This window comes from Sulfuriflexus sp. (assembly GCF_032250955.1).
Taxonomy (GTDB): domain Bacteria; phylum Pseudomonadota; class Gammaproteobacteria; order AKS1; family AKS1; genus Sulfuriflexus.
Genome location: NZ_JAVVES010000001.1, coordinates 1 through 57,671, shown reverse-complemented (window position 1 = coordinate 57,671; position 57,671 = coordinate 1). Strand labels below are relative to the sequence as shown.

The 57,671-nt window shown below is 56.6% G+C and carries 52 protein-coding genes (1 of these 52 running past the window's edge); 44 read left to right on the top strand and 8 right to left on the bottom strand.

The genetic code is table 11. From position 1 onward, the window contains the following. Together RQ738_RS00260 and RQ738_RS00255 are read right to left on the bottom strand one after the other, a co-directional pair. A protein-coding gene (locus RQ738_RS00260; protein WP_314161346.1) for an FAD/FMN-binding oxidoreductase crosses the window boundary here: on the bottom strand, positions 1-2,055 show its 5' portion. It extends 1,797 nt beyond the left edge of the window; the window shows 2,055 of its 3,852 coding nt (coding positions 1-2,055); its start codon is at positions 2,053-2,055; its stop codon lies beyond the left edge, outside the window. A 177-nt stretch (positions 2,056-2,232) separates the two neighbouring features. Further along, a complete protein-coding gene (locus tag RQ738_RS00255) occupies positions 2,233-3,738 on the bottom strand; it encodes a hypothetical protein (protein WP_314161344.1) in 1,506 nt (501 codons plus the stop codon). 583 nt (positions 3,739-4,321) lie between these two features. Here RQ738_RS00255 and RQ738_RS00250 point away from each other — a divergent pair. Continuing rightward, complete coding sequence (locus RQ738_RS00250) at positions 4,322-4,672, top strand: hypothetical protein (RefSeq protein ID WP_314161342.1); 351 nt, start codon at positions 4,322-4,324, stop codon at positions 4,670-4,672. Between the two features lie 25 nt (positions 4,673-4,697). On the opposite strand, the gene glnD is transcribed toward RQ738_RS00250, so the two are convergent. Continuing rightward, positions 4,698-7,343 (bottom strand): [protein-PII] uridylyltransferase, encoded by a 2,646-nt coding sequence (glnD, locus tag RQ738_RS00245; RefSeq protein ID WP_314161340.1) that lies wholly within the window; start codon positions 7,341-7,343, stop codon positions 4,698-4,700. Between the two features lie 9 nt (positions 7,344-7,352). Continuing rightward, positions 7,353-8,141, bottom strand: coding sequence for a type I methionyl aminopeptidase (gene map / locus RQ738_RS00240; protein WP_314161384.1), 789 nt, complete (start codon positions 8,139-8,141; stop codon positions 7,353-7,355). Positions 8,142-8,427: 286 nt separating this feature from the next. Here map and rpsB point away from each other — a divergent pair, with 286 nt between their 5' ends. The 25 genes from rpsB to truD all read left to right on the top strand — a co-directional run bounded on the left by rpsB (position 8,428) and on the right by truD (position 35,487). Then, complete coding sequence (gene rpsB, locus RQ738_RS00235; RefSeq protein ID WP_314161338.1) at positions 8,428-9,312, top strand: 30S ribosomal protein S2; 885 nt, start codon at positions 8,428-8,430, stop codon at positions 9,310-9,312. Positions 9,313-9,326: 14 nt separating this feature from the next. Further along, positions 9,327-10,208: a translation elongation factor Ts gene (tsf, locus tag RQ738_RS00230; RefSeq protein ID WP_314161335.1), complete on the top strand. Its 882-nt coding sequence runs from the start codon at positions 9,327-9,329 to the stop codon at positions 10,206-10,208. Between the two features lie 3 nt (positions 10,209-10,211). Then, positions 10,212-10,928: a UMP kinase gene (gene pyrH / locus RQ738_RS00225; RefSeq protein WP_314161333.1), complete on the top strand. Its 717-nt coding sequence runs from the start codon at positions 10,212-10,214 to the stop codon at positions 10,926-10,928. An 11-nt stretch (positions 10,929-10,939) separates the two neighbouring features. After that, the gene (gene frr / locus RQ738_RS00220) at positions 10,940-11,497 is read left to right on the top strand and encodes a ribosome recycling factor (protein WP_314161332.1); all 558 of its coding nucleotides are present in this window, start codon (positions 10,940-10,942) and stop codon (positions 11,495-11,497) included. A gap of 33 nt (positions 11,498-11,530) precedes the next feature. After that, positions 11,531-12,283: a polyprenyl diphosphate synthase gene (uppS, locus tag RQ738_RS00215; protein ID WP_314161331.1), complete on the top strand. Its 753-nt coding sequence runs from the start codon at positions 11,531-11,533 to the stop codon at positions 12,281-12,283. 1 nt (position 12,284) lies between these two features. After that, the gene (locus RQ738_RS00210) at positions 12,285-13,112 is read left to right on the top strand and encodes a phosphatidate cytidylyltransferase (RefSeq protein ID WP_314161329.1); all 828 of its coding nucleotides are present in this window, start codon (positions 12,285-12,287) and stop codon (positions 13,110-13,112) included. Continuing rightward, positions 13,109-14,302, top strand: coding sequence for a 1-deoxy-D-xylulose-5-phosphate reductoisomerase (gene ispC, locus RQ738_RS00205; protein ID WP_314161328.1), 1,194 nt, complete (start codon positions 13,109-13,111; stop codon positions 14,300-14,302). Before RQ738_RS00210 ends, ispC begins: the two co-directional genes overlap by 4 nt. Positions 14,303-14,306: 4 nt before the next feature. Next, positions 14,307-15,671 carry an RIP metalloprotease RseP gene (gene rseP / locus RQ738_RS00200; RefSeq protein ID WP_314161327.1) on the top strand — a complete coding sequence of 455 codons (1,365 nt, stop codon included), beginning with the start codon at positions 14,307-14,309 and terminating at the stop codon, positions 15,669-15,671. A 47-nt stretch (positions 15,672-15,718) separates the two neighbouring features. Further along, on the top strand, positions 15,719-18,049 hold the full coding sequence (bamA, locus tag RQ738_RS00195; protein ID WP_314161325.1) for an outer membrane protein assembly factor BamA: 2,331 nt from the start codon (positions 15,719-15,721) through the stop codon (positions 18,047-18,049). 46 nt (positions 18,050-18,095) lie between these two features. After that, positions 18,096-18,614 (top strand): OmpH family outer membrane protein, encoded by a 519-nt coding sequence (locus RQ738_RS00190; protein WP_314161324.1) that lies wholly within the window; start codon positions 18,096-18,098, stop codon positions 18,612-18,614. A gap of 22 nt (positions 18,615-18,636) precedes the next feature. Then, the gene (lpxD, locus tag RQ738_RS00185) at positions 18,637-19,656 is read left to right on the top strand and encodes a UDP-3-O-(3-hydroxymyristoyl)glucosamine N-acyltransferase (protein WP_314161322.1); all 1,020 of its coding nucleotides are present in this window, start codon (positions 18,637-18,639) and stop codon (positions 19,654-19,656) included. A gap of 21 nt (positions 19,657-19,677) precedes the next feature. Then, positions 19,678-20,121, top strand: a complete 444-nt coding sequence (fabZ, locus tag RQ738_RS00180) for a 3-hydroxyacyl-ACP dehydratase FabZ (RefSeq protein WP_314161321.1) — start codon at positions 19,678-19,680, stop codon at positions 20,119-20,121. Next, on the top strand, positions 20,118-20,894 hold the full coding sequence (lpxA, locus tag RQ738_RS00175) for an acyl-ACP--UDP-N-acetylglucosamine O-acyltransferase (RefSeq protein ID WP_314161320.1): 777 nt from the start codon (positions 20,118-20,120) through the stop codon (positions 20,892-20,894). Before fabZ ends, lpxA begins: the two co-directional genes overlap by 4 nt. Before the next feature lie 3 nt (positions 20,895-20,897). Beyond that, on the top strand, positions 20,898-22,052 hold the full coding sequence (gene lpxB, locus RQ738_RS00170) for a lipid-A-disaccharide synthase (RefSeq protein ID WP_314161319.1): 1,155 nt from the start codon (positions 20,898-20,900) through the stop codon (positions 22,050-22,052). Between the two features lie 30 nt (positions 22,053-22,082). After that, positions 22,083-22,682 carry a ribonuclease HII gene (rnhB, locus tag RQ738_RS00165; RefSeq protein WP_314161318.1) on the top strand — a complete coding sequence of 200 codons (600 nt, stop codon included), beginning with the start codon at positions 22,083-22,085 and terminating at the stop codon, positions 22,680-22,682. Next, positions 22,682-26,137 (top strand): DNA polymerase III subunit alpha, encoded by a 3,456-nt coding sequence (gene dnaE, locus RQ738_RS00160; protein WP_314161317.1) that lies wholly within the window; start codon positions 22,682-22,684, stop codon positions 26,135-26,137. The genes rnhB and dnaE overlap by 1 nt, the downstream gene beginning before the upstream one ends. 71 nt (positions 26,138-26,208) lie before the next feature. Next, the gene (locus RQ738_RS00155) at positions 26,209-27,168 is read left to right on the top strand and encodes an acetyl-CoA carboxylase carboxyltransferase subunit alpha (protein ID WP_314161316.1); all 960 of its coding nucleotides are present in this window, start codon (positions 26,209-26,211) and stop codon (positions 27,166-27,168) included. Positions 27,169-27,177: 9 nt separating this feature from the next. Further along, positions 27,178-28,521: a tRNA lysidine(34) synthetase TilS gene (tilS, locus tag RQ738_RS00150; RefSeq protein ID WP_314161315.1), complete on the top strand. Its 1,344-nt coding sequence runs from the start codon at positions 27,178-27,180 to the stop codon at positions 28,519-28,521. Between the two features lie 132 nt (positions 28,522-28,653). Next, on the top strand, positions 28,654-30,303 hold the full coding sequence (locus RQ738_RS00145; RefSeq protein ID WP_314161314.1) for a CTP synthase: 1,650 nt from the start codon (positions 28,654-28,656) through the stop codon (positions 30,301-30,303). Continuing rightward, the gene (gene kdsA / locus RQ738_RS00140; RefSeq protein ID WP_314161313.1) at positions 30,300-31,133 is read left to right on the top strand and encodes a 3-deoxy-8-phosphooctulonate synthase; all 834 of its coding nucleotides are present in this window, start codon (positions 30,300-30,302) and stop codon (positions 31,131-31,133) included. Before RQ738_RS00145 ends, kdsA begins: the two co-directional genes overlap by 4 nt. 41 nt (positions 31,134-31,174) lie before the next feature. Beyond that, the gene (eno, locus tag RQ738_RS00135) at positions 31,175-32,461 is read left to right on the top strand and encodes a phosphopyruvate hydratase (protein WP_314161312.1); all 1,287 of its coding nucleotides are present in this window, start codon (positions 31,175-31,177) and stop codon (positions 32,459-32,461) included. 469 nt (positions 32,462-32,930) lie between these two features. Continuing rightward, positions 32,931-33,221 (top strand): cell division protein FtsB, encoded by a 291-nt coding sequence (gene ftsB / locus RQ738_RS00130; protein ID WP_314161311.1) that lies wholly within the window; start codon positions 32,931-32,933, stop codon positions 33,219-33,221. Further along, complete coding sequence (gene ispD / locus RQ738_RS00125) at positions 33,218-33,967, top strand: 2-C-methyl-D-erythritol 4-phosphate cytidylyltransferase (protein WP_314161310.1); 750 nt, start codon at positions 33,218-33,220, stop codon at positions 33,965-33,967. Before ftsB ends, ispD begins: the two co-directional genes overlap by 4 nt. Before the next feature lie 6 nt (positions 33,968-33,973). Next, positions 33,974-34,447 carry a 2-C-methyl-D-erythritol 2,4-cyclodiphosphate synthase gene (gene ispF, locus RQ738_RS00120; RefSeq protein ID WP_409929501.1) on the top strand — a complete coding sequence of 158 codons (474 nt, stop codon included), beginning with the start codon at positions 33,974-33,976 and terminating at the stop codon, positions 34,445-34,447. A gap of 5 nt (positions 34,448-34,452) precedes the next feature. After that, positions 34,453-35,487, top strand: a complete 1,035-nt coding sequence (gene truD, locus RQ738_RS00115) for a tRNA pseudouridine(13) synthase TruD (RefSeq protein ID WP_314161307.1) — start codon at positions 34,453-34,455, stop codon at positions 35,485-35,487. A 238-nt stretch (positions 35,488-35,725) separates the two neighbouring features. Here the strand turns inward: truD and RQ738_RS00110 are convergent, their stop codons facing one another. Continuing rightward, entirely contained in the window at positions 35,726-36,280 is a 555-nt protein-coding gene (locus tag RQ738_RS00110) for a Smr/MutS family protein (protein WP_314161306.1), read from the bottom strand. Between the two features lie 113 nt (positions 36,281-36,393). On the opposite strand from RQ738_RS00110, the gene surE reads away from it, so the two are divergent. The 5 genes from surE (at position 36,394) to RQ738_RS00085 (ending at position 41,578) form a co-directional block, all read left to right on the top strand. Continuing rightward, complete coding sequence (surE, locus tag RQ738_RS00105; protein WP_314161305.1) at positions 36,394-37,149, top strand: 5'/3'-nucleotidase SurE; 756 nt, start codon at positions 36,394-36,396, stop codon at positions 37,147-37,149. Between the two features lie 13 nt (positions 37,150-37,162). Next, positions 37,163-37,804 (top strand): protein-L-isoaspartate(D-aspartate) O-methyltransferase, encoded by a 642-nt coding sequence (locus tag RQ738_RS00100; RefSeq protein ID WP_314161383.1) that lies wholly within the window; start codon positions 37,163-37,165, stop codon positions 37,802-37,804. Continuing rightward, positions 37,791-38,573: a peptidoglycan DD-metalloendopeptidase family protein gene (locus RQ738_RS00095; protein WP_314161304.1), complete on the top strand. Its 783-nt coding sequence runs from the start codon at positions 37,791-37,793 to the stop codon at positions 38,571-38,573. The genes RQ738_RS00100 and RQ738_RS00095 overlap by 14 nt, the downstream gene beginning before the upstream one ends. A gap of 131 nt (positions 38,574-38,704) precedes the next feature. After that, entirely contained in the window at positions 38,705-39,754 is a 1,050-nt protein-coding gene (rpoS, locus tag RQ738_RS00090; protein WP_314161301.1) for an RNA polymerase sigma factor RpoS, read from the top strand. A gap of 357 nt (positions 39,755-40,111) precedes the next feature. Next, complete coding sequence (locus RQ738_RS00085; RefSeq protein WP_314161299.1) at positions 40,112-41,578, top strand: HAMP domain-containing methyl-accepting chemotaxis protein; 1,467 nt, start codon at positions 40,112-40,114, stop codon at positions 41,576-41,578. Between the two features lie 55 nt (positions 41,579-41,633). Here RQ738_RS00085 and RQ738_RS00080 read toward each other — a convergent pair whose 3' ends face one another. Continuing rightward, positions 41,634-42,044, bottom strand: coding sequence for an Mth938-like domain-containing protein (locus RQ738_RS00080; protein WP_314161297.1), 411 nt, complete (start codon positions 42,042-42,044; stop codon positions 41,634-41,636). Between the two features lie 173 nt (positions 42,045-42,217). Here RQ738_RS00080 and alaC point away from each other — a divergent pair, with 173 nt between their 5' ends. From alaC to lysS, 7 genes are all read left to right on the top strand, one after another. Beyond that, positions 42,218-43,432 carry an alanine transaminase gene (alaC, locus tag RQ738_RS00075; protein ID WP_314161296.1) on the top strand — a complete coding sequence of 405 codons (1,215 nt, stop codon included), beginning with the start codon at positions 42,218-42,220 and terminating at the stop codon, positions 43,430-43,432. Beyond that, complete coding sequence (locus RQ738_RS00070; protein WP_314161295.1) at positions 43,429-44,745, top strand: homoserine dehydrogenase; 1,317 nt, start codon at positions 43,429-43,431, stop codon at positions 44,743-44,745. Before alaC ends, RQ738_RS00070 begins: the two co-directional genes overlap by 4 nt. A 19-nt stretch (positions 44,746-44,764) precedes the next feature. Then, positions 44,765-45,847: a threonine synthase gene (gene thrC / locus RQ738_RS00065; RefSeq protein WP_314161294.1), complete on the top strand. Its 1,083-nt coding sequence runs from the start codon at positions 44,765-44,767 to the stop codon at positions 45,845-45,847. Positions 45,848-45,898: 51 nt separating this feature from the next. Further along, on the top strand, positions 45,899-46,912 hold the full coding sequence (locus tag RQ738_RS00060) for a hypothetical protein (RefSeq protein ID WP_314161292.1): 1,014 nt from the start codon (positions 45,899-45,901) through the stop codon (positions 46,910-46,912). A gap of 5 nt (positions 46,913-46,917) precedes the next feature. Beyond that, positions 46,918-48,651: a single-stranded-DNA-specific exonuclease RecJ gene (gene recJ, locus RQ738_RS00055; RefSeq protein WP_314161291.1), complete on the top strand. Its 1,734-nt coding sequence runs from the start codon at positions 46,918-46,920 to the stop codon at positions 48,649-48,651. 141 nt (positions 48,652-48,792) lie between these two features. Beyond that, a protein-coding gene (gene prfB / locus RQ738_RS00050; protein ID WP_314161290.1) for a peptide chain release factor 2 occupies positions 48,793-49,891 on the top strand; the annotation gives its coding sequence in 2 pieces (ribosomal slippage) (positions 48,793-48,867 and positions 48,869-49,891; 1,098 coding nt in all). A 38-nt stretch (positions 49,892-49,929) separates the two neighbouring features. Continuing rightward, entirely contained in the window at positions 49,930-51,420 is a 1,491-nt protein-coding gene (lysS, locus tag RQ738_RS00045; protein WP_314161289.1) for a lysine--tRNA ligase, read from the top strand. Between the two features lie 290 nt (positions 51,421-51,710). On the opposite strand, the gene RQ738_RS00040 is transcribed toward lysS, so the two are convergent. Together RQ738_RS00040 and RQ738_RS00035 are read right to left on the bottom strand one after the other, a co-directional pair. After that, complete coding sequence (locus RQ738_RS00040; protein ID WP_314161288.1) at positions 51,711-52,547, bottom strand: HDOD domain-containing protein; 837 nt, start codon at positions 52,545-52,547, stop codon at positions 51,711-51,713. A gap of 103 nt (positions 52,548-52,650) precedes the next feature. Next, positions 52,651-53,706 carry a folate-binding protein YgfZ gene (locus tag RQ738_RS00035; RefSeq protein ID WP_314161287.1) on the bottom strand — a complete coding sequence of 352 codons (1,056 nt, stop codon included), beginning with the start codon at positions 53,704-53,706 and terminating at the stop codon, positions 52,651-52,653. A 157-nt stretch (positions 53,707-53,863) separates the two neighbouring features. Here RQ738_RS00035 and sdhC point away from each other — a divergent pair, with 157 nt between their 5' ends. The 6 genes from sdhC to RQ738_RS00005 are packed head-to-tail and all read left to right on the top strand — an operon-like array spanning position 53,864 to position 57,636. Beyond that, complete coding sequence (gene sdhC / locus RQ738_RS00030; RefSeq protein ID WP_314161286.1) at positions 53,864-54,241, top strand: succinate dehydrogenase, cytochrome b556 subunit; 378 nt, start codon at positions 53,864-53,866, stop codon at positions 54,239-54,241. Beyond that, positions 54,238-54,585, top strand: a complete 348-nt coding sequence (gene sdhD / locus RQ738_RS00025) for a succinate dehydrogenase, hydrophobic membrane anchor protein (protein WP_314161285.1) — start codon at positions 54,238-54,240, stop codon at positions 54,583-54,585. The genes sdhC and sdhD overlap by 4 nt, the downstream gene beginning before the upstream one ends. Beyond that, positions 54,582-56,345 carry a succinate dehydrogenase flavoprotein subunit gene (gene sdhA, locus RQ738_RS00020; protein ID WP_314161284.1) on the top strand — a complete coding sequence of 588 codons (1,764 nt, stop codon included), beginning with the start codon at positions 54,582-54,584 and terminating at the stop codon, positions 56,343-56,345. The genes sdhD and sdhA overlap by 4 nt, the downstream gene beginning before the upstream one ends. Position 56,346: 1 nt before the next feature. Next, a complete protein-coding gene (locus tag RQ738_RS00015) occupies positions 56,347-57,039 on the top strand; it encodes a succinate dehydrogenase iron-sulfur subunit (RefSeq protein ID WP_314161283.1) in 693 nt (230 codons plus the stop codon). Next, a complete protein-coding gene (locus RQ738_RS00010; RefSeq protein ID WP_314161282.1) occupies positions 57,039-57,293 on the top strand; it encodes a succinate dehydrogenase assembly factor 2 in 255 nt (84 codons plus the stop codon). The genes RQ738_RS00015 and RQ738_RS00010 overlap by 1 nt, the downstream gene beginning before the upstream one ends. Then, complete coding sequence (locus RQ738_RS00005) at positions 57,256-57,636, top strand: protein YgfX (protein ID WP_314161281.1); 381 nt, start codon at positions 57,256-57,258, stop codon at positions 57,634-57,636. The genes RQ738_RS00010 and RQ738_RS00005 overlap by 38 nt, the downstream gene beginning before the upstream one ends. Positions 57,637-57,671 lie beyond the last annotated feature (35 nt).

Here is a 57,671-nt window from a genome sequence, read left to right as displayed (position 1 = left end):
GCTGTTGCGTAACTCGGCATGAATACTGTCGAGTCTGTCACGTACCGCCAGCATGTCCTGGCCGGCATAGATTTCCTTCAGTGGCTGCTCGATGATGCGGCGGTAGGAAATGCGCAGGTCACGACGCTGCAGCAGGCGGAAAAGACTGTCGCCTGCCTGTACCTTGTCGCGCGTGGCCTCATCCAGTATCTCCAGGTGCTCACTTGCCGGGGCATCAAGGTTTTCCATGATGCCTTGCCAGCAGGACTTGATCTGTTGCAGGTGGGCGATAGCCGCCTGCTTCTTGGCTGCGAGGATAGCGGTGTTTTCCTCACTGCTGGCAAATTCGAGGGCCTGTCGGGTTTCACGCATTTCGCCGTGCAGGTAAGCGAGCACGGCATCGATCATCTTCAGCTTGTTACTTGTCGATAATTCGATATTGATGCGTTCGATGCTGTCGTTGTATTCAACCAGGCGGGGCAGCGGAATCACCACGTCTTCATTGATCTTGAAGGCATTGGTGTGCGCGGCGATGGCGGCGGTGCGGGCGCGGTCCAGCCAGAAGCGTTTGCGGGCCTCGGCACTGACGGCGACAAAACCTTCGGCATTGCGGGCATTCGCCATGCGCACGACTTGCGAGGCGGCCGCGGCTACCTGGTCCTCATTATCCCCGGCGATATCGACGAGTAATACCATCTTCGGCAGATCGGCGCGCGGTGCCTTGGTGCTGTACTTGACGGCACGCACGTAGCGTTCATCCAGGTGCTCCATGCCGGTCAGGGTGATGCCGTCCTGCTTGTCGAGGTAGTCCTTGGTCTCGACAATCGCGGGTACCGCGCGTTGCAGATCCGGATCAAAAAACTCAAGACATACAGTCCGAATATGGGCCGGCATCTTGTGGAGGATGAAACGCGCCGAGGTGATCAGGCCATCACAGCCTTCTTTCTGGATACCCGGCAGGCCGTTGAGTGTTTTGTTGGTGACATCCTTGCCCAGCCCGCGCAAGCGGAAGACACTGCCGGGGATTTCCATCAGGCGGGCCTCACCCTTGTGCGTCTTGCCATTGGCTTCGTAGCGCTGGACACGGAAACGGACGGTTTCCTGTTCGTGAATCTTGCCGAGATTGTGGTCGAGCCGCTCCACCTCCAGCCAGTCGGCATCGGGTGTGATCATGCGCCACGAGACGAGATTGTCGAGCGTTGTACCCCAGGCCACCGCTTTCTTGCCACCGGCATTCATGGCGATGTTGCCGCCGATGGTCGAGGCATCCTGCGAGGTCGGGTCAACCGCGAACACATAGCCATGGCTCTCGGCACGTTCACTGACCTGGCGGGTGACCACACCACACTCGGTGCGCACGGTCGCGACCTTGTCGGCAACGCCATCGAGCTGCAGCATTTCCACCTGGCCGAGGGCCTCCAGCTTTTCGGTATTGATGACGACGGCATCAGCGGTCAGGGGCACGGCACCGCCGGTATAGCCGGTGCCACCGCCGCGGGGAATGATACTCAGGCCAAGATCGATACAGGCCTGGACCACGCCCTGGAGTTCCTGCTCGGTATCCGGGTTGATGACCACCACGGGCAGTTCGACGCGCCAGTCACTGGCATCGGTCACATGCGAGACTCGCGCCATCCCGGTGAAGTCAATATTATCGCGGCGCGTGATGCGACCGAGCTTCTTGCGGATGCGCTGACGCGTGGCCCTTTGTTCAGCAAACCAGGCCTCAAATTGACTCACCGCCTGGCGGGTTTTGTCGGCCAGTTGCAGGGCCAGTGCATTGTCCTCGGCACGGGCCACAACTTGATCGAGACGATGGTGCAGGGCATGGCTCAGGGACTCGCGGCGCTTCGGCGTTTCCAGCAGGTCATCCTGAATAAAGGGGTTGCGGGTAATCACCCACATATCGCCGAGGATCTCGAACAGCATTCGCGCCGAGCGGCCGGTGACGCGCTCTGCACGGAGGGTTTCCAGTACCTGCCACATATCCTCACCGAGAAAACGAATCACGATTTCCCGATCAGAGAAAGAGGTGTAGTTATAGGGGATTTCGCGGATTCGGGCTGTCTGGGTCATGGTGGTGCGCGGTTGGCCTGGGTTGGTGACAAAGCGTATGGAAACAGGATTTTAGCACGGTTAGCGCGTGACGGCCTACTGGCGATGCCCGCGCACAGCAAGCTCGGACACAAACGGCGGGGGCAGACTGGTTTTATGTTCGCTTGTTATGTTGCGGGCATCCGGCAAGCCGAAGGCTTATTCATAATCTTCATTGAGTGCGCGCAAGAAGGCCGCGAGTGGTTTGATGTCGCTGGCTGTCAGGCTGACGGCCTCGATATCCGCGGAGCTGTTGCGCAGTTTCCCTGCGCGAGCAAGATGGGCTACTTGTACATAATGGGCGAGGACATCTTCAAGTGTATCCTTGCTGCCATCATGCATATACGGCGCATTATGGCCGAGGTCACGGAGCAGGGGTGTCTTGAAGGCAGCAATGCTTTTCGCCATGGCCATATTGGGTTCGCAGGCACTGGCGCACAAACGCTTTCGTAATACGTTTTGGTGCATCAACGAGGTGGCCGGGTTGCCGAGGATATTCCAGATGCCCAGATCGGTATAGCCGGGCCTGTCTTTGGCTGCGATATCCCGATAGTGCTGATCAGGATCAACCGTCCCGGGTATGGCAAGTTGCATAAATGCACCCTGTCCATGCAGTGCATCATAAGCCGTCTGGCTGACACCCGTATTATGAAAATTATAATCACTAAAAGTCGGCGGCGTATGGCAGCTGACGCAGTTGCCTTTGCCAAAGAAAATCCGCATACCGGCCAGTTCCTGCCCGGCAAAGCGGAATGCCTGCTCGTGTAATGCAAGCTTGCCGTCCTTGCCGCCGACATACGCCACTGCAGCAAGTGATTGCATGGCCTTATGCAAGCGTTGCGCATAGGCCTTATCGGATTCACCCTGTTGCGGGCGACGCGGCAGTTGGTTTTTTGCCAGGAAGGCATCGTAGGCTGAGCCGTTATAATGGCCCTGTTCATCACGGCTGAAGTCCAGTGCGCTGATGTAAACGGTGACGAGCTCGGCAACAGCATCGAGGATTTCGGTGTCACTGGCCTCGCTTACATCAAGACGATATTGCGCCGGCAACACGCTGTCGCCTACCCGGCCTCCCAGCGCATTCGTATAACTGCCGCCGAATTCCCTGGCCAGCGCGCCTTTGCCGTCATCGCCGCGAATGACAGCGGCAATGTGCTGCTCGGCCTGTTTTTCTTCACCGGCTAGCCAGCCCATGTTTCGGCCGGTGAAGGTGGCCCGAACCAGGTCCTGAAGTGTCGGGAACTCCCCATCGTGATGGAAGACCGTGTCTTTTTGCCGATTGATGCCTACCAGTGACTGGGAATTTCTGACTGCAGTGGCTTGCCTGTCTTCACGAGCAGGGACGGGGCTGCGGCGGGCAAAATCGGCATAGGTTCGCATACCCGCCATGGCTGTGTCCTTGTGCTCATCAACCATGTGGCAGGCACGGCAGCTCATGTTGGTGCCCTTGAAAGGGCCGGGCCGCATACCCTGCAAGGTCGCGGTCTTGTCGAGTACCGGATCCGCCTGGGCGGGGTTGTTCATGTAGCTCTGTGCGAAGCGCGTTTCCAGAAACAGGCGCTCGCCGAGTATTTCCTCCGCGGGGACGATCTCGTCTTCTGCCTGCAGGTGGCTGGCAATCAAGCCGAGGCCAAGTGAAGCGATGAGTATGTAGCTGTAATTCATGATTAAAATACCTGTGGAGGAGTAATAACATAAACCCTTTCTGCCCTGACCTTCCCTCAGAGAATACGAATGATAATGATTATCATTACATAAATCAACGGATTTATAGATAATATTAGGTATCCGGAGCGGTTCGCCGACATATTAGGATAAGGGGTCGGAGTCGCGCGAGTGTGATGGTTCGCTGGAACAACGAGCCACGACGTTGGCAACCAGGTCAAGAGGTAAGGGGTCGGAGGTAAGGGGTCGGAGTCGCACGAGTGTGATGGTTCGCTGGAACAACGAGCTACGACGCTGGCAACCAGGTCAAGAGTACCTGTAGGCAGCGACTCCGACCCCGGTGGATTGGAGGTAAGGGGTCGGAGTCGCGCGAGTGTGATGGTTCGCTGGAACAACGAGCTACGACGTTGGCAACCAGGTCAAGAGTACCTGTAGACGGCGACTCCGACCCCGGTGGATTGGACGGCGACTCCGACCCCGCTGGTGATGCCGTTAACAAACTAACGGGTTAATCAGCAGGATCGTGATTGCGCCCGGGGAAACATGGCTATGCAGCCGCCACACATTCTTTTAGGATCAGCGGATGACTGATCTCTTTACGGTTACCGCCCCGCTGGTCGTACACTATCCAGACAATACCTTACGTCTCATGACAGAGGTTTTTCCGCATCCGGACGGTATTCTGTGTTTTGAGCCTTACTGGTTCGAAACCGGTCCGGCCGCGGCACATGTAATAACAGGCAGGTTACAGGGCGAGGGACCCTGGAAAGTCGGGCGGACGGTTATCAGGTTACTGAGTTGCAGTGACACAGACCTTGCCATGCAGTGGAATGCATGGCAGCAATACCTGGCCGCACCGCAGGCTGCATCGGCACCGTATCATGAGGTTGAAGCGATCAAGGTCTTTGCACGTAAACTGGGTGCGGATATTTAAGGTTCGGCGCGGCCGGGATCAGCACTCAGTCGTTAAGTTGCTTGATGACCGCCTCAGCCAGGTCTTTTTGTTGCGCGTTGGATAACGGGTTGTCGTTATCATCGGTAATATAAAACAGGTCTTCGGCGCGCAGCCCAAAGGTCGTGATACGTGCCGTATGCAGGCGAATATTGTTGCGTTGCAGAACTTCACCGACTGCCGCCAGCAGGCCCGGGCGGTCAGCGGTAATAACTTCCATCACGGTATGCATGTTGCGCGTGTCGGTATCGAAATTGACCTGCGTTTCCACATCAAAGTGTTTGTGCTGGCGGGGCAGTCTGCGGGTTACCTCGAAGCCGCCGATTATGTCGCGAGTCAAGGCGTCACGCAGGGTCTGGTATATCTCCTCGGTTCGCCTGCCCGGGGTAATGCGGGTGCCATCCTGTTCCAGAACGATATAGGAATCAAAAGAATGGTTTTTACTGGAACGGATAATCCGCGCATCAACAATACTCAGTCCCAGCTGGTCAAGCACCGAGGTGATGGCGGCAAACAGGCCTTTGCGGGTTATGGTGTAAATAAAGATTTCACTGCCACCATAATCAATAGCATCATGAATAAGAATCAGCGGCAGGTTATGGCTGTCCTCATGAAGGATAGCCAGTGCGTGGTTGACGATTTCATTAACCGAATAGCGCAGAAAATAATCATCACTGAGTTCATCCCAGAGGGCATTTAGCTCAGCAGCATCCACAGCATCCTTGATGCGGGCCAGCGCCTGTTGTCGAATATCCCTGGCGACTTCCTCATCATCGATACTGGCAAGGCGTTTGCGCAAGGCCTTGCGGGTATTGTCATATAACTCCCGTAACAGGCTGCCTTTCCAGCTGTTCCAGACATCCGGGCTGGTCGCCCGCATATCAGCGACAGTCAGCAAATACAGATAATCCAGGCGGTCGCGGTTACCAACGGTGTCGGCAAAACGGTTAATGATCTCCGGGTCACTGATATCTTCGCGTTGCGAAACGCGTGACATGAGAAGGTGCTGGTTTACCAGCCAGGCCACAATATTGGTGTCGTATTCGCTGAGGCCATGCTGATGGCAAAAGTCTATGGCATCCCTGGCGCCGAGTTCGGAATGGTCGCCGCCGCGGCCCTTGGCGATGTCATGGAAGAGGCCGGCAATGTAGAGCAGTTCCGGCTTGGGTATGCGCCGAATTATCTCGCTGCAATGCGGGAGTTCATGGCTGAATTCAGGTACGGTCATGCGCCGCAGGTTACGCACGACAAACAGGGTATGCTCATCCACGGTATAGACGTGGAACAGATCGTATTGCATCTGCCCGATGATTCTCGCAAACACCGGCAGGTAGGCACCGAGGATGCCGTACTTGTGCATGCGACGGAGTTCGTGGGTCACACCTTGCGGCTGGCGTATGATTTCCATGAACAGGCTGCGACAACGCAGGTCGTTGCGGAAGTCGTCATCGATTAAATAATGATGGGCGCGGATGAGGCGGATGGTTTCCGCACGTACGCCCTTGAGTTCGGGGTGCTGCTCGAGTAACAGGAAAATCTCGAGCAGGGCAAACGGGTAGCGTTTGAAAACATTCTCATTGACTACCTCGATAAAGCCCTTGCGTGACTGAAAGCGTTTGTTGATGACTGTCGGTTCGCCCGGCTCATCGGCATACAGAATCGCTTCCTGGAACAGCTGCAGCAGCATTTCGTTCAGTCGGCTGAGTTCGGAAACGCTGCGGTAGTATTGTTTCATGAACTTTTCGACACCGAGCTGGTGCTTTTCATCTGTGAAGCCGAATTGTTCGGCGATTTCGCGCTGATAGTCGAAGAGCAGCCTGTCTTCGCGACGATTGGTCAGAAAGTGCAGGGCAAAACGGATCCGCCAGAGGAACTCCTGATGGTGGGTGAGAAGCTGATACTCTTCTTCGGTCAGAAAATCGTGCCTGATGAGGTCGCGCAGGGTCTCGGCGCCGAAGTGTCGCTTGGCCACCCAGCCGATCATCTGGATGTCACGCAGGCCGCCCGGACCTTCCTTTATATTGGGCTCCAGATTATAGGCGGTGTCATTAAAGCGGTTATGGCGAGCTATCTGTTCTTGCCACTTGGCGGCAAAGAAATCACGGCTCGGCCAGATGTGTTCCGCGTCTACTGCGGTGCGCATGTGGTCGAAGAGTTCTTGCGAGCCGGATAAAAGCCGGGCCTCCATGAGATTGGTGGCGACCGTGATATCAGCTTCTGCCTGTTCAATACAGTCACGGAGAGAACGCACACTCTGACCGACATCGAGGCCAATGTCCCAGAGCAGGGTCAGAAATGCCGTGAGCCGTTCTCGCCAGGGCACGTCGTCATCGCCTGGCAATAACAACATGATGTCGATATCCGAGCCGGGGTGCAGCTCCGCGCGGCCATAACCGCCGACGGCAACGAGGGCCGGGACATCATCGGTTTGCTGCTGCGTGACAAGGTTCTGCCAGGCATGCTTTAGCACGCTATCAATAGAGTCGGCACGTAGCCGGGTCAGGCTGGCCGCATCCAGACCCTGCTCGAACTGCCGTCGTTGTTGCTGACGAGCCTCCTCAAGGACTTCCTTATAGAGCCGGATACGGCCGGCGCTATCTGCTGTCGTCGCAAGGGCATCGATATGCTCGGAAGTTATGTGGAGTTCTGGCATGTAGTGCTGTCAGATATCGTCTTCAGGCCGACGGGTCAGCACATCGAAACCGTCATCGGTTACCAGCAGGGTATGCTCCCACTGCGCCGAGAGGCTGCGATCGCGGGTGACGACAGTCCAGTCATCCGGCAATAGTTTGACTTCACGCTTACCGATGTTAATCATCGGTTCAATGGTGAAGGTCATGCCTGTTTCTAGCGCCAGTCCCGTGCCCGGGGTGCCGTAGTGCAGCACCTGTGGGTCTTCGTGAAATTCGGCGCCAATCCCGTGTCCGCAATATTCACGCACCACTGAACAGTTATTGGCTTCGGCGTGTTGCTGAATGGCGTGACCAATATCACCGAGCTGGATGCCGGGTTTGACCATTTCGATACCGATTCGCATGCACTCATGGCTGATGCGCATAATGCGTTCGGCACCGATACTGACCTTGCCGACGCCGAACATCTTGCTGGTATCACCGTGATAGCCATCCTTGATTACGGTGATGTCGATATTCACGATATCACCGTTTTTCAGCTTCTTGTCTCCGGGAATGCCGTGACAGACCTGGTGGTTCACCGAGGTGCAGATGGACTTCGGAAAGCCGTGATAATTCAGCGGGGCGGGAATGGCCTGTTGTTCGTTGACGATGTAATCATGGCAAATCCGGTCGAGCTCGCCGGTGGTGATGCCAGGGACGACGTGCGGACGGATCATATGGAGTACATCGGCTGCCAGGCGACCGGCAATACGCATCTTTTCGATTTCTTCGGGGGTCTTGATAGTTACACTCATAAATTTTGCCAGGTTGCGGATTTCATCATGATTAGGTCGAATCTGGTCGATTTTACACCAGTTCGACCTTATTTTGTGCCTTATCAGACCAATCCAATTGTCGTGGGTGGTCGATTATGGTATAAATCGCGCGCCTGAATGGCAAATCGACGTTCACCTCAGGGTCTCGGCCCGGGTGGATAAAACTAAACCGCACACGTTTCGACACATTTGTCCGGGTGCCCGGGTCCTTCTCCTTATAATATAGAAGGGTATCGGGTTGGCAGATGGGAGACGTGGAGGCGCAACCCTAAACTGGAGAAATCACATGGCTAATGTTTCCATGCGCGACATGCTGGAGGCCGGTGTCCACTTTGGTCACCAAACCCGTTTCTGGAATCCTCAAATGGCTCCGTACATCTTCGGAGACCGTAACAAGATTCACATCATCAACCTTGAAAAGACCCTGCCGCTGTTTAACGACGCGCTGAACTACCTGGGGCGTATGGCATCAAGCCGCGGTCGTATCCTGTTTGTCGGCACCAAGCGTGCGGCATCCAAAATCGTCCGCGAACAGGCAGAGCGTTGTGGCATGCCTTATGTCAACCACCGCTGGCTGGGTGGCATGCTTACCAACTACAAGACCGTGCGCCAGTCTATCAAGCGCTTGAAAGATCTCGAGCAAATGCAGGAAGACGGCAGCATGCAACGCCTGACCAAGAAAGAAGCCCTGACGCTGTCGCGTGAACTGGACAAGCTCGATCGCAGTCTTGGCGGTATCAAGAACATGGGCGGCCTGCCTGATGCGCTGTTCATCATTGATGTTGGTTATGAAAATATCGCTGTTAGCGAAGCCCGCAAGCTTGGCATTCCGGTTATCGGTGTGGTTGATACCAATAACTCACCTGAAGGTATTGATTATGTTGTCCCCGGTAACGATGACGCGATCCGTGCTATTACCCTTTACACCAGCTGTATAGCCGATGCCATTATGGATGGCCGTGGTGCCGTTGCCCAGACCGAAGGTCCTGCCAACGAGTTTGTGGAAATTGATGAAGGCGCTGAAGCAGCCAAGAAGAAAGTAACTAAGAAGGCTGCCACCAAGAAAGCTGCGACCAAGAAAACCGCAAAGAAGGCTGCCAGCAAGAAGGCCGCCACCAAGAAGACTGCGAAGAAGGCTGCTACCAAGGCCGACGACGCGTCTGAAGCGTAAAGGAGTAACTGACAATGGCAATTACTGCAGCACTTGTTAAGGAACTGCGCGAACGTACTGGCGCAGGCATGATGGAATGTAAGAAGGCACTGGTTGAAACCGATGGCGATATCGATGTCGCCATCGAGGCAATGCGCAAATCAGGCGCCGCCAAGGCCGACAAAAAGGCGGGCCGCGTCGCTGCTGATGGCAAGGTCGAAATCGCTATCAGTGACGATGGTGCAACGCTCGCCATGGTTGAAATCAACAGTGAAACCGACTTTGTCGCCAAGGATGAAAACTTCCTTGCTTTCACCTCGGCCGTCGCTGCTGCAGCGCTGGCGGGTGAAGCAGCGGATGCTGAAGCCTTGTCTGGCATGAAGATCGCCAGCGGCGAGACGGTTGATGAAGCACGTAAGAACCTGATCGCCAAGATTGGCGAGAATATCAGTGTGCGTCGCTGCATTATCATCAAGCGTCAGGGTGATCACCTGGGTGTATATACCCATGGTGCGCGCATCGGCGTGGTGGTTGACCTGCAGGGTGGCAGTGAAGAGCTGGCCAGGGACATCGCCATGCACATTGCGGCGAGCAAGCCGGTTTGTGTTGCCCAGGCTGATGTACCTGCCGAGCTGGTTGAAAAGGAAAAGGAAATCTTCACTGCACAGGCCGCGGAAAGTGGCAAGCCAGCCGAGATTATCGAGAAGATGGTCAGCGGTCGTATCGCCAAGTTCCTCAACGAACAGGCCCTCTACGGTCAGCCTTTCGTCAAGGACCCTGACCAGACCGTCGAAAAACTGGTGAAGGCCAACAACGCCAGTGTCCTGAGCTTCGCACGGCTTGAAGTAGGTGAAGGTATCGAGAAGAAAGTCGAAAACTTTGCCGACGAAGTCATGGCACAGGTCAAGGGCGAGTAAGCGATGAGCCCATCGCAACCAGCCAGACGCATCCTGCTGAAACTCAGCGGTGAGGCCCTGATGGGCGAGGGCGATTATGGTATTGACCCGGTTATTATCAAACGTGTTGCCAGTGAAGTTAAAGAGGTCATCGATGCCGGTGTAGAACTCGGCATGGTGATCGGCGGTGGTAATATCTTCCGTGGTGCCGGACTCGCCGAGTCCGGCATCGACCGTGTAACCGGCGATCATATGGGAATGCTGGCAACGGTGATGAATGCACTGGCTATGCAGGACGCCCTGGAAAAGATGGCTGTGGAAGTGCGGGTAATGTCGGCACTGAGCATGAATGAAGTCTGTGAGGACTATGTTCGTCGGCGTGCGGTTCGCCACCTTGAGAAGGGCCGTATCGTGATCTTCGCTGCCGGTACAGGCAATCCGTTCTTTACCACAGATTCTGCTGCCAGCCTGCGGGCGATCGAAATCGGTGCAGACGTCATGCTCAAGGCGACCAAGGTCGACGGTGTCTACTCGGCCGACCCGGTCAAGGATGCAAATGCGGTTTTCCATCATACATTGAGCTACGATCAGGTCATTGATCAGCGTCTCGGCGTTATGGATGCCACCGCGATTGTGATGTGTCGTGATCAGAATATGCCTTTGCGCGTATTTAATATGAACAGGCCTGGTGCCCTGATGCGTGTTGTTCGGGGTGAGCAAGAAGGTACACTGGTAAAATAAGGGAGTGCGGCGTGATTGACGATATACTCAAAGATGCAGAAGTTCGTATGGGCAAGACCATTGAGGCCTTGAAGAATGACTTGAGTAAGATGCGTACAGGGCGTGCCAGCACCGGTCTGGTTGAGCACATCCAGGTATCCTGTTACGGCAGCGAAACACCACTCAACCAGGTGGCCAATATCTCGGTGGGTGATGCACGTAGTCTGACGGTAACCCCCTGGGACAAGTCTATGGTCAAGCCTATCGAAAAGGCGATTATGGATTCCGGTCTGGGCCTCAACCCGGTAACCGCCGGTGAAGTGATTCGTATCCCGCTCCCACCGCTCACCGAAGAACGTCGCAAGGAAATGATTCGCCTGGTACGCCAGGAAGTCGAATCGTCCCGCGTTGCGGTACGCAATATCCGGCGTGATGCCAACAGTGACCTCAAGGCACTGCAAAAGGAAAAAGAGATAAGTGAAGATGATGAGCGTCGCGGCAGCGAGTTGATACAGAAGCTCACCGATCAGAAGATTGTCGATATCGACAAACTCCTCGAGGAAAAAGAAAAAGACCTCATGGAAATCTAGGCGGGCGGTTTTCCCGAATAACATGACAACGTCATGAGCGATGCCTCCCACATCAGTCACTCCTGCGAAGACATTTTTCCTGCCCGACTGGAATTGCCCCGGCATATTGCCATTATTATGGATGGTAACGGCCGCTGGGCGCAGCAACGACATCTCCCCCGTTTTGCCGGCCACAAGTCAGGTGTGAAATCGGCACGCATGGCGGTGGAGGTTTGTGCCAACTTTCATCTTGATGCCTTAACCCTGTTTGCCTTCAGTAGTGAGAACTGGAAACGCCCGCGGACGGAGGTGGATCTGCTCATGAACCTGTTTATCAGTGCCCTGCGCGAAGAGGCAGCCTCCTTGCATGAGAATAATATTCGCATGCGGGTGATTGGCGATCGCACGGCCTTCAGTGACAAGCTGCAGAAGCGCATTGATGAAGTAGAAACGCTGACCGCCGGTAACGATGGCATGACGTTGTCGATAGCCGCGAATTATGGCGGCCGCTGGGATATTCTGCAGGCAGCACGACAGGCCGTTACCGGCAACCAGGGCATTGATGAAGAGCAGTTCCTGCGGCATTTGTCACTGTCAGATTTGCCGGAGCCGGATTTGTTTATCCGTACCGGCGGGGAACAGCGTATTAGCAATTTCCTGCTCTGGCAGTTAGCCTATACCGAACTGTATTTCACCGACACCTTGTGGCCTGATTTTGACAAGTCTCACCTGGCCGCGGCAATGCGTGACTATGCCGGGCGACAGCGCCGTTTTGGCCGCACCGCCGAGCAAGTGGAGAAAGCCTGATATGCTTGAAAAACGCATCCTGACTGCGCTGCTGCTACTGCCGCTGGTCATCCTGGCGATCTTCTATTTGCCGAATCCCGCCTTTGCCCTGTTGTGGGCGGTTGTCCTCAATTTTGCCGCCTGGGAGTGGAGTGCCCTGGCCCGGCTGAATTCCCTGCTGGCCCGGCTTGCCTGGGTGCTGGTGCTCGACCTGCTGCTGGTCGCCGTGTGGTTCAGTATCAATATTAATATGGTTACTGATGCCGTCATGCTGGTCGCGGCCGCTTTCTGGGCAGTTGTGATCATCGCCTTGTTATTCGATATTACCCGCCGGGTGTCGGCCTTATCCGCACCTGCCTACCATGTGGTGAGTCTCGTGGTAGGCGCATTGCTCATTGTCTCCACCTGGCTGGCACTGGTGTTGTTGCACGACTCGCAAGCGAGCAGTGTGTTACTGGTGTTCTGCCTGGTCTGGGCGGCGGACAGCGGTGCCTATTTTGCAGGGCGTCGTTTCGGCAAGCACAAGCTGGCACCGGCGATAAGCCCAGGCAAAAGCTGGGAAGGGGTGCTGGGTGGCCTGTTGCTGAGCCTGTTAGTAGTCGGTTTCTGGGTTCTGCTGACCGATATACCGTCAGTCGAGCAACCCGCCTTTATTATCATCGCCATGCTCGCCGTCATGCTCTCTATATATGGAGACCTGCTGGAGAGTGTCTTTAAGCGCGTCAGCGGTATCAAGGATAGCGGCCAGTTGTTACCCGGCCATGGTGGCGCAATGGACCGGCTCGACAGTCTCACCGCCGCGGCCCCCGTCTTTGTTGCTGGTTATCTGATCAAGGATATGCTGTTATGAAAGGTATCACCATCCTCGGTGCGACAGGTTCGATAGGGATCAGCACGCTGGATGTGGTGCGCGCCCATGCCGGTGATTATCAGGTCGTCGCCCTGACGGCTAATCGTGATGTCGAGCGATTGCTGGCCCAGTGCCGTGAGTTTGCCCCGGCCTATGCGGTCATGGCGGATCCATCTGCCGCCGCCCGCCTCGCCGGGCAGGTGCAGGCCGAGGGGCTGGCAGTAGAGGTGCTTGCCGGCAGCGAGGGTCTGGAGCGCGTCGCCGCCCTGCCGCAGACCGATTATGTAATGGCGGCCATCGTTGGTGCCGCCGGGCTGTTGCCAACGCTTGCCGCCGCGCGTGCCGGCAAGCGGATATTGCTGGCGAATAAAGAGGCGCTGGTCATGTCCGGGCACCTGTTCATGCAGGCGGTGCGTGAGCATGGTGCCGAGTTGTTACCCATCGATAGCGAGCACAATGCCATCTTCCAGTGCATGCCGCAGGGTTACCGGGCGGGCATGGATGCCCAGGGGGTTCGCCGTATCCTCTTGACCGGCTCCGGCGGCCCGTTTCGGGATATCCCGGTGGAACAGCTTGCCGGTGTAACCCCGGAACAGGCGATTGCCCATCCTAACTGGAGCATGGGCCGCAAGATATCGGTCGATTCAGCGACCATGATGAACAAGGGGCTGGAACTGATCGAGGCCTGCTGGCTGTTTGATGTTGGGCCGGACACGATCGAGATCGTGGTGCACAAGGAAAGCGTTATTCACTCCATGGTCGATTACCTCGATGGTTCGGTGTTGGCACAGCTAGGCAATCCGGACATGCGTACCCCGATCGCACATGCCCTGGCATGGCCGCGGCGGATCGATTCCGGAGTGGCGGCGCTGGATATAGTCACTATCGGTCAACTCAATTTCGAGCGCCCCGATCTGCAACGCTTTCCCTGTTTGCGCCTGGCGGATGAGGCCATCAGGGCAGGGGGCACGGCAAGCACCATTCTCAATGCTGCCAATGAAGTGGCGGTTGAGGCTTTCCTGCAGGGACAACTGGCGTTTACCGCTATTGCCGGGGTCATCGAGACCTGTATGCAGTCAATAAGCTTTGTCGAAGCAGAATCTCTCGACACCATACTGAATGCTGATACACATGCCAGGGAAGTGGCGATGGCCTGTATCAATTCTCCTGAACGCCATACGGCATCATAATTATATGTTTGAAGTTCTCTTCTCTATTCTTTCCTTTATCGTGGTGATCGGCATCCTGGTTACCTTCCACGAGTATGGTCATTTCTGGGTCGCCAGAAAACTCGGTGTCAAGGTGACGCGCTTCTCCATTGGTTTTGGCAAACCGCTGTTTCGCTGGCAGGGTAAACGTGACGATACGGAATATGTCATAGCGCAAATCCCCCTCGGTGGTTACGTGAAGATGCTTGATGAGCGTAACGAGCCGGTGGCAGAGAAGGAGCTCCCGTATGCGTTCAATCGTAAACCATTAGCCACGCGCATGGCCGTGGTCGTCGCCGGTCCGCTGTTTAACTTTATTCTCGCCGCGCTGGTCTACTGGGTGGTTTTCATTATCGGGATAGAGGGGATCAAGCCAATTATCGGTGAGGTCGAACCAACATCGCGGGCCGCGCAGGCGGGCCTGCAAAGTGGTGAGCAGATTATCGCTGTCGATGAGGTGAAGACAGTCAATTGGGATGTTATTGGTCTGGAGCTTATCGAGGCCGTGCTCGATCAAAATGCAAGAGTAAAGGTCACGGTGACGGACGAGGACCAGCAGCAAACGGTTCGCCATATCAACCTGCAGGGATTGTCCGCGGACATGAGCAAGGGCAATATTGTGACGGCTATCGGTATTCGCCCCTATCTGCCGGTCTGGCCCGCGGTGATAGATAGTGTGCTCGAAGGCGAGCCGGCCGCCCGGGCGGGGTTACGCGCGGACGACAAGGTTATTGCGGTGGATGGACAGGCAATTAAAGACTGGCGTGAGTGGGTGCAGTATTTGCAAAAACGCCCCGGCGAAGAGGTGCAGGTAAATGTCCTGCGGGACGGGGAAGTTCAGCAGATCAATCTCGTCATTGGTAATAAGTCTGATGATTCAGTAAGTTACGGATATATCGGTGCCGTCGCCAGACCGCCGCAAGGTATCTCGCCGGAACTGAGGTCTGTGCTACAATATTCCCCGCTGATGGCCGTTGGGCCGGCACTGGAGAAGACGGCACAGGTCAGCCTGCTGACATTGCGTATGTTGGGGAAAATGCTGGTGGGGGAAGTCTCCGTCAAGAATATCAGCGGCCCGATAACGATTGCCCAGTATGCAGGGCAGTCAGCGAGCATAGGTCTGGTGCAGTTTCTGGCGTTTATCGCCATTGTCAGCGTCAGCCTCGGGGTGTTGAATCTTTTACCCATTCCGGTGCTCGATGGCGGACACCTTATGTACTACCTGGTGGAACTGGTGAAAGGCAGTCCGGTATCGGAAAAGACCCAGTTGCTGGGACAACAGATAGGTCTGGTCATTCTGGCGATGTTGATGATGCTGGCCGTTTATAATGATGTCACGCGATTGTTTTAACTCTCGCTAATTAAAAACTATAAAACAAGAAGCAGTAACATTCAGTAATGAAAAGACTAATTCTCATTCTCCTGCTGATGGCAGGTCCTGGCCAGCATGTCTGGGCAAACGAAGCATTTGTTATCAAGGATATTCGTGTCGAAGGTCTGCAGCGCATCGCAGCAGGCACGGTATTCAACTACCTTCCGGTCAAGGTAGGCGAAACCCTGGATGACCGGGCTTCAGCAGAAACCATCCGTGCCTTGTTCAAGACCGGCTTTTTCAAAGACGTGCGCCTGGAACGTGAAAACGGTGTGCTGATTGTCTTTGTTATCGAGCGCCCGGCCATTGCCAGTATCGACTACAACGGCAACAAGTCCATTGAGGAGGAGGCTCTCACTGAAGGCCTGAAGGAAATCGGCTTTGCCGTTGGCCGGGTTTTTGACAAATCTCTTCTCGACAAGGTTGAGCAGGAACTGCAGCGTATCTATTTTAGCCAGGGCAAGTACGGCGTCAAAATGGAAACGACTGTCACGCCCCTTGAGCGTAACCGTGTAGGCATTACTATTGATATTTCGGAAGGTACGGTGGCAAAAATCCACCAGATAAATATCGTCGGCAATACTGACTATGACGATGAAACCTTGCTGGATGAATTTGAACTGAGCACGCCCACGCTGTTCTCTTTTTATACAGACACTGATCAGTATTCAAAACAGAAGCTGGCTGCCGACCTGGAGCGCCTGCGTTCCTACTACCTGAACCGGGGTTATATCAACTTCAATATCGATTCGACCCAGGTTTCGATCACACCGGACAAGCGAGATGTCTACATCACCATTAATATTACCGAGGGTGAGAAGTTTACGGTCAAGAGCGTCAAGCTGGCAGGGGATCTGGTTGTTGAGCCGAAAGAGCTCTTCCCGCTGTTTATAATACAAAAGGGCGATATTTTCTCGCGGCGCCGAGCCACCGAAACCAGTGAAAAGATCACCAACCGTCTCGGCGAAGAGGGTTATGCCTTTGCCAACGTCAACGTGGTGCCGGAAATCCTCGAAGAGGAAAAGCAGGTTGAACTGACCTTCTTCGTCGACCCGGGCAAACGTGTCTATGTACGTCGCATCAACTTTAGCGGCAACACCCAGACCCGTGACGAGGTACTGCGCCGGGAAATGCGCCAGTTCGAAAGTGCCTGGATCTCAACCGCTAACGTTGAACGTTCCAAGGTGCGTCTGGACACGCTCGGTTATTTTGACGAAGTGGAAGTAGAAACACCGGCGGTGCCCGGCACCACAGACCAGGTAGACGTGAACTACAAGGTCAAGGAAAAGCCTTCAGGAAACCTGCTGGCCGGTATCGGTTACTCAGATTCCCAGGGTGTGATCTTTAATGCCAGTGTCAGTCAGGATAACTTCCTCGGCAGCGGCAAGCGTATCTCTGTAGGTTTTGATAACAGTGAGATCAACAGGGTCTACCGTTTTGGTTATGTGAATCCTTACTGGACCGAAGATGGTGTCAGTCGCGGCTTTAACATGCTTTATCGCGAAACCGATGCGGCCGAGGCTAACCTGGCCAGCTACACCTCGGATGTGTTCTCCGGTTCGATGTCATTCGGTATTCCGATTACCGAGTTTGAACGCGTTTCCCTGGGCATAGGCTATTCGCGAACCACGATTAATACCAATTTCAATACCCCACAGGACTTCCTTGATGAACTGGGTAGTCTCAAGGAGGACAATAACTCTTTGGCAGTTGGCGATTCGGCAGGCTTTGATACCTTTACCCTGAATATGTCATTTGCCAACGACACGCGAAACCGGGCGATTTTCCCGGACCGCGGCGGTATCCAGCGCATCAGTGGTGAGATTGCCCTGCCGGGTGGCGACCTTGAGTACTACAAGTTTACCTACCTGAACCAGCGTTTTTTCAAACTGACGCGTAACCTTACCCTGGGTTTGAAAGGTGAGGTGGGTTACGGGGATGGCTATGGCTCCACCAACAGCCTGCCGTTCTTTGAAAACTTTCTCGCCGGGGGCGCACGCTCGGTACGCGGCTACGAGGACAATACCCTGGGACCGAAAATCAGGGATGCCACAAGTGCCAGTTTTGGTGACCCCCTTGGTGGCAACCTGAAGACGGTAGCCAGTGCCGAGCTGATTTTCCCCGTACCTTTTGTAAAAGATACCCGCTCCTGGCGCTTTTCGGCCTTTGTCGATGCTGGCAATGTTTATGGTACCAATGAGGATTTCGAGTTTGATGAACTGCGTTATGCGGCTGGCCTCGGTGTGACCTGGCTGTCGCCTTTCGGGGCTCTGTCATTCAGCCTGGCCGCGCCATTTAATGACCAACCTGGTGATGATACAAAGGCCTTCCAGTTCACCTTCGGTGGTGGATTCTGATGTGTTACAGTATCTTTAGTCAAAACCGGAAAACCGGAGCAGAATATTGAAAATCTTAAAGAAAGTATTATTTGTGTCTGTTCTTGGCCTGTTGCCGACAATGGGGCTGGCCCAGGATCTCAAGATTGGTGTGGTTAATCCCAGCCGTTTGCTGGAAGAGGCACCGCAGGCCAAGGTGGCCCTGAACAAGCTGGAGAAGGAATTTTCCGCTCGCGATAACAAGTTGTTGAAAGAGCAGAAGGCGATAAAACAGGACGAGGAGAAACTCGCCCGTGATGGTGCGATTATGTCCGAGGCCGAGCGCCGCAAGCTGGAGCGTGACATCCTGAGCAGAAAACGTGACCTGCGCCGGGCGCTTGATGAGTTGCGCGAAGATCGCACCTTCCGGAGTAATGAAGAACGCGGCAAGTTGTTGCGCTATGTCAATGATGCGATTACCCAGGTTGGCAAGCAGGAAAAGTACGACCTTATTCTTTACGAAGGTATCGCCTTTGCCAATCCGAATATTGACCTGACCGGCATGATCCTGAAGCGCCTGCAAAATGAGGCGAAAGCCAAAAAATAAGCAAGATTGAACGGATGAGTCAGTGACGCAAACGCTAGGAGAATTGGCAACACGCTTTGATGCTGACATAAAAGGTGATGCAGACTGCCGTATACAGGCGGTCGCGTCTCTCAAATCTGCCCGGCCCGGGCAGATTTCTTTTTTTTATGACAGGCATTACGCTGACGAACTTGCCCGGACCAGGGCCTCGGCAGTCATTCTCAAACCGGAACACTGCGACTTGTCGCCGACCGCCTGCCTGCTAACAGAAAACCCGCAATTATTATTCGCCCGCGTGGCTAACCTGTTTCAGCAGCAAGCCAGAGTAGAAGCTGGCATCCATCGTGATGCGACCGTGGCCGCTAGTGCACAGATTGATCCCACGGCCTCCGTAGCCGCGCGGGCAGTGATTGCTGATGATGTCAGGATCGGCAGGCATGTGATCATAGGCGCAGGCTGCGTTATCGGTGCCGGGAGTATTATCGACGACGATTCCAGGCTCGTGGCGAACGTCAGTATCTGTGATAATGTGCGTATCGGTAAGCGTGTCCTGGTCCACCCCGGTGCAGTGATCGGCAGCGACGGTTTCGGACTGGTCAATGATGCCGGCGAGTGGCTGAAAGTACCGCAGCTGGGCACAGTCAGCATTGGTAACGATGTTGAGATAGGTGCCAATACCACTATCGACCGCGGTTCCCTCGACAATACCGTGATCGAAGACGGTGTAAAACTCGATAACCAGATACAGGTTGCACACAATGTTTACATTGGCGCGCACACGGCGATTGCCGGCTGTGTGGGGATTGCCGGCAGTACCCGAATCGGACGCTACTGTGCCATCGGCGGCGGCGTCGGGATCAGCGGCCATCTGGAGATCGCTGACAATGTGCACGTTACAGCCATGTCACTGGTGACGCAATCTATTACTGAAGCAGGTGTCTACTCATCGGGTACGCCATTGCAAACCAATAGCAAGTGGCGCAGGAATTTTGTGCGCTTTGGGCAGTTGGATGAGATGGTCAAACGCCTGCAGAAGATTGAAAAGAAATTGAATAACTACTAATTTTGAACTGAGAGGTCTTACATGCCCACCCTTGATATTCATGAAGTGATGAAGCATCTGCCACATCGCTATCCGTTCCTGCTGGTTGACAGGGTGCTGGACTATACGCCGGGCAAGACCTTGCATGCGATCAAGAACATCAGTTACAACGAGCCATACTTCATGGGGCACTTCCCGCATCACCCGGTAATGCCGGGTGTCCTGATCCTTGAGGCACTGGCCCAGGCTACCGGTATCCTGTCCTTCATTACCATGGGTGAACTGCCGGAAGACGGTTCATTGTATTATTTTGTGGGCATCGATAAGGCGCGTTTCAAGCAGCCTGTTGTGCCCGGTGATCAATTGCATCTTTACGTCACCGTGGAGCGGGAAATGCGCGGGGTCTGGAAGTTCAAGGCCGAGGCGAAGGTTGATGACAAACTCGTCGCCAATGCCGATCTGATGTGCGCCAAGCGATCCATATGAGCCTGATTGATCCGCATGCCGTTATCGACCCTGATGCAAAACTTGCGGCGGGCGTCAGCGTCGGCCCGTTTTCTGTTATCGGCCCGGAGGTGGAGATCGGTGAGGGTAGCTGGATAGGCCCGCACGTGGTCATTAACGGTCCGACCCGGATCGGCAAGCGCAACAGGATCTACCAGTTCGCATCTATCGGTGAGGCACCCCAGGACCTTGGCTATCGCGGCGAGCCCACCCGGCTGGAGATTGGTGACGACAATGTCATTCGTGAAAGCTGCACCCTGAGCCGTGGCACCGTAAAGGGTGGTGGCCTGACCACAGTAGGGAATAATAATTTCCTGATGGCCTATTCGCACGTGGCGCATGATTGCCATATCGCTAACCACACCGTTTTCGCCAATGGCGCCTCGCTGGGTGGTCATGTCGAGATAGGGGATTATGTCATCCTCGGCGGCTTTGCCCTGATTCACCAGTTTGTCAAAGTCGGCGCCTACAGCTTTTGTGGCATGGGTTGCGGAGTCAGCAAGGACGTCCCGCCTTATATCATTATCTCGGGTAACCCGGCCGCGGCGCATGGCCTGAACAGTGTCGGCCTGAAACGGCGAGGCCTGAGCGACTCGGCGATCAAGGGCCTGCGTGAGGCCTACCGGATTATCTACAAGTCCGGCCTGAAGCTGGCCGATGCCGTCGAGGAAGTGAAGTCGCGTTTGCCGGATTGCGCCGAGGCCCGATATTTCGCGGACTTTATTGCCAACGCTGAACGCAGCATCGTTCGATAACGCATGCGTATCGGTATCGTTGCAGGCGAGTCCTCCGGTGATTTGCTCGGCGCCGGCCTGATTCAGGCCATACGCAAGCGCATACCGGATGCCGAGTTTGAAGGTATTGCCGGTCCGCGTATGATCGAGACCGGCTGCCGGGCATTGTTCCCCTCGGAAAAACTGTCCATCTTCGGGCTGGTTGATGCCTTCGCCCATTATCGTGAACTGCGCGGCATTCGAGCCCGCTTACGCGATCACTTTATCGCGCAACCACCGGATGTCATCGTCGGCATTGATGTCCCCGACTTCAACCTTGGTCTGCTCGAGCCATGTCATGCCGCCGGTATCCCGACAGTGCAGTATGTCAGCCCGCAGGTCTGGGCCTGGCGACGTTACCGGCTTAAAAAAATTGTCCGCTCGGTTGACCGCGTCCTGACCCTGTTTCCATTTGAAGCGGCCTTTTACGAACAGCACCGGGTACCGGTGACATTCGTCGGTCATCCCTTTGCCGACCGTATCCCCCTGGCGACAGACCGTAACGTGGCCAGGCTGAACCTGGGGCTGCCGGAAGCCGGTCCCGTTATTGCTATTCTGCCGGGGAGCCGGATCAGCGAAGTGCGGTATCTTGCCCGCAGCTTCCTGGATACCGCGCGCTGGTGTCATGCGCGCAACCCGGCTATCCACTACGTCGTCCCGCTGGCCAGCCCGATGGTGCGCGAGATGTTTGAACGTTGTTTACAGCAAACCGATGCCGATCTGCCCATTACTGTCATCGATGGCCAGGCCCGTGAGGCCATGGGGGCCGCCGATGCGATCCTCATGGCCTCCGGGACGGCGACGCTTGAGGCGATGCTGATCAAGCGCCCGATGGTGGTTGCTTACCGCATGGCCTGGTTGAACCACCTGATCCTGCGCGCCTGGTCACACGTGCAGCATTTCTCCCTGCCGAACCTGCTGGCCGGCGAGTCGCTGGTGCCGGAGTGCATACAAAAGGATGCCAGTCCGGCGCGGATGGGCCAGTATCTGCTCGACTATCTTGAGAAACCGGAAATTGTGCAGTCACTTGTGGAGCGCTTCACGGCCATCCACCTGCAGTTGCGCCAGAATACGGATCAACGCGCCGCCGAGGCGGTGCTCGAGGTCGTTGAGCAAGGGGCAACGCGGCAGGTAAACTGACGCCCGGGACGAATAACGAATAAACACAGTATGCCATCTGAATTACTCCAATATTCCGCCCGGGGCCTGATTGCCGGTGTCGATGAAGTCGGTCGCGGACCACTGGCCGGGCCGGTGGTTGCGGCCGCAGTGATCCTTGACCCGGTCAGGCCGATCGAAGGCCTGGCCGACTCCAAGGCCATGACGGCCAAACGTCGTGAGGCACTGAATATCGAGATTCGGCAAAAAGCCTTGTGCTGGGCCATCGCCCGCGCCGAGGTTGATGAAATCGATGAACTGAATATCCTGCACGCCAGCATGCTGGCCATGCAGCGTGCCGTCGGCTTACTGGCGATCCCGCCCGAACATGCCCTGATCGATGGCAATCGTTGCCCGCAACTGCGCTGCACGACGGAGGCGATTGTCAAGGGTGACCAGTCCGAGCCCTGTATCAGTGCAGCGTCGATCATCGCCAAGGTGGAACGCGACCGTGAAATGGTCGGCCTTGAGGCGATATATCCCGGTTACGGATTCGCTGCACATAAGGGCTACCCGACCAGGTTACACATGCAGGCACTTGCCGAACACGGTGTGACGCCGATACACCGTTACAGCTTCGGCCCGGTCGCGCGTTTGCTGGAGCAGGACTGATGTCGAGCGGCTTTGTACACCTGCATCTGCACACCGAGTTTTCCCTCGTCGATGGCCTGGTTCGGATCAAGCCGCTGATGAAGGCGCTCGCCGCGGCCGGTATGCCCGCCGTGGCCCTGACCGATCAATCCAACCTGTTTGCCATGGTGAAGTTTTACCGAGCCGCGCTGGCAGCGGGTATCAAGCCGATCATCGGTGTCGAACTGCTTGTTCGCGGCGAGGATGAGCGTAATCCGTCGAGCCGCTTGATCCTGCTCTGCCAGGATCGCAACGGTTATCTGAACCTGAACCGCTTGATCACGCGCAGTTATACCGAAGGTCAGCATCGCGGTGTGCCGATGATCGAGCACAGCTGGTTAGAGGGGGCAACCGATGGCCTGATCGCGCTGTCCGGTGGACGTGCCGGTGATATCGGCCGGGCCTTGATCGACGGTGATAAAAACCTGGCGGCGCAGTTACTCGATAACTGGTCGGTCTTGTTCCCGGATCGCTTTTACCTGGAGCTGGTCCGCACCGGGCGTGAGAACGAAGAGACCTACCTGCATGCCGCCGTCGAACTGGCACTGGAGAAGCAGATCCCTGTGGTGGCGAGTAACGATGTCCGCTTTATCGAGAAAGACGATTTTGAGTCCCACGAGGCACGTGTGTGTATTCACGAAGGGCGCACACTGAACGACAGCCGTCGCCAGCACCATTACAGTGAACAACAGTACCTGCGTAACAGCGAAGAGATGGCCGGCTTGTTCGCCGATATCCCCGAGGCCATCGAGAACACTCAAGCCATCGCCCGGCGCTGTAACCTCGAACTGCGTCTCGGTGAATACTTCTTGCCGGACTTCCCGGTTCCGGATGGGCTGACGATTGAGGAATTCCTGCGCAGCGAGTCCGAGCAGGGGCTCGAGGAACGTATCCGGCAACTTGAACCCGTCAAGGGCGTGTTCAGTGAGGAGAAACGCGGCGAATACAAGGCGCGCCTGCAGCGGGAACTCGATGTGATCATCAGCATGGGGTTTCCCGGTTATTTCCTGATCGTTGCCGACTTTATCCGCTGGGCCAGGCGCAACGATGTGCCGGTCGGTCCCGGGCGCGGTTCCGGGGCGGGGTCGATCGTGGCCTATGCGCTGGGTATTACCGATCTCGACCCGCTTGAATATGACCTGCTGTTTGAACGCTTCCTCAACCCTGAACGTGTCTCCATGCCCGACTTCGATGTCGACTTCTGTATGGAAGGGCGTGACCGCGTCATTGATTATGTCGCCCGGCACTACGGCCGGGACAAGGTCTCCCAGATCATCACCTACGGCACCATGGCGGCGAAGGCGGTAGTCCGGGATGTTGGTCGTGTGCTCGGTCATCCGTACGGCTTTGTCGATCAGATCGCCAAGCTCATCCCGTTTGAAATCGGCATCACGCTCGACAAGGCGCTGGAGCAGGAAGAGGAACTGCGTCGCCGCTATGAAGACGACGAAGAGGTTTATGGACTCATCGAGCTGGCACGCTCGCTCGAGGGCATTACGCGCAACGCCGGCAAGCATGCCGGGGGCGTGGTCATTGCGCCGACCGCCCTGACCGACTTCCTGCCACTGTATTGTGAACAGGGGGCCGAGAGCATCGTCTCGCAACTCGACAAGGATGATGTCGAATCGATTGGCCTGGTGAAATTCGACTTCCTGGGGCTGCGCACCCTGACCATTATCGACCGTGCCCTGAAGACAGTGAACCGGGAACGCGAACGCAATGGCGAGGCCGCGGTGGTGCTGGAACAGCTGCCGATGAATGATGTAAAGACCTTTGACCTGCTCAAGGCCTGTGAGACCACTGCCGTGTTCCAGCTTGAATCACGCGGTATGAAAGAGCTGATTAAAAAACTCAAGCCGGATAATTTTGAAGAGATTATTGCGCTGGTGGCGTTGTTCCGTCCGGGCCCGTTGGAATCGGGCATGGTGGATGACTTCATTAGTCGTAAGCATGGGGCCAAGGTGAAATTCCCCTTTGCCGAACTGGAGGAAGTGCTAGCGCCGACTTACGGGGTCATCGTTTACCAGGAACAGGTCATGCAGATCTCGCAGATCATCGGCAACTACTCCCTGGGCAGTGCCGACTTGCTGCGCCGCGCCATGGGCAAGAAAAAACCCGAAGAGATGGCCAAGCAGCGCGAGATATTTATGGCCGGCGCCCGCGAGCTGGGCTTTGACGAGAAAAAGGCCGGTGATCTGTTCGACCTGATGGAGAAGTTTGCCGGCTACGGCTTCAACAAGTCTCACTCTGCCGCCTATGCGCTGGTCTCCTATCACACTGCCTGGTTAAAGGCGCATTACCCGGCGGCCTTCATGGCGGCCGTGATGTCATCGGATATGGACAACACCGACAAGGTGGTGATGTTGATCGAGGAGTGCCGACACATGCAGCTAGAGGTCTTGCCGCCCAACGTCAACAACTGCGAATACATGTTTACCAGCCAGGGTGAAAACTCGATTTACTATGGTCTGGGCGCCATCAAGGGGGTCGGTGAAGCGGCTCTTGAAAGCATTGTCCGGGAGCGTAATGAAAACGGGCTGTATGCCGACCTGTTCGACTTCTGCCGGCGCATTGATTCGCGCAAGGTGAATCGCCGGGTACTCGAGGCCATGATCCGTGCCGGGGCACTCGATGGCATGGCGCCGAATCGCGCTACCCTGATGGCAAGCCTTGGTGTCGCCATGCAAAGCGCCGAACAGCATCAGCGTAACGAGGCCCAGGGCATGGAAGACCTGTTCGGCGGCCCGGCCGTGGAAATGCAGGCCGTTGAACTCAAGTCCATGGCGGAATGGCCGGAGAAAGAACGTCTGGAAGGCGAGAAAGATACCCTCGGCCTCTATCTCACCGGTCACCCCATCACGCAGTATGAACATGAACTCGAACGCGTGATCACAAGCCGCCTGGTCAATGTGCAAGCGTCGCGTGACCGCTCGGAACAAACCGTGGCCGGCCTGGTCGTCGCCTTGCAGACCCGGAATACAAAGTCCGGTGAGCGCATGGGTTTTATGACCCTGGATGATCGTAGTGGCCGGCTCGAGGTGGCCGCTTTCAAGGATATCTACAAGCAGTTTCAGCACCTTATCGCCAAGGACAAGTTGCTCGTTATCAAGGGCAGCGTACGTGAGGATGATTACAGTGGCGGACTGCGCATGCAGGCATCCCATATCTACGATATCAATGAGGCCCGTGAGCACTATGCTCACCAGTTGTTGATACAGGTCGATGAGCGGCATGCCGGTAACGGCTTTCTTGATGCCCTCGAACAGACCCTGACTCCGTTTCGTGACGGCCAGTGCCCGGTGAGCCTCAACTATGTCAGACAGGACTCCTGTGCCCGCATCAGCCTGGGTGCGGACTGGCGCATCCACCCAACCGATGAACTCCTGCATCGTCTGCAGGAATTGGCGGGAGAGGGCAAAGTAGAGGTGCTATACTAGCGCCTGCATTTTCATGGCAGGGGCGATTACATGCTTTTGCGATTTCTGTCTTTATCCGTTATCTTATTGTTATGAATCTGAATTTTCTGGAATTTGAACAGCCGATTGCCGAACTTGAAGCGAAGATCGAAGAGCTTCGCTATGTCGGTGACGACTCCGAAATCAATATCACTGACGAGATCCGGCGCTTGCAGGACAAGAGCCGCTCACTGACCGAGTCGATCTTCAAGTCACTGACGCCGTGGCAGGTCTCGCAACTGGCGCGTCATCCGCAGCGTCCCTACTTGCTTGACTACATCGAGCGCATCTTTGAGGATTTCGAAGAACTGCACGGGGATCGCGCCTACGCCGATGACCGCGCCATTGTTGGTGGCCTGGCGCGCCTCGAGGGTCGGCCGGTGATGGTTATCGGTCAGCAAAAGGGGCGCGACACCAAGGAAAAGCTCGAGCGTAACTTTGGGATGCCACGGCCGGAAGGCTATCGCAAGGCGCTGCGCCTGATGCAAATGGCCGAACGTTTCCGCCTGCCCGTGCTGACCTTCATCGACACCCCGGGCGCCTATCCGGGTATTGATGCCGAGGAACGTGGCCAGAGTGAAGCCATTGCCCGTAACCTGTTTGTCATGGCGGAGCTGAAGACACCCGTTATCTGTACCGTGATCGGTGAGGGCGGCTCCGGCGGCGCACTGGCTATCGGTGTCGGCGATCGCATCCTGATGCTTGAATACAGTACCTACTCGGTGATTTCACCGGAAGGCTGTGCCTCCATTTTGTGGAAGAGTGCCGAGAAGGCCGCTGACGCCGCTGCGGCGATGGGCATCACCGCCGAGCGTCTGAAAGAACTCGGGCTGGTTGACGGCATCATCAAGGAACCACTGGGCGGCGCTCACCGTGATATTGACGCCATGGCCCGCACCCTGAAAACCACCTTGCTGGAAACGCTCGAGGGCATTGGTGGCATCCCCACTGATCGTCTACTGGAACAGCGTTACGAGCGTCTCTCGCGTTTCGGTAATTACCAGGAACAGTAAGTCCTCTTCATGAGCATGACGCCTTCGCGGTTGTTATCAGCATTGCAGACGTGCCTTGCCACACAACCCTCGTCAGTTCATGCCCCGCAGCGTTTCATCGTCGCCTACAGTGGCGGGCTGGACTCGCACTGTCTGTTGCACCTCCTTTCACGTTGCCGGGCGCAACTGGCTGTCGGCATCGAGGCGGTGCATGTGCATCACGGCTTGCAGCCACAGGCGGATCGCTGGGTCGAACACTGCCGGCAGGTTTGCCGGCAACTCGACATCCCCTTAACCGTACTGCAGGTCGAGGCCAGGGCTGCCAGGGGTGAGAGTCCTGAAGCCGCAGCGCGCCAGGCCCGCTATGCGGCCTTACAGGAAATCATCAAGGCGGGTGATATCCTGCTCACCGCCCAACACCGTGATGATCAGGCCGAGACCTTGTTGCTACAGTTATTCCGCGGCAGCGGCAGCCGGGGCCAGGCAGCGATGCCGTGGCAGCGAGCCTTTGGTGCCGGGGCGCACTGGCGACCCTTGCTCGAGGTCGGGCGTGACGAACTACGGGAGTATGCCGAACACCAGCAGCTGCACTGGGTCGATGACCCGTCTAACCTGGACACCTGTATTGATCGTAACTACCTGCGCCACGAGGTCATGCCCGTATTGCAACAACGCTGGCCGGCAATCCAGGACACCCTGGGCCGCGTAGCCAGCCAGCAGGCTGAAAACGAGGGCCTGCTCGAGGCACTCGCGGCCCTGGATATGCAGGGCCTTGTGGGGACGGGGCAAAGCCTGTCACTGCCGGGCCTGGCTGCTCTCGATGCAGCCAGGCAACGCAATGTCTTGCGCCACTGGTTACGGCAGCAGGGACTGGCCTTGCCATCGCGGCGCAAGCTGCTGCAGGTACAGCACGATATGCTCGGTGCCGCCCAGGATCGTAACCCACACCTGGAATGGTCTGGCGTGGAGCTGCGTCGTTACCGGGGCCGCCTCTATGCGATGCCCCCCCTGCGCAGGGTCGCCACGGATTGGTGCCGGGACTGGAACCTGCAGGAGAAGGTGGTCTTACCCTGGTCGGGGCAGCTTTCGAGCCAGCCTGCTGTTGGCGAAGGGCTGCGCGCGGATATCCGGGATACGCCGGCCCGTATCCAGTTACGCCTGCGACAGGGGGGGGAGCGCTGTCGCCCGGCCGGGCGTGATCGGCACCATAGCCTGAAAAAGCTCTTTCAGGAGGCCGGTATCCCGCCGTGGCAACGCCAGCGCATCCCGCTGGTTTTCGTTGGTGATGAACTGGCCGCGGTGCCAGGGCTCTGTGTCTGCGAACCCTTTGCCGCGCCTAAAGGGGGCGAGGGTCTGTATATCGACTGGCAGTGAGGCCCGTCAGGACACGGATTTATTTTTGCCGGTCAGCATTTGTTCATTGAGAAGCGGGGCGTGTTCTGGTAACGTATAATCCCGTCCGGTAATGATCACATTGCCCAGAATTCTGACGGGAAAATCCCTTAAATGACCAAATTTATTTTTATTACAGGTGGCGTGGTTTCTTCTCTCGGGAAGGGCATCGCGGCGGCCTCGCTTGCGGCTATTCTCGAGTCCCGGGGGCTGAAAGTCACCCTGATGAAACTCGACCCCTATATCAACGTTGACCCGGGCACCATGAGTCCCTTCCAGCACGGCGAGGTCTTTGTGACCGAGGACGGGGCCGAAACCGACCTCGACCTGGGGCATTATGAACGCTTTGTGCATACCACCATGAGCAAGGCGAATAACTTCACGACCGGACAGATCTACGAAAACGTTATCCGCAAGGAACGTCGCGGTGAATACCTCGGCGGTACCGTGCAGGTGATCCCGCATATTACCGACGAGATCAAACGCAATATCATGGCCGGTGCCGGGGATGCCGATGTCGCCATGGTCGAGATTGGCGGTACCGTCGGTGACATCGAATCACTGCCGTTCCTTGAGGCGATTCGCCAGCTTGGTGTGGAACTCGGTCCGACCCAGAGCCTGTTCATGCACCTGACCCTGTTGCCCTATATCGCGGCAGCCGGCGAGGTCAAGACCAAGCCGACCCAGCACTCGGTGAAGGAGCTGCGCAGTATCGGTATCCAGCCGGATATCCTGTTGTGCCGTTCCGAGTTTCCGATGCCGCCTGATGACCGTCGCAAGATCGCGCTGTTTACCAACGTCCCGGAGCGGGCCGTCATCTCGGCTGTCGATGTTGATAATATCTACAAGATCCCGCGCACCCTGCATGAACAGGGCCTGGATGACATCGTGGTCGAGAAGATGCACCTGAAGACCAGGCCGGCCGACCTCAGTGCATGGGATGCCGTGAACGAGGCCAAGGCACACCCGGAAGCCGAGGTGAACATCGCGATGGTCGGCAAGTACGTCGACCTGACCGAATCCTACAAGTCACTGTCAGAGGCCCTGACGCATGCCGGTATCCATACCCGTACCAGGGTCAACATTACCTATTTCGATTCCGAGGATATTGAAAAGGATGATGGTGATCTTCTCAAGGACATGGATGCGATTCTCGTCCCGGGTGGATTTGGCGAGCGCGGTGTCGAGGGCAAGATCATGACCGTGCAGTATGCGCGTGAGAACAATATCCCCTACCTGGGTATCTGTCTGGGTATGCAGGTCGCGGTGATTGAGTTTGCCCGTCACATCGCCGGCATGGCGGACGCCAACAGCACTGAATTCCGTACAGATACCAGACACCCCGTGATTGCACTTATTACCGAGTGGGTCAACGAAAAGGGTATTATTGAACGGCGTGATGAAAATTCCGATCTGGGCGGCACCATGCGTCTGGGTGGGCAGGAGTGCCGGCTTATGGCGGGTACCCGCAGCCGTGACTTATACGGCAACGAGGTGATCACCGAGCGCCACCGTCATCGCTATGAATTTAATAACCAGTACCTGGAACAGCTCGAACAGGCCGGCCTGAAGATTGCAGGCAAGTCGATAGACGGCAAGCTGGTCGAGGTCATTGAGCTCGACAACCACCCGTGGTTCGTGGCCTGTCAGTTCCATCCGGAGTTCACCTCCAACCCGCGTGACGGACATCCCCTGTTCAGCGGTTTTATTCGCGCGGCGCGCGAACACCATTCCGCCACGGCGGGTAAAGAGGACGTGGCATGAAGTTATGTGGTTTTGAAGCCGGTCTCGACCAGCCCCTGTTCCTGATCGCCGGCCCCTGCGTTATCGAGAGCGAACAACTGGCGCTTGATACGGCTGGCCAGTTAAAGGAACTGACCGCCGCGCTGGGTATACCGTTTATCTACAAGTCATCCTTTGACAAGGCCAACCGTTCCTCGCATGAAAGTTTCCGTGGCCCGGGGATCGAGGAAGGCCTGCGCATCCTGCAGACGGTCAGGGAACAGATTGCGGTGCCGGTGCTGACCGATGTCCATGAAGACACGCCGTTAAACGAGGTGGCCGCCGTGGTCGATGTGCTGCAGACGCCTGCCTTCCTGTGTCGCCAGACCAACTTCATTCAGGAGGTGGCCCGCCAGGGCAAGCCGGTGAATATCAAAAAGGGCCAGTTTCTCGCGCCCTGGGATATGAAGAATGTTGCCGACAAGGCCCTCGCCACCGGCAACGAGCAGATCATGGTCTGCGAACGCGGCGTGTCCTTTGGCTATAACAACCTGGTCTCGGATATGCGCGCGCTGGCAGCGATGCGTGACACGAATTGCCCGGTGGTCTTTGATGCCACCCACTCGGTACAGTTGCCGGGTGGACAGGGCAGTTGTTCGGGCGGCCAACGCGAGTTTGTGCCGGTGCTGGCGCGGGCCGCGGTTGCCGCAGGCGTCGCCGGGCTGTTCATGGAAACCCATCCGGAGCCGGCCAGGGCGCTTAGCGACGGCCCCAATGCCTGGCCACTCGACCGTATGCGTGAATTACTCGAGGTACTGGTTCAGATAGATCGTAGTGTCAAGGCTGCCGGTTTCGCTGAGCTGGACCTCTAACCCTTTTCTATTAACAATTAACCATTGGAGTTTGTGCAGTAATGGCAGACCAATTCAGTATCAGTAACATTCATGGCCGTCAGATCATTGATTCTCGCGGTAACCCAACAGTCGAAGTCGATGTCAGCCTGGCATCGGGTGCCATGGGACGGGCCGCCGTGCCCTCCGGGGCATCTACGGGTTCACGCGAGGCCGTCGAGTTGCGTGACGGCAACACGTCCCGCTTCGGTGGCAAGGGTGTCAGCAAGGCAGTGGCCAATGTGAATGGCGAAATCCGCACAGCCTTGCTCGGTATGTCCGCGCTGGAACAGAAGGCCATCGATGAACGCATGATCGAACTCGACGGCACGCCCAACAAGGGTCGCCTGGGTGCGAATGCCCTGCTGGCAGTGTCCATGGCGGTGGCCAAGGCAGCGGCCATCCAGTCCGGCAAGCCGTTGTATGCATACCTCGGCACGGGTACGACCATGCCGGTGCCGATGATGAACATCATCAACGGTGGTTCGCATGCCGATAACAGCGTCGACCTGCAGGAGTTCATGATCATCCCGGTGGGTGCGCCGAGTCTTTCCGAGGCCGTACGTTACGGCACTGAGGTCTTTCATGCGCTGAGCAAGGTGCTGAGTGCGAAAGGCATGAGTACGGCGGTCGGTGACGAGGGCGGTTTTGCCCCGGACCTGCCATCCAACGAGGCCGCGATCGAGGTTATCCTGGAAGCGATAGCCAAGGCCGGTTACAAGGCCGGTGAAGATATCTTTATCGGTATCGATGCCGCCAGTTCCGAGTTCTACAAGGATGGCAGGTATGAACTGACTTCAGAAGGGCGTTCCCTGTCCGCCGCTGAATTTGTCGACTATCTGGCCGACTGGTGTGACCGTTATCCGATCATCTCCATCGAAGATGGTCTGGACGAAGGCGACTGGGAAGGCTGGGCGCTGCTGACCGAAAAACTCGGTGAGCGCGTGCAACTCGTCGGTGACGACCTGTTTGTGACCAACACCATGATTCTCAAGGAAGGGATCGACAAGGGGATTGCCAATTCCATCCTCATCAAGGTTAACCAGATAGGTACCCTGACCGAGACCATTGATGCGATCGACATGGCACACGCGGCCGGTTACACCGCGGTTGTGTCACATCGCTCCGGTGAAACCGAAGACACAACGATTGCTGATCTTGTCGTTGCCACCGCCTGTGGCCAGATCAAGACCGGCTCACTGTCACGCAGCGATCGCGTGGCCAAGTACAATCAGCTGATCCGTATCGAAGAGGCCCTCGGTGACAAGGCCACGTATCCGGGCCGTGCAGCATTCCGTCACCTGGGTTAATCATTTAAAAGCCCAACGCTGAGACGCAAAGACGCTGAGGACGCAAAGACGCTGAGGACGCAAAGGAATTAATGGATAAATGGTTTTTTATTACTACTGTCCCGTTAATTCCCTCTCCCTTCGGGAGAGGGTTAGGGTGAGGGGATTTAGATGTCGATGACATATTGTTTTATTTACTCCCTCATCCTGGCCTTCTGGTGGAACAACTAGCCATTCGCCTAAGCTGTCAAACGACGACAGCCAGGGCGCTGGTTATCCCTGGGGGAGAAGGGATAACGCCGATTAGAGGCTGATGAGGTTTCATGTGTTCATGCGCATCAATCAATCTCTTGATCTTATTTATCCGAAGCTTACTGCTTGTCAGGCTTATGTTAACGGGACAGCGGTGATTTTTTATTTATATTTCTTCGCGATCTTTGCGCCTTTGCGTTCTTTGCGTTAAAGACTCGAGTTTATTCAGGCGCAGATAATGAAATTTCTCACTATCTTTCTTGTCCTGTTGTTGATTACACTGCAACTGACCCTGTGGTTTGGCCATGGCAGCCTCGCCGAGGTCTGGCAGTTGCGTCAGCAGATCAGCGCGCAGCAAGATGAGAACAATGAATTACAGGAACGTAATGCGGCCCTCGAGGCCGAAGTGGAGGATCTGAAACAGGGTCTGGCCGCGATAGAGGAACGTGCCCGGCACGAGCTGGGTATGATAAAAAAAGACGAGACATTCTTTCAGGTTGTAGAGGAAGAGGCAGACACAGGGAAATGACCATTACCGAACAAACCTTCTGGGTGGTGATCCCCGCTGCAGGCATCGGCAGCCGTATGCAGGCGGATTGCCCGAAACAGTATCTTGACCTGCAGGGCAAGACTGTCCTTGAACAGACGCTGGCGCATTTCCTGCATCACCCCCGTATCCACGGTATTGTCGTCGCGGTTGCCGAACACGATACGACCTGGCCGACGCTTTACATCGACACCGACAAGCCGCTTCACACGGTTATCGGTGGCAGCGAACGTTGTCACTCGGTGTTGAACGCACTGAACTTCCTGGAAGACAAGACCCGGAATACAGACTGGGTGCTGGTACATGATGCCGCGCGGCCGTGCTTGCGTCGGGGCGATCTCGATAAACTCATGATCACGATGGCGCAGCACCCGCAGGGCGGCATCCTGGCGGTGCCGGTGCGCGACACCCTGAAACGGGTCGACGTCGCCTGTATCATTGAAGAGACGGTAGACCGGGTGTCGCTCTGGCACGCCCTGACGCCACAGATGTTTCATGTCGGTATGCTGCGCGAGGCACTGGAAAAGGCCATCGCTGACGGGGTACTGGTTACCGATGAGGCCTCGGCAATGGAATACGCCGGCTACAATCCGCTGGTCGTCGAGGGATACGCTGACAATATCAAGATCACGCGTCCCGAGGACCTGGCACTGGCGCGTTTTCACCTGGCCACGATTAGTGACGAGGCCGCAAGTGACTATGATGGCCTGATGGCGGATGACGGTTAGATGAGCATGCGTACAGGACAGGGGTTTGATGTGCATGCCTTTGCCGCGGGTCGCCGCCTGATTCTCGGCGGGGTTGATATCCCTTATGAGAAAGGGCTGGCCGGCCACTCCGATGCCGATGTGTTATTGCATGCCATCTGTGATGCCTTGCTCGGTGCGGCGGCACTCGGTGATATTGGTCGCCATTTTCCGGATACAGATGCACGCTATGCCGGTGCCGACAGCCGCGAACTCCTGCGCGAGGTATATCGACGCGTGCAACAGGAAGGCTACAGCCTGTGTAATCTTGACTGCACCGTGATAGCCGAGGCCCCGAAGCTGGCGCCGTTTATTGATACCATGTGCGCGTATATCGCCAGCGATCTGGCCGTGGAACTGAACTGTATTAACGTCAAGGCCACCACTACCGAGAAGCTTGGCTTTACCGGCCGTGGTGAAGGTATCGCCGCCCAGGCCATTGTCTTACTCACCACTGACTGAACACCATGACCGATCCAGCCGCTACCCTGCAGGCCGCCCTGCAACCTGCCCATGCCCATGGCAGCCCGCTGGCCAGGGGACGTATCCGTCAGCAGCCGGAAGATTTCATTGTCGATGAACTATCCTCGGTGACCTTCAGTGGCGAAGGTGAACATGTTTGCCTGCATATCCGTAAACGCGGCCTGAATACCGAGGACATCGCCCGGCAACTCGCCAGACTGGCGAATATAAAATGCCGTGATGTCAGTTTTGCCGGTCTCAAGGATCGCCATGCCGTGACGACCCAGTGGTTCAGTGTTTACCTGCCCGGTGTCAGTGAACCGGACTGGCAGCAACTGAACAGTGCCGAGGTCGAGGTGATGGAGGTTGTGCGCAATACGCGCAAGCTGCGTCGCGGCACCCTCGCCGGCAACCGTTTCCGGATTAGCGTGCGCGAATTCGAGGTCGACAGCGCACAGCTCGAGGCACGCCTGCAATGTATTGCAGAGCAGGGCGTGCCCAATTATTTTGGCAGCCAGCGTTTCGGTCATGCCGGCAGCAATCTCGAGCGCGCCCTGGAAATGTTTGCCGGGCGACGTGTGAAACGTGAACAACGCGGCCACTACCTGTCAGCCGCACGTTCAATGTTATTCAACCGGGTCCTGTCCGCGCGCGTGCATGCCGGAAACTGGAACCGCCTGCTCGATGGCGAGATCTGTATGCTCGCGGGCAGTCGCGGCTTCTTTGCCAGCGAAGCGATAGACGCGCAACTCGAGCAGCGCCTGCTGGAAAAGGACATCCATCCGAGTGGACCACTGTGGGGCAAGGGCGAATTACCCAGCCGGGACAGCGCGCGTGAATTCGAGACCACCGCACTGCAGGGACTCTCCGAGTGGTGTGAGGGGCTGGAAAAGGCCGGGCTGAAAATGGAACGGCGCAGCCTGCGCCTGATCGTTGAAGACTTGCAGTGGGAGTATGCGGATAACACCCTGGTGCTGAACTTCAGTTTGCCCGCCGGTTGTTTCGCCACCGCCGTGCTGCGCGAAATCGTCGAGACCTGATTCTTTAACTTAAAAGCCCAACGCAGAGACGCGGAGGCGCAGAGATTCGCAAAGAGAGATCAAGTTACCTCGTTATTGCGGCATGTTCTTAGCCGCAATCCAGAATCTTATTATTTATGGATTCCGGCTAGAACTATGCCGGAATGACGGAATACAATAAACCATTTTTTCAATCCTTTTACCCTCTGCGCTCTTTGCGCCTCCGCGTCTCTGCGTTGGGCTTTTGTTTTTTTAAACGTTAAAGTCGTTTCAGGAGCACGTACAGGGCACCCGTGCCGCCATCGACGGGGCGGGCGGAGCAGAAGGCCAGCACTTCATCGCGTTGTTGCAGCCAGGCATTGACCTTGTTTTTCAGCACTGGCAGTTTCTGTTTCGAACCAAAACCCTTGCCGTGCACGATGCGTACACAACGATTGCCGTGCCGCAGGCTGTCACGCAGGAATTCGGTGACGGCCTGGCGGGCCTCGAGCACCGTATAGCCATGCAGGTCGAGTTCCGCGCGGACACTGAGCTGGCCGCGGCGCAACTGGCGCATGAGGCGGGTCTGCAGGCCGGCGCGGCTGAACAGGAGCTCTTCGCCGGTTTCGACGTCCTCGGAGCAGAAATCGTCGGAAAACATGTCATCGAGCACCTGGCGGTCATCGGCGAGCCGCTGGCGGGCGACGGCCTTGATCTTCGGCTGCGGCGCCTGGTAGTGGTGTTTTACCGTCAGCGGCCGTACATCCTTCAGATTGTCACGAAACAACTGCCGCTCGGCATCGGAAATTTTCGGTTTGTCGGGCATAATGGTCATTACTCAAGCTGGCACCGCCATGCAGCGAGCTGTTCAGGTGGTTCTAATCTGTATTAGAATCAGAATATAACTGATTGTCTTTATAATATAAACGAGCCCGGCACCTGAACGACATGCGTATATTGATTAGTAATGATGATGGCTACCAGGCCCCCGGTATTCGCAGTCTCTACAAGGCCTTGAGCGGGCGGGCCGAGCTGACGGTCATCGCGCCGGATCGCAACCGCAGTGGGGCGAGTAACTCGCTGACGCTGGATAGCCCGATCCGGGCGACGACAATGGAAGACGGCTTTATCTGTGTCGATGGCACACCCACCGACTGTGTTCACCTGGCCATTACCGGCCTGCTTGACGATGAGCCGGATATGGTGATTGCCGGCATCAATGCCGGGGCCAATCTGGGTGACGACGTACTCTATTCCGGGACCGTGGCGGCCGCCATCGAGGGGCGTTTTCTCGGGGCACCGGCCATTGCCGTTTCCCTCGCCGGGGAGGGGCTTGAGCACTATGACACAGCGGCCCGCGCGATCATCGCCGTCATCGAGCGTCTCCATCATGACCCCTTGCCGGCCGATACCATCCTCAATATCAATGTGCCCGATTTGCCATGGGCCGAGATCAAGGGCTATGAGGCAACCCGCCTCGGGCATCGCCACAAGTCGGAACCGGTTCTCCGCGAAAAGGACCCGCGCGGCCGTAACATCTACTGGGTCGGGCCACCGGGCGAGACCGCCGATGCAGGGCCGGGAACGGATTTCCACGCTATCAGCCACGGCAAGATTTCGATTACTCCCCTGAAGATTGATATGACCAGTTACCCCACCCTCGACAAGGTCGCCAGTTGGCTGGAGGGAATGGGGCATGAATGATCGCCACCAGGGCATCGGCATGACCTCGCAGCGCACCCGCGACCGCCTGGTCGAACGCCTGCGCGAGCGGGGTATTCAGAATGAGGCGGTGCTGGAAGTGATGCGCAGCATGCCGCGGCATATCTTCGTCGAGGAGGCATTGTCCAGTCGCGCCTATGAGGATACGGCCCTGCCGATTGGCCAGGGCCAGACCATTTCCCAGCCCTATATCGTCGCGCGTATGACCGAGGCCCTGTTGTGTGACGGCGAACGGCCGAGGAAGGTGCTTGAAGTGGGCACCGGTTCGGGTTATCAGACGGCGATCCTGGCAAGGTTGGTCGAACATGTTTACAGCGTTGAACGCATCGATGCGCTGATGCAGCAGGCCAGGGGTCGTTTTCAGGAACTGGAAATACGTAATATCCGCCTCAAGCACAGTGACGGTAACTGGGGCTGGAGTGAATACGGCCCTTATGATGGCATCCTCGTGACGGCAGCGCCGCAACAGGTGCCCAAGCCCCTTTACGACCAGCTCGCGGAGGGAGGGCGACTCGTGATCCCGGTAGGCAAGCAAGGCGAGCAACAGTTGCTCGTGGTCACCAGGACAGCAGACGGTTATAACTCCAGGACCCTCGACCTGGTCAGTTTTGTACCTTTGCGCGGTGGCCTGGGTTAAGAGCAAGAATCTCGTTATCCTCACCATGCTCCTGGCCGGGCTGGTGTTGTCAGGCTGTGGCGGCAGCGTGGCGGTGGCCCCGGTCAGCAAACATGCCAAGGGGAGTCGCTGGTCGCCCGACGTGCACACGGTCAGTCGTGGCGAAACCCTGTATTCGATTGCTTTCCAGTACGGCCAGGATTACCGGACACTGGCCCGCCGCAATGGTATCCGTCACCCCTACACCATTTATGTGGCTCAAAAACTGAAACTGCGCGGAGGCAGCAGGCCGGCGAAGCAAGTGGTTAGCCGGCCGAAACCTGCGCCAAAGCCACGACAGACAGCGAAACCGCCGGCGAGTCCCCCGAAAGCCGCGACGCCGCCCAAAAGGTCGTCCAGCTTCATGGCAAATACCGGCCCACTACGCTGGAACTGGCCAACCTCTGGCCGGGTTATCAAGACCTTTTCCAGTAAATCCGATACCCGCAAGGGTATCGATATTGCCGGGCACCTGGGGCAGGCCATCAAGGCTGCCGGCAGCGGGCGCATCGTCTATAGCGGGAGTGGACTTCGGGGTTATGGTAAGCTTATTATCGTTAAGCATAATGAAAAATACCTGAGCGCATACGCGCACAACAGAAAGCTACTGGTTAAGGAAGGCGATACAGTCAAGCTGGGCCAGCAGATTGCCGAGATGGGCCGGAGCGGGGCAGATAACGTCAAACTGCACTTTGAGATCCGGCGCGAGGGCAATCCAGTTAATCCCATGCGGTATTTGCCGAAGCGCTAGTTGATAAAAGGGCTGTCGATAAAAGGCCTTCAGCGATCCCCGGCGGGGACGATTACATTATAACAAGCTTGATAATAACCTCTCTTCGACGCATGGACTTACGACGTGAAGAAAGGCGTAAGGAGGCATTGATGCCGCGCAAGAAATCAACTGCAGAGCCGAAAACACAGAAGATCAAGGCAGCGATATCTGGAACGAATGGAAAAGACGAGTTCGTTGATGATAATGACGTTGAAGAAGATGTATCCCTGAGTTTTGGTGATGAGATTGCCCCGCCTAAAGAAACCGTAAAACCCCGCACCGCCAGAAAGACCAGTTCAGGCTCGGCAAGCACGCGTGGCGGTGATGCGGATGCCACGCGCCTCTACCTGAGTGAAATCGGTGCCTCGCCCTTGCTCACCGCCGAGGAAGAGGTGCATTACTCGCGCATGGCGCAAAAAGGCATTGAGGCCGGGCGCAAGCGCATGATCGAGAGTAACCTGCGCCTGGTCGTGAAGATCGCGCGACGCTACATGAACCGTGGCCTGCCATTACTCGACCTGATTGAAGAGGGCAACCTCGGCCTGATTCGGGCGGTGGAAAAATTTGATCCCGAACGCGGTTTTCGCTTTTCCACCTATGCCACGTGGTGGATCCGGCAGACCATCGAGCGCGGCATTATGAATCAGACCCGAACGATCCGTCTGCCCATCCACGTGGTCAAGGAAATGAATATCTATCTGCGTGCCGCGCGCCAGTTCACCCAGGAACTCGGCCACGAACCGAGTCCGGAGGAAGTTGCGCGCCTGCTGGACAAGTCGATTGAAGATGTGAAGCGAATGATGGGCCTGAATGAGCGCGTGACCTCCGTTGACACACCCATGGGGCGTGACTCGGATACAGCGGTTATCGACTCCATACCCGATGAAGGCAAGAATGACCCGGCGGCGGTACTGCAAAGCGATGCTGTCAGGAGTCGTCTCGATGTCTGGTTAAGCCAGCTGAATGACAAGCAGCGTGAAGTCGTGGAGCGCCGCTTTGGCCTGCACGGTTATGAAATCTCCACCCTCGAAGAAGTCGGTAATGAGATAGGCGTAACCCGTGAACGCGTGCGCCAGATCCAGATAGAGGCCCTCAAGCGCCTGCGCGAGGTACTCGAACGCGACGGTTACTCTCTGGATGCCTTGTTCCGCGAAGGTTGAGCCTTTACCTGGCAGTCTAATGCCGCATGTTTAGTAGCGTTTTTGTGTGGTTGCTAGTAAAAGAGCCGCCAGAAGGCATATTCCCTAAAGTTTTTCATATTCTTGTCGATAACCCTGCTGTGTAATTAGAAGTTAAGTGCTCGCACTGACTTCCCTGCGCAATGATTATTGATGCCATGCTTGATTCAGGGATGGTGCCAGATTTTCTAGATCGCGAGGCAAACAATGAAGAACCTGAAGCTGAAAAACCGTTTTCTATTATTGTTATTAATCGTTGCTGTCACGAATGGCATTTTATTCTATTTCAGTACCTCAGTCAGCAGTCAAATAAACATTCTCTCTAAAAATGAAATTCCGGTGCTTGAAAAAGCACATGAATTAAAATTGGCGATTGTTCAGGTCCAGCAATGGTTGACTGATATCAGTGCGACGCGTGGACGCGATGGTTTGAATGATGGCTTTGATGAAGCCGAGAAGAATGCAGCCATATTCAGGCAGGCCATTAAAGAGTTAAAAGTAATTGATGCTGAGAACGCTGATGCTTATCAGGCGATGATTCCTGAATTTGAGAATTATTATCGTGTAGGTAAAAAAATGGCCAGATTGTATATAGATGACGGGCCGGATGCTGGTAATCGTATGATGGCTACGTTTGATGGGGTGGCAGAGAAAATTTCCGAACAGGTCGATACATTTCTTAATAGCGCGCAAGAATATTCAAAACGTGCATTGGACTCGCAGCATGAGTCTGTCAACAATATGCAGTTAGTACTTTTTATTAACATCTGTCTTGTCCTTATGGCCGTCACATTTATGTATTGGGTCATATCTCGTGTCATGAATCGAGTTGTTTCCCTGAGCAATTTGATGGCAGAGGTTGAGATGAATAGTGATCTGACCCTGCGTAGCACCAACCACTCGGAAGACGAGACTGGTATGATGGCCGCTGCCTTTAACAGCATGCTGGAAAAGTTCGAGGCCTTGATCCAGCAGGTTAACAGCTCTTCCTCACAACTGGCCGCGGCCTCTGAAGAAGTCTCCGCGGTGGCCCGTGACAGTAGCAACAATGTTACCCAGCAGGTCAGTGAAACCGAACAGGTCGCCACGGCGATGAATGAAATGGCCGCCACCGTCCAGGAAGTCGCGCGTAATGCGGCTGCCGCTGCCGAGGCGGCGCGCAGTGCGAATGATGAATCGAGTAATGGCAAACGCGTAGTGCAGACCGCCTCGAACACGATTCAGCAACTGGCCAGTGAGGTTGAAAGCGCGGCGGCTGTGATTCATGAACTCGAACAGGACAGCGAGAACATCGGTAGCGTGCTGGATGTCATTAAAAGCATTGCCGAGCAGACCAACCTGCTGGCCCTGAATGCCGCCATCGAAGCGGCGCGTGCCGGTGAACAGGGGCGCGGTTTCGCGGTGGTCGCCGATGAGGTACGTACACTTGCCAGCCGCACCCAGGCATCGACGCAGGAAATTCAGGGAATGATTGAAAAGCTTCAGGGGCGGGCCAAGCAGGCGGTGACGGTCATGGAGCAGGGCTGTAACCAGGCCCAGACCGGTGCCGGGCAGGCGAACGAGGCCTCGCATTCCCTGGAGGTGATCGCCAGTGCCGTGACTACGATCAGTGACATGAATACACAGATTGCCAGTGCCGCCGAAGAACAGAGTGCGGTAACAGAGGAAATGAACCGCAACATCATTAACATTAACCAGGTCTCGGAACAGACTGCCGCCGGTGCTGAACAGACCACGGCGGCCAGTGATGAACTCGCCCGCCTGGCCTCGCAGCTGCAGGGCCTGATCGCGCAGTTCAAGATCTAGGGGGACGTTGCCGGTTCAGGCAGAGACGGCCGCTACATGCGGCCGTTTTTTATTTTCAGGGTTCAATAAACAGGGCCGCGGCGACGGCGCGGCCTTCGGCGGTCAGAATATTATAGGTACGGCAGGCTGCCGGGGTAGTCATGACCTCGATGCCGACACCCCGATCTTGCAGCGTGAGGAGCAGACGGGGATCGGGGAAACGTTGCCGGTTGCCCGTGCCGAGCAACAGGATCTCCATATCAAGGTCCTTGAGTTCGCGTAAATGGCTTGAATCAAGTTCGGCAAAGCAGGGCGCGGACCAGTCACTGAGCAGCTTATCGGGCGTGACGACCAGGGGGCGGGTGTAAATATCCTCATTCACGGTGACGCTGGTATCCGTATAGGCACGGATGCTGTATTGCCGGGTTTCGCTGTCCTGGTAGAGTTTCATGCCCGGCATGCTAGCCTGTGCCCCGGGTACAGTCAAAAATAAGCTCGTGTCGTGAGTGCGAAAAAACACGCATCATGTTATATTTCCTCGCAAAATTTGTCTGGATTCCGGTTTTACCGGACGCCGATTGACAAGCAGGCAGCCGGGCCGTATCGTCGCCGGCTTTATTAACTGAACCGTGCCGAAAACGGCCTTGCGAGAACATCACCGTGGAAGAAGATTTCCCCAGAATCAAACGCTTACCGCCTTATGTCTTTAACATCGTGAATGACTTGAAGGCACAGGCGCGAGCCCGGGGCGAGGACATTATTGATTTTGGGATGGGCAATCCGGACCAGTCTACGCCGCAGCACATTGTCGACAAGCTGGTCGAGGCCGCCCAGCGCAAGGACACGCACCGTTATTCCATGTCGCGAGGTATCCCGCGTCTGCGTCGGGCACTGGCGAGCTGGTACAAGGGCAAATACGACGTGGACCTCGATCCGGAGTCCGAGGTCATCGTCACGATTGGTTCCAAGGAGGGGCTTGCCCACCTGGCCCTGGCCACGGTCGGGCCGGGTGATGCGGTGCTGGTGCCGAACCCCTGTTACCCGATTCACACCTATGGCTTCGTTATTGCCGGCGCGGATATCCGGCATGTGCCGCTGGTGCCGGGCGTGGACTTTTTCAGTGAACTGGAAACCGCGATCAAGAACACCTGGCCGAAGCCGAAAATGCTGATCCTGAATTTCCCCGGCAACCCGACCACGGGTTGTGTCGAACTCGATTTTTTCGAAAAGGTCATTGCCATTGCGCGTGAGCACGAGATCTGGGTGGTGCACGATATCGCCTATGCCGAGATCGTCTTCGATGGTTACAAGGCGCCCTCCATCCTCGAAGTTCCCGGTGCGAAGGATGTGGCAGTGGAGTTTTATTCCCTGTCGAAGACCTACAACATGCCGGGCTGGCGGGTTGGCTTCATGGCCGGCAACCCGAAACTGGTTGCCGCGCTGGCACGCATGAAGTCTTACCATGACTATGGCATGTTTACGCCGATCCAGGTGGCGGCGATCCAGGCGCTGGAAGGTCCGCAGGATTGCGTGAAAGAAATTTGTGATATGTATCAAAGCCGCCGTGACGTGCTCTGTGATGGCTTGAATTCGATTGGCTGGCATGTTGAAAAACCCAGGGCGACCATGTTTGTCTGGGTGCCGATCCCTGCACCCTACAAGGCCATGGGCTCGCTGGAGTTTTCGAAGAAATTACTCGAAGAGGCGCGGGTCGCCGTATCACCCGGCGTCGGTTTCGGGGAGTATGGCGACGACCATGTCCGTTTCAGCCTGATCGAAAACGAACACCGCACACGCCAGGCTATTCGTGGTCTGCGTCACATGTTTAGAAAAGATAATGTGCTGCAAGCCGCAGCTGTAGGAGAAGAACTTTGAAACCGGTTAATGTTGGCCTGCTGGGTCTGGGTACTGTCGGCGGGGGTACGGTTAACGTACTGGCTCGCAATGCCAAAGAAATCACCCGCCGCGCCGGGCGTGGCATCAACGTGACGCACGCCGCCGCGCGTAACCTGGCGGCACCACGTAACTGCTCGACCGAGGGCATCAAACTGACCACGGTAGCCATGGATGTTGTTAACGATCCGGATATCGATGTCGTGGTTGAGTTGATCGGTGGCTATGACCATTCACTTGAACTGGTTATGCAGGCGATTCACAACGGCAAGCATGTGGTGACTGCCAACAAGGCGCTGATTGCCCTGCACGGCAATGAAATCTTCAAGGCCGCGCAGGAGCAGGGTGTCATGGTCGCTTTCGAGGCCGCTGTCGCCGGTGGCATTCCCATCATCAAGGCGATTCGTGAAGGCCTGGCCGGTAACAGTATCGAGTGGCTGGCCGGGATCATTAACGGCACCGGCAACTTCATTCTCACCGAGATGCGTGACAAGGGCCGTGACTTCGCCGATGTGCTGGCGGAGGCGCAAAAACTTGGTTATGCGGAGGCTGATCCCACCTTTGATGTCGAGGGTATCGATGCCGCCCACAAGCTGACTATCCTGGCATCCATCGCCTTCGGGATTCCGCTGCAATTTGACAGTACTTATACCGAGGGCATCAGTCACATTACCCGCGCGGATGTCAATTATGCGGATGAACTTGGTTACCGCATCAAGCACCTGGGTATTTCGCGGCGTACCGAGGCCGGTATCGAACTGCGTGTGCACCCGACACTGATCCCGCACCGCCGCCTGATTGCGAATGTCGATGGTGTCATGAACGCGATCCTCGTCAAGGGTGATGCGGTCGGCCCAACTTTATATTATGGTGCAGGCGCGGGTGCCGAACCCACCGCCTCTGCCGTGGTTGCCGACCTTGTCGATGTCGTCCGTGCCCTGACCGCAGACCCGGGAAACCGCGTCCCGCACCTGGCCTTCCAGCCGGATGCCCTGTCGGATACGCCGATTCTGCCGATGGAAGAGATCGAAACGGCCTACTACCTGCGCCTGCAGGCCAGCGACAAGCCGGGTGTGCTCGCCGACATCACGCGCATCCTCGGTGAGAGCGGCATCAGTATCGAGGCGCTGGTGCAGAAAGAAGCCGCAGCGGGTGAAAACAGTGTGCCGATTATCCTGCTGACTCACCGTATTCGTGAGAAGCAGATGAATGCCGCGATTGCCCGGATTGAAGCGCTCGACAGTGTTTATGATGAAGTGATTCGTATTCGTCTTGAAGTCCTCGACGCTGACTGAACCCAAACGGAGTATGAACATGCCATTTCGACCACGTTATACCGGACTCATTAACAAGTACCGAGACCGCCTGCCGGTTTCAGATGACACTCGCCTGATCAGCCTTGGTGAAGGTAATACGCCTCTGATTCGGCTGAACAACATCCCGCGCGCGATTGGCAAGGATGTCGATATCTACGTCAAGTATGAAGGCCTGAACCCGACCGGCTCGTTCAAGGATCGGGGCATGACCATGGCCGTCACCAAGGCCGTGGAAGAGGGCAGCAAGGCGATCATCTGTGCCTCCACCGGCAACACCTCGGCCGCTGCTGCCGCCTATGCCTCACGTGCCGGCATCACCGCCTTCGTGCTGATCCCGGAAGGCAAGATTGCCCTCGGCAAACTTTCGCAGGCGATGATGCACGGCGCGGTGGTCATCCAGATCAAGGGTAACTTTGATGAAGGCATGCAACTGGTCAAGGATGTTGCCAGGGAAGCGCCGGTCACGATCGTTAACTCTATCAATCCGTATCGTTTGCAGGGACAAAAGACCGCCGCGTTTGAAATCGTCGAAGAGCTTGAGTGTGCGCCGGACTTCCACTGCCTGCCGGTGGGCAACGCGGGTAACATCACCGCGCACTGGATGGGCTATACCGAATACTTTGAACACGGCGTGGTCAACAATCGTCCGCGCATGGTCGGTTACCAGGCCGCCGGTTCGGCACCGTTCATGCGTGGCGAGATGGTTGATGAGCCGGAGACGGTCGCCACGGCTATCCGCATCGGTCACCCGCAGAGCTGGGACAAGGCCTGGGTGGTGAGGGAAGAATCTGACGGCTGGTTTGACGAGTGTACTGACGATGAGATCCTCGCGGCGCAGAAACTGCTGGCCGAGAAGGAAGGCGTATTCTGTGAGCCGGCCTCGGCGGCCTCCCTGGCCGGTGCGCTGCGCGACATCGAGAGCGGCAAGATCCCGGAAGGCAGCAAGATCGTCTGCACGCTGACAGGCCATGGCCTGAAAGACCCGGATACGGCCATTAAGCAAAGTACCCGGCCTTTGATTACCGTCGCGGCCAGTCTCGATTCCGTCAAGACAGCCATCCTTGACAACATGGAAGACTAAATCAGGGCCTTTCCTTCTATGCGGGCAGTGACGTCATCCCGGCTCAGCCTTGTGTTGCCGTCACTGCCCGACAGCCAGGCTGATCGCAGCCGGTTTTTCCAGCAGGTCCAGGCCTGCGCCAGTGAGGCCGGCACCGGTCTGGCGCTTCTCTGCAAGATGCTTTCCCGTGCTGATCGAAAAGCACTGCCAGTTGCCGATCGGCAGGCATTGGTCCTATACCTGTTGACGGGTAAGCTGCAGGTCGCGCCACCGGTGGCCGCCTTACGTGCCATTGCTGACAACCTGCAACCCACCGCTGACGAATACTGGCTGTGTGCCGATCCGGTACACCTGCACCCCGACCTTGACCATTTATTGTTATTCAGTGGTGAGTCGTTTACGCCCACCCCGGATCAGGCAGAGAAACTGGTCGGCGAATTGAACCGGTTGTTTGCGGATGATGCGCTCGAGTTTATTGTTGGTGCGCCCGAACACTGGTATCTGCGCTGCCCGCATGCCCCGGATGTCAGCTTCGCGGCGCTTGCTAAAGTCCGCGGACAAAATATCCTGCCGTTTATGCCAGCCGGCAAGGACGCGGCAAAATGGCGACGCTATTTGAATGAGATACAAATGCAAATGACTGCCAGCCAGGTTAACCAGCAACGTGCCGAGTCGGGCATGGCTGAAATCAACAGCGTCTGGTGCTGGGGTGGCGGGCAACTGCCGCAGCCGGGTTCCAGCCAGTTCCAGCGGGTATACACCCGGCAGGCCTTTACCGAAGGTTTGTCCCGCCACCTGCACGTCGAGCTGGCGGCGGTTCCAGATTCAGCAGCGGAATGCCGGGCTGCCGGCAGGGCAGGCTTGATCGAGTTTGCCGACACACCGGAACAAGATGACCCACAAGCCATGCTGCGGTTTTTGCTCTGGCTGGAGCAGGCCTACCTGTTGCCACTGTGGGCCGACCTCAAACAGGGGCAACTGGATGAACTGGTGATTTACTTTGCCGGCAAGCGTTTTTGCCTGCCGCGCAAGGCGCTGCGTCGGTGGTGGCGTCGCAGTCGGCCGCTCCATGAACTGGCAGGCTGAAGACAATGGCCGAGATTGAAAAAACCATCCGGCGGCGCAAGGTGGCGACGCAACTGGTCATCAAGGGGCAGCACCCGGTGTTGTCGCATATCTATGCCGGCCGCGATGTAAAGTGCGCGGCCGATCTCGATTACTCGCTGGCGGGTTTGCTGCCATACCAGGACCTGCTGGGGATGCCGGCAGCGACCAGCTTGCTCACCGATGCCGTCATGCAGGACAAGCGCATTCTGATTGTCGGTGACTTTGACGCCGACGGTGCAACCAGTAGTGCCCTGATGATGCGGGCCTTACGTCTGCTCGGCGCCCGGCAGGTTGATTACCTGGTGCCAAACCGTTTTACTTTTGGTTATGGCCTGACGCCGGAGATCGTAGCACTCGCCGCACAACGAGAGCCGGATCTACTGATTACCGTGGATAATGGCATTTCCAGTCTGGCCGGGGTCGAGGCCGCCAAACAACACGGCATGCAGGTGATCGTAACCGATCACCACCTGCCCGGGGATGCGTTGCCCGCCGCCGATGCGATTGTGAACCCGAACCAGCCCGATGACAGTTTTCCCTGCAAGTCACTCGCCGGTGTCGGCGTGGCCCTGTACGTGATGTTCGCCTTGCGCACGGCATTACGTGAACGGGGCTGGTTTACGCAAAAGGATATGGCCGAGCCGAACCTGTCGGTCTTGCTCGACCTTGTCGCGCTGGGCACGGTCGCTGACGTGGTGCCGCTGGAACGCAATAACCGTATCCTCGTGGCGCAGGGCCTGGCGCGCATTCGCCAGGGCAAATGTTGCGCCGGCATCACCGCCTTGCTGAAGATCGCCGGTCGCAACCAGTCAGACTGTATTGCCGCGGACTTCGGCTTTGCCGTGGCGCCGCGCCTGAATGCGGCCGGGCGACTGGAGGATATGTCGATCGGTATCGAGTGTTTGCTCACCGATGACCCGCAACAGGCGCTGGCACTGGCGCAACAACTGGATGCCCTGAATCATGAACGCCGCGCTATTGAGCAGGACATGCGCCTGCAGGCCTTCGCCGCGCTGGACAGGTTACAGCTCGATGATGCCGAGCAGCCGCTGGGGGTATGCCTGTATGATGCCGGCTGGCACCAGGGCGTGATCGGCATTCTCGCCTCGCGCGTCAAGGAGCGGCTGCACCGGCCGGTGATCGCCTTTGCCCCGGGCGATAACGGTGAACTGAAAGGCTCGGCGCGCTCGATCCCCGGCCTGCATATCCGCGATGCCCTGGCTGCGGTGGCGGCACATAACCCGGAGCTTATCACCAAGTTCGGCGGTCACGCGATGGCCGCCGGGCTGAGTCTGCCCGACTCGGCATACGCCCGTTTCAGCGCCGCCTTTGACGCCGAAGTGCGTCGGCAAATTGATGCTGAGGCCCTGCAGGGGGTCGTGCACAGCGACGGTGAATTATCGGCCAGGGATCTGACCCTGGAATTTGCCGAAACGCTGCGCAATGCCGGTCCCTGGGGGCAGGGCTTTCCGGAACCGACCTTTGATGGCGAGTTTGAACTGGTAAGCCGGCGCATTGTCGGTGAGCGCCACCTCAAGCTGATGTTACGCAAGCCCGGCGAACAGGCCTGCATTGATGGTATCGCCTTCAATACCACCGATGCGGACTGGCCGGCCCGTGTCGAACGCCTGCGCCTGGCCTATCGCCTCGATGTAAATGCGTTCCAGGGTATGCGCACGGTGCAACTGATGGTGGAACATATCGAGCTGCTCGACTAACCGAGCTCGCATGCAGCGGCGCGCCAGGCGCGTAACACCAGCCGGCAAGCGCCTGAATCGCGAATTAAAACAGGCCTTTTGTAGTCAGATCGGCCCTGCTATAGTAGTATTCACTGCCTTGTAATAACACTATTAAGTGACATGCTCGAACTCAATCCCATCTATACCCGAATCAAGGATATGCAGCTACGCTCTGACGAGCTTAGGGGGTACCTTTGACTACGATAACAAGTCTGAACGCCTGACCGAGGTCAGTCGCGAACTCGAAGATCCCGACATATGGAATGACCCTGAGCGCGCCCAGGCCCTTGGTCGCGAGCGGGCCATGCTTGAGCAGGTCGTCGAGACCCTCGACAAGCTGAACGCCGCTCTCGAAGAGGCCGGTGAACTCCTCGAGATGGCCGAGGCCGAGCAGGATGAGGAGACGGTCGAGTCGGTTGTCGCCGATCTGGATAGCCAGGAAGAAGGGCTGGCCAAGCTCGAATTCCAGCGCATGTTCTCCGGCAAGATGGACCCGAACAATGCCTTCCTCGATATCCAGGCCGGCTCCGGTGGCACCGAGGCGCAGGACTGGGCTGAGATGCTGTTGCGCATGTACCTGCGCTGGGGCGAGCAGCACGGTTTCAAGACCGAGATCATCGAGCTCTCGGAAGGCGAGGTGGCGGGCATCAAGTCTGCTACCGTGCTGGTCAGTGGCGCCTATGCCTTTGGCTGGTTGCGGACCGAGAGCGGCGTGCACCGGCTGGTGAGAAAATCCCCCTTTGATTCCGGTAACCGCCGGCATACTTCTTTCTCTGCCGTGTTTGTCTCGCCGGAAGTCGATGACGATATTGATATCGACATCAACCCGGCCGACCTGCGTATCGACGTGTATCGCGCCAGTGGCGCCGGTGGTCAGCACGTTAACCGTACCGAGTCGGCGGTGCGTATCACGCATAAGCTCTCGGGTATCGTCGTGCAGTGTCAGAATGACCGCTCGCAGCACAAGAACAAGGCCACCGCCATGAAGCAGCTCAAGGCCAGGTTGTATGAATCCGAGATGCAGAAGCGGAATGCCGATGCCCAGGTGGTGGAAGACAGCAAATCGGACATCGGCTGGGGCAGCCAGATCCGCTCCTACGTGCTTGACCAGTCGCGCATTAAAGACCTGCGTACCGGCGTCGAGACCGGCAACACCCAGGCCGTGCTTGACGGTGACCTGGACAAGTTTATTGAAGCAAGCCTGAAGAAGGGCTTATAACAAATACAAACCTGATATCGAGTTAACGGGTAATCATTATGGCTGACAACGAAGAACACGAACAGATTGCACAACGACGTGCCAAGCTGCAAGACATGCGCGACGAGGGAATTGCCTTCCCGAATGATTTTCGCCGCGATGTCATGGCGGGTGAACTGCATGCGAAGTATGCCGATATGGATGCCGATGCACTCGAAGAACGGGCCATCCGTGTGCGGATTGCCGGGCGCATGATGACCCGGCGTATTATGGGCAAGGCCGCCTTTGCGCATGTGCAGGATATGTCGGGCCAGATGCAGTTGTATGTCGGCCGCGATGCCCTGCCGGAAGGTGTCTACAACACGCAATTCAAGAAATGGGATATCGGCGATATTATTGGCGCCGAAGGCACCATGTTCCGTACCAGGACCGGTGAACTGTCTGTGAAGGTGGATGACATTCGCCTGCTGACGAAGGCCTTGCGCCCGCTGCCGGAAAAGTTTCATGGCCTGGTCGATCAGGAAGCGCGTTATCGCCAGCGGTATCTTGACCTGATCATGAACGAGACCTCACGTAATACCTTCAAGGTACGTACGCAGATCATCAATTATATTCGTAACTTCTTTAACGCCCGCGATTTCCTCGAAGTGGAAACGCCGATGATGCAGGCCATCCCGGGCGGGGCCACAGCCAAACCCTTTATGACACATCATAATGCGCTGGATATGCAGTTATACCTGCGCATCGCCCCGGAGCTTTACCTGAAGCGTCTCGTCGTGGGCGGTTTTGAACGGGTATATGAAATCAATCGTAATTTCCGTAACGAGGGGCTGTCCACCCGGCATAACCCGGAATTTACCATGATCGAGTTCTATGAGGCCTATGCGACGTATATCGATCTCATGGATCAGACCGAAGAATTATTGCGCGGCCTGGCCGAAGACGTGCTTGGCAAGTCGGTCATTGAATACCAGGGTGAACAGTATGACTTCGGCAAGCCGTTCACGCGCATGACGGTGGTTGAATCGATCCTGCATTTCAATCCGCAGATAACCGCGGAACAACTTGCTGACATGGATGCGGCGCGCAAGGTGGCCCAGGGGCTGGGTATTCCGCTCAAGGACGGTTATGGCCTCGGCAAGGTGCAGATAGAAATCTTCGAGAAGACCGTTGAACACCGCCTCAAGGCCCCGACCTTTATTACCGCCTACCCGGCCGAGGTCTCGCCACTGGCGCGGCGGGTTGATGCCGACCCGTTTGTGACCGAACGTTTTGAGTTCTTTGTTGGCGGCCGCGAGATCGCCAATGGCTTCTCGGAATTGAATGATGCCGAAGACCAGGCCGAGCGTTTCCGTGAACAGGTGTTACAAAAGGATGCCGGTGATGACGAGGCCATGCACTTCGATGCGGATTACGTCATCGCCCTCGAACACGGCTTGCCGCCAACCGCAGGCGAGGGGATCGGGATTGACCGGCTGGTAATGTTCTTCACCGATTCGCCATCGATCCGCGACGTGCTGCTATTCCCGCATATGAGACGTATAGATTGATGATTTATGAATGATGAATGATGAATGATGAATGATGAATGAAAAAACGATTCTGCAATAGGCTGTAACTTATTCGCCTATTCTGAATCGGGATTTAAACCGCGAAGGACGCGAAGGTTCGTTAAGTAAATCACAAGAATAATGTTGTGTTATTTCGCTTTTTAACTTCGCGCTCTTTTCGCCCTTTGCGGTATGAAATAATGAATCAGCGAAGAGCACATAAGTTGCTGATTTCTGCAAAACCGCCTTTCCAATCATCAATCATCATTCCGCAATCATCAATATCCTTCCTACCCCATCAGCGACTTCTGGATATCCTCGATTTCTTCAAAGCCGTCCATGTCGATGACGTTGACATCTCCGCCGAGACCGAGCTTCACGCAGGCCGGTACGCTGTCAAAATCGATCTTTGCCAGCGGGTTGTCGCTGCCGATATAGGATTGCAGGTTGGCGACCTGGACGAGGTCAACATAATCAATCTCATCGCCGCTGTTACGGTTCAGGTCTTCATGTTCGGCTGCCACTGCACTGATCTCGGGCAGAAAGTGCCATGACTCGAGAATGATTTTGCCCAGTCGTGGGTGGAGTTCCTTAATGAGTTTATCCAGTGCCGCTTCGTCTTCCAACAGCTCCGGCATGTCTTCAGCGGCAACCAGGATGGGCAGGGCACCGATGTCATGCACCAGGCCGGCCAGCAGGGCATGGTCCTTTTTCAGGCGGGTGAACTGTGAGCAAAGTACCTGCGAGATACTCGCGACCTGGGTGCTGTGCTCCCAGATGTGACGCAGGCGCTTGTCGGTGACTTCCGAGGTGGCCTGGAACATCTGTTGCATCACCAGGCCGGTAACGATGTCACGGGTTGTGGTAAAACCCAGTCGGGCCACGGCAGTCTGGATATCCTCGATCTGCTTGCTGCCGCGGTACATCGGGCTGTTGGCGACCTGGATAAGACGCGCCGAGAGTGCCGCGTCGGTGCTAATGACACTGGCGACTTCTTTGGCCGAAACATCCTCATTTTCAACTGTATCTCGGACTCTTAATGCCACTTCCGGTAAGGTCGGCAAAACCAGCTGGTTAGTTTGAATGTCTTTAAGTAGTTGTGAATAAAACTCGTCCGCAGATACCACTTCAGTCTCCTGATTGTTCTTGCTCTTTTTCCCTAGTTTAGATGGCCTTGGGCAAAAATACAGCCTGTTTTTTTTGCCTTCGGCCCGGCAAGAACCCCTGTTTCTACGCTTCCCGCTCGAGGGGTACCTCGTAGGGCAGGTCGATAAAGTCGAGTTTGGGGCCATCGATCGACTGCAGATGTACATCACCCTGCTCGGCACTGCTGACCTGGATGACGGCGAGCACCTCGTAGCCACCCTGCGGAGCCGGGCTGGTCATGACGATGCGACCGGTCCCCTGGCCGCTCTGGCTGTCCGGGGCAATCACCTCGTCGCCGATACCGGGGGGCGAATCCGAATCAATATGGGCCCGATACATGCGCCGCTTGAGCTTGCCGAGGTAGTGCATACGGGCGACGATTTCCTGGCCGGGATAGCAGCCTTTCTTGAAACTGACCCCATCGATGGCATGCAGGTTGAGCATTTGCGGGACAAAGGCCTCGACATTAGCCGCATACACTGACGGCAGGCCGGCCTCGATATCCAGTAGCTGCCAGGCCTGGTAGCCGACCGGCGTGTGGTCCTGCACAAACGCCTGCCAGAGGGACTGCAGGCGGTTAACCGGCCCGGTGATCAGGTAGCGCGGACGCTCGCCGGGTAGTCGAATAGCAGTCAGTTCATTGTGGTGGCAGCTCTGGCCGGCGGTCACCGGTGCTGAGCCCAGCTGTTGTTCGAGGCCGGTCGTAGCGTCTTCGCCGGCCAGTCCCAGGCAGGCAGAGGCTTCACTGATATCTTCAAGCGATACCTTCGACATGAGTACAAACATGCGCAGGCGCTTGAGGGTGGCGGCCAGCGTCTCGGCTGGCAGAAGTATATAAAAGGCGTCGCCCTCCCGGTAGAGCCAGAAGCTGGCCAGGATCCGGCCCTTCGGGTTGCAGTAACTGCTTAGCTGGGCAGTTTGCTCATCTACCTGCTTGACGTCGTTGCTGAATTGTCCCTGCAGAAAATCGCTTGCATCCTCACCGCTGACACGAATTATCCCGAGTGGGGACAGATCAGCAATGACATTTTGTTCGTTGACGGTACGGGCCTCTGCCGCGGCAGACGCGAAGCGCAGTTGACCTTGCGCATCAATAACAGCCTGCTGGCCTTGCAGGAATTTTTTCCATTCGTTGTGCATGGTTGTATATGTCCCGGAGTTGATTTCCATCGATTGTAACACTTCATTTAAAAAGGCATGACCCACATTGCATAGGGCGAATTGTTGCGCTATGCTGCTTTCACGTCTCAAGTGGCTGAGCTGAAACAGGAAACAATAGCGTGATGAAAAAAATATCATGAGCAGGCGGACGCCACCCGTGTTCCTGAATCTTCTACAGATCCGTATGCCCGTGACGGCGATCGCCTCGATTCTGCACCGCTTGTCGGGGATACTGTTATTTCTCTCCTTGCCGTTTCTCATCCTTGCCTTGCAACAATCCTTGCAGAGCCCGGAAGGTTTTGCCAGGCTCATGGGGCAGCTTGATGCTTTACCGATTAAAGCACTCCTTGTCATCCTGCTCTGGGGGCTTTTTCAGCATCTGTTCGCGGGCCTGCGTTTTCTGCTGCTGGATGTAGAGGTGGGTATCAAGCGTCAACAGGCGTGCTACAGTGCCTGGCTGGTGAATATCCTGGCGGTCATCGCCACCATCATCCTGGTGGGGGGCTGCTTGTGAAGCACCTGCTGAGTGGTTTCTCCGCCTGGTTGCTCCAGCGCGTCTCGGCTGTGTACCTGCTGCTGTTTTTGATCTTTATGCCTTTATATATATGGCAGCAAGGTGTGCGCGAATATCGCGGCTGGCATACGCTCCTCGCTGAGCCCGTTGTCGCCCTGATTTGGGCAGTGTTTTTTCTGGCCCTGATGCTGCATGCGTGGGTGGGGATACGCGATATCCTTATCGATTATGTACATAACCTGGGCCTGCGGCTGGGCCTGTTGGCTATCGTCGCGGTGTCGCTGGTCATGATGTTGTTCTGGGTGCTCGGGATATTGCTGATGAACAGCGGAGTTGCTGTATGAGTTTGAAACGGCGTAAATTCGATACCCTCGTGATAGGGGCCGGTGGTGCGGGGCTGCGTGCTGCCTTGCAGTTATCGCAGGGCGAGGCCATGGTGGCAGTGGTGTCGAAGGTCTTTCCGACCCGCTCCCATACGGTGGCCGCGCAAGGCGGGGTGACCGCGTCTCTCGGCAACGTCAGCGAGGATAACTGGCACTGGCATATGTTTGATACCGTCAAGGGCAGCGACTATCTCGGTGACCAGAACGCGATTGAATACATGTGCCGCGCCGCGCCGCGGATCGTCTATGAACTCGAACACATGGGCGTACCGTTCTCGCGCATGGAGGATGGGCGCATCTACCAACGCCCGTTTGGCGGCCAGAGCCAGAACTTTGGCGGTGCCCAGGCCACCCGCACCTGCGCCGCTGCCGATCGTACCGGCCACGCCATCCTGCATGCCCTGTATCAACAAAATATCGCCGCTCGCACCCATTTCTTTGATGAATACTTTGCCATCGACCTGTTACGTGACGAAACGGGCTATATCCTCGGCGCACTGGTGATCGATATTGCCAGCGGCGAGCCGATGGTCATCGAGGCAAAGACCACCTTGCTGGCCACCGGTGGCGCAGCACAGATATTCCGCACCTCGACCAACGCCATGATCAATACCGGTGACGGCATGGGTATGGCACTGCGGGCCGGGATACCGCTTCAGGACATGGAGTTCTTTCAGTTTCATCCGACGGGCATGGCCGGCAAGGGTATGTTGATCACCGAGGCCGCGCGCGGTGAGGGGGGATACCTCATCAACAGTGAAGGCGAACGCTTTATGGATCGCTACGCGCCGCATGCCCGGGACCTGGCCAGCCGTGACGTGGTGAGTCGGGCGATTGCCATCGAGATACGCGAAGGCCGCGGTTGCGGGCCGAACAAGGATCACATTCTCCTAAAGGTTGATCATCTCGGTCGTGATGTGGTGCACAAGCGCCTGCCGGGTATCTGTGAAATGACACGGACCTTCCTGAACCTGGACCCGGCCGAACAGCCGATCCCGGTCTTTCCCACGGCACACTATACGATGGGCGGTATCCCGACCAACCGCTATGGCCAGGTGGTGACCCCCGTCGAATCGGGACCGGAAGAGGAAGTACCAGGCCTGTATGCCGCGGGCGAATGCGCCTGCGTCTCGGTGCATGGGGCCAACCGCCTCGGCGGTAATTCGTTACTGGATATCCTCGTCTTTGGCCGAGCCTCGGCCAATCATATTAAAGGTTACCTTGCTGAGCATCGCCATCATCGCGAACTGGGCACAGACAGTATCGATAAGGCCATGCAGCGTCTGCAGCGCTGGCAGCAGAAGGGCGATGGGGAATCTGTCTCCGGGTTGCGAAATGAATTGAAGCTGGTCATGGAACAGCACTGCGGCGTGTTTCGTGTTGAAGAGGTCCTGCAGGAGGGGCTCGACAAGGTGCTGGCCATCGAGGCGCGCCTCGCCGATGCGCGGCTATCTGATCATAGTCAGGTCTTTAATACGGCGCGCATCGAGGCACTGGAGCTGGAAAACCTGCTCGATGTCGCCATCGCCACGGTGTCTTCGGCCCTGGCCCGGCAGGAGAGCCGCGGGGCACATTCACGTATGGACTACCCGCAACGCAATGACATTAACTGGCTTAAGCATACGTTATTCTATAAGGAAGGCCGGGTAATGGACTTCAAGCCGGTACATACGAGGCCCATGACAGTGGACAGTTTTCCACCAAAGGAACGGGTGTACTGACATGCATTTTTCCATCTATCGCTTTAACCCGGCAACCGATAGTGAACCCCGTATGCAGGATTACGAACTGCAGGTGCAGGATGGCATGATGTTGCTCGAGGCCCTGACGCTGCTCAAGGAGCAGGATGAAAGCCTCTCTTTCAGGCGCTCCTGTGGCGAGGGTGTGTGCGGCTCGGACGCCATGAATATCAACGGCCGCAACGGGCTTGCCTGTGTGACGCCGCTTGCCGCACTGGGTGAGCACGTAGTGCTGCGCCCGTTACCCGGACAGCCGGTCATCCGCGATTTGATCGTCGACCTTGAACAGTTTTACAAACAGTATCGTGCCGTCAAGCCATGGTTGCAGAATGACGAACCCGAGCCGGCAGTCGAGCGCTTGCAGACACCGGCGCAACGCGAACAACTGGACGGGCTTTACGAGTGTATTCTCTGCGCCTGTTGCACCACGGCCTGTCCTTCATACTGGTGGAACCCGGAACGCTTTCTCGGACCGGCGGCGCTGCTGCAGGCCTGTCGTTTTGTGGTCGATAGCCGGGATCAGGCCACCGAACAGCGCCTCGATATGCTTGATGATGCGTACAAGCTGTTTCGCTGTCACAGCATTATGAATTGCGCCGATGTTTGCCCGAAAGGCCTCAATCCGACCCGGGCGATCGGCAGAATCAAACAGGCGATGTTGAAGAAGTCTGTGTAATGACGCTGCCGGCAAAGGAACGGGCCCGGCTTTACTGGCAATGCCGACGTGGCATGCTGGAACTGGATACCCTGTTATATGCCTTTCTTGCTGACGGTTATGAACAGCTTGATGCGGCAAGCCGGCAGGGATTCCTTGCCTTGCTGGATTATCCCGATACCGAACTGCTCGAGTACCTGATGGGCAGACAGTCACACAAGGAAGTGGAGTTACGTTATGTCATCGAGGCGATCCGACGCAGCGCTTGTCGTTAAACTGCAACCTTCCCGGCGCATGCTGGTGCTGCTGGTCACGCTGCACAGCCTGGCCTTGTCCCTGCTCTGGCCGCTGTATGAAAGCCTGGGCCTGTTTGTGCTGCTACTTGTCCCGCTATTACTCACCAGTCTCGTCCAGTCGGCGCGCCGATATGCCCTGTTAACCGGCAAGCATGCTGTTACCGAGCTTGTCATAAAAAACAATAACGATTACTTGCTGGGAATGTCCGGGGGGCATTATCGGCAGTCGGCATTGCGGCGCGGCAGTTATGTGCATCCCGCGCTGATTATCCTGAATTTCGCCTCGTCAGAAAAATTCATGGGTAGTTTTCGGGGCAGGTAGCGCTCCAAGCGCGTGATATAAGGCGATTTCAGTCG

What these genes read in the sequence shown, in the direction of transcription:
- recJ (WP_314161291.1), top strand. Translation starts at nt 46,918, where the DNA reads ATGGCCGAGATTGAAAAAACCATCCGGCGGCGCAAGGTGGCGACGCAA.
- tsf (WP_314161335.1), top strand. Translation starts at nt 9,327, where the DNA reads ATGGCAATTACTGCAGCACTTGTTAAGGAACTGCGCGAACGTACTGGC.
- rpsB (WP_314161338.1), top strand. Translation starts at nt 8,428, where the DNA reads ATGGCTAATGTTTCCATGCGCGACATGCTGGAGGCCGGTGTCCACTTT.
- RQ738_RS00145 (WP_314161314.1), top strand. Translation starts at nt 28,654, where the DNA reads ATGACCAAATTTATTTTTATTACAGGTGGCGTGGTTTCTTCTCTCGGG.
- kdsA (WP_314161313.1), top strand. Translation starts at nt 30,300, where the DNA reads ATGAAGTTATGTGGTTTTGAAGCCGGTCTCGACCAGCCCCTGTTCCTG.
- bamA (WP_314161325.1), top strand. Translation starts at nt 15,719, where the DNA reads ATGAAAAGACTAATTCTCATTCTCCTGCTGATGGCAGGTCCTGGCCAG.
- pyrH (WP_314161333.1), top strand. Translation starts at nt 10,212, where the DNA reads ATGAGCCCATCGCAACCAGCCAGACGCATCCTGCTGAAACTCAGCGGT.
- RQ738_RS00035 (WP_314161287.1), bottom strand. Translation starts at nt 53,706, where the DNA reads ATGCACAACGAATGGAAAAAATTCCTGCAAGGCCAGCAGGCTGTTATT.
- surE (WP_314161305.1), top strand. Translation starts at nt 36,394, where the DNA reads ATGCGTATATTGATTAGTAATGATGATGGCTACCAGGCCCCCGGTATT.
- rpoS (WP_314161301.1), top strand. Translation starts at nt 38,705, where the DNA reads ATGCCGCGCAAGAAATCAACTGCAGAGCCGAAAACACAGAAGATCAAG.
- dnaE (WP_314161317.1), top strand. Translation starts at nt 22,682, where the DNA reads ATGTCGAGCGGCTTTGTACACCTGCATCTGCACACCGAGTTTTCCCTC.
- tilS (WP_314161315.1), top strand. Translation starts at nt 27,178, where the DNA reads ATGAGCATGACGCCTTCGCGGTTGTTATCAGCATTGCAGACGTGCCTT.
- glnD (WP_314161340.1), bottom strand. Translation starts at nt 7,343, where the DNA reads ATGCCAGAACTCCACATAACTTCCGAGCATATCGATGCCCTTGCGACG.
- thrC (WP_314161294.1), top strand. Translation starts at nt 44,765, where the DNA reads ATGCCATTTCGACCACGTTATACCGGACTCATTAACAAGTACCGAGAC.
- ispF (WP_409929501.1), top strand. Translation starts at nt 33,974, where the DNA reads ATGCGTACAGGACAGGGGTTTGATGTGCATGCCTTTGCCGCGGGTCGC.
- ispD (WP_314161310.1), top strand. Translation starts at nt 33,218, where the DNA reads ATGACCATTACCGAACAAACCTTCTGGGTGGTGATCCCCGCTGCAGGC.
- ispC (WP_314161328.1), top strand. Translation starts at nt 13,109, where the DNA reads ATGAAAGGTATCACCATCCTCGGTGCGACAGGTTCGATAGGGATCAGC.
- RQ738_RS00210 (WP_314161329.1), top strand. Translation starts at nt 12,285, where the DNA reads ATGCTTGAAAAACGCATCCTGACTGCGCTGCTGCTACTGCCGCTGGTC.
- fabZ (WP_314161321.1), top strand. Translation starts at nt 19,678, where the DNA reads ATGCCCACCCTTGATATTCATGAAGTGATGAAGCATCTGCCACATCGC.
- RQ738_RS00010 (WP_314161282.1), top strand. Translation starts at nt 57,039, where the DNA reads ATGACGCTGCCGGCAAAGGAACGGGCCCGGCTTTACTGGCAATGCCGA.
- uppS (WP_314161331.1), top strand. Translation starts at nt 11,531, where the DNA reads ATGAGCGATGCCTCCCACATCAGTCACTCCTGCGAAGACATTTTTCCT.
- RQ738_RS00110 (WP_314161306.1), bottom strand. Translation starts at nt 36,280, where the DNA reads ATGACCATTATGCCCGACAAACCGAAAATTTCCGATGCCGAGCGGCAG.
- eno (WP_314161312.1), top strand. Translation starts at nt 31,175, where the DNA reads ATGGCAGACCAATTCAGTATCAGTAACATTCATGGCCGTCAGATCATT.
- rnhB (WP_314161318.1), top strand. Translation starts at nt 22,083, where the DNA reads ATGCCATCTGAATTACTCCAATATTCCGCCCGGGGCCTGATTGCCGGT.
- sdhA (WP_314161284.1), top strand. Translation starts at nt 54,582, where the DNA reads ATGAGTTTGAAACGGCGTAAATTCGATACCCTCGTGATAGGGGCCGGT.
- RQ738_RS00155 (WP_314161316.1), top strand. Translation starts at nt 26,209, where the DNA reads ATGAATCTGAATTTTCTGGAATTTGAACAGCCGATTGCCGAACTTGAA.
- lpxB (WP_314161319.1), top strand. Translation starts at nt 20,898, where the DNA reads ATGCGTATCGGTATCGTTGCAGGCGAGTCCTCCGGTGATTTGCTCGGC.
- truD (WP_314161307.1), top strand. Translation starts at nt 34,453, where the DNA reads ATGACCGATCCAGCCGCTACCCTGCAGGCCGCCCTGCAACCTGCCCAT.
- lpxA (WP_314161320.1), top strand. Translation starts at nt 20,118, where the DNA reads ATGAGCCTGATTGATCCGCATGCCGTTATCGACCCTGATGCAAAACTT.
- RQ738_RS00255 (WP_314161344.1), bottom strand. Translation starts at nt 3,738, where the DNA reads ATGAATTACAGCTACATACTCATCGCTTCACTTGGCCTCGGCTTGATT.
- RQ738_RS00250 (WP_314161342.1), top strand. Translation starts at nt 4,322, where the DNA reads ATGACTGATCTCTTTACGGTTACCGCCCCGCTGGTCGTACACTATCCA.
- rseP (WP_314161327.1), top strand. Translation starts at nt 14,307, where the DNA reads ATGTTTGAAGTTCTCTTCTCTATTCTTTCCTTTATCGTGGTGATCGGC.
- RQ738_RS00005 (WP_314161281.1), top strand. Translation starts at nt 57,256, where the DNA reads ATGTCATCGAGGCGATCCGACGCAGCGCTTGTCGTTAAACTGCAACCT.
- ftsB (WP_314161311.1), top strand. Translation starts at nt 32,931, where the DNA reads ATGAAATTTCTCACTATCTTTCTTGTCCTGTTGTTGATTACACTGCAA.
- sdhC (WP_314161286.1), top strand. Translation starts at nt 53,864, where the DNA reads ATGAGCAGGCGGACGCCACCCGTGTTCCTGAATCTTCTACAGATCCGT.
- RQ738_RS00015 (WP_314161283.1), top strand. Translation starts at nt 56,347, where the DNA reads ATGCATTTTTCCATCTATCGCTTTAACCCGGCAACCGATAGTGAACCC.
- lysS (WP_314161289.1), top strand. Translation starts at nt 49,930, where the DNA reads ATGGCTGACAACGAAGAACACGAACAGATTGCACAACGACGTGCCAAG.